At 58.6% G+C, this 57,671-nt stretch carries 48 protein-coding genes and 1 tRNA gene (1 of these 49 running past the window's edge); 32 read left to right on the forward strand and 17 right to left on the reverse strand.

Annotation, left to right across the window (positions count from 1 at the left end; translation table 11 throughout):
* Positions 1-136 precede the first annotated feature (136 nt).
* Positions 137-832 carry a pirin family protein gene (locus AC3WTM_RS23930; protein ID WP_102670283.1) on the reverse strand — a complete coding sequence of 232 codons (696 nt, stop codon included), beginning with the start codon at positions 830-832 and terminating at the stop codon, positions 137-139.
* Between the two features lie 279 nt (positions 833-1,111).
* Between AC3WTM_RS23930 and AC3WTM_RS23935 the strand changes: the two genes are divergently transcribed.
* Entirely contained in the window at positions 1,112-3,586 is a 2,475-nt protein-coding gene (locus tag AC3WTM_RS23935) for a UvrD-helicase domain-containing protein (RefSeq protein WP_102670282.1), read from the forward strand.
* A 170-nt stretch (positions 3,587-3,756) separates the two neighbouring features.
* Here the strand turns inward: AC3WTM_RS23935 and AC3WTM_RS23940 are convergent, their stop codons facing one another.
* Positions 3,757-4,029: a DUF1652 domain-containing protein gene (locus AC3WTM_RS23940; protein WP_057716601.1), complete on the reverse strand. Its 273-nt coding sequence runs from the start codon at positions 4,027-4,029 to the stop codon at positions 3,757-3,759.
* A gap of 266 nt (positions 4,030-4,295) precedes the next feature.
* Here AC3WTM_RS23940 and AC3WTM_RS23945 point away from each other — a divergent pair, with 266 nt between their 5' ends.
* The 4 genes from AC3WTM_RS23945 (at position 4,296) to AC3WTM_RS23960 (ending at position 8,103) form a co-directional block, all read left to right on the forward strand.
* Entirely contained in the window at positions 4,296-5,114 is an 819-nt protein-coding gene (locus AC3WTM_RS23945) for a helix-turn-helix transcriptional regulator (protein ID WP_102670281.1), read from the forward strand.
* Between the two features lie 50 nt (positions 5,115-5,164).
* On the forward strand, positions 5,165-6,571 hold the full coding sequence (locus AC3WTM_RS23950; RefSeq protein ID WP_102670280.1) for an NAD(P)/FAD-dependent oxidoreductase: 1,407 nt from the start codon (positions 5,165-5,167) through the stop codon (positions 6,569-6,571).
* Between the two features lie 29 nt (positions 6,572-6,600).
* Complete coding sequence (locus AC3WTM_RS23955; RefSeq protein ID WP_102670279.1) at positions 6,601-6,942, forward strand: cupin domain-containing protein; 342 nt, start codon at positions 6,601-6,603, stop codon at positions 6,940-6,942.
* 75 nt (positions 6,943-7,017) lie between these two features.
* Positions 7,018-8,103, forward strand: a complete 1,086-nt coding sequence (locus AC3WTM_RS23960) for a polyamine ABC transporter substrate-binding protein (protein WP_102670278.1) — start codon at positions 7,018-7,020, stop codon at positions 8,101-8,103.
* Positions 8,104-8,149: 46 nt separating this feature from the next.
* Here AC3WTM_RS23960 and AC3WTM_RS23965 read toward each other — a convergent pair whose 3' ends face one another.
* Positions 8,150-8,821, reverse strand: a complete 672-nt coding sequence (locus tag AC3WTM_RS23965) for a lysozyme inhibitor LprI family protein (protein WP_102670277.1) — start codon at positions 8,819-8,821, stop codon at positions 8,150-8,152.
* A gap of 137 nt (positions 8,822-8,958) precedes the next feature.
* Positions 8,959-9,183 (reverse strand): YgdI/YgdR family lipoprotein, encoded by a 225-nt coding sequence (locus AC3WTM_RS23970; protein ID WP_056724775.1) that lies wholly within the window; start codon positions 9,181-9,183, stop codon positions 8,959-8,961.
* A 195-nt stretch (positions 9,184-9,378) separates the two neighbouring features.
* Here AC3WTM_RS23970 and AC3WTM_RS23975 point away from each other — a divergent pair, with 195 nt between their 5' ends.
* From AC3WTM_RS23975 to AC3WTM_RS23985, 3 genes are all read left to right on the forward strand, one after another.
* On the forward strand, positions 9,379-11,046 hold the full coding sequence (locus tag AC3WTM_RS23975) for a VRR-NUC domain-containing protein (protein WP_102670276.1): 1,668 nt from the start codon (positions 9,379-9,381) through the stop codon (positions 11,044-11,046).
* Positions 11,043-13,343: an ATP-dependent DNA helicase gene (locus AC3WTM_RS23980; RefSeq protein WP_102670275.1), complete on the forward strand. Its 2,301-nt coding sequence runs from the start codon at positions 11,043-11,045 to the stop codon at positions 13,341-13,343. The genes AC3WTM_RS23975 and AC3WTM_RS23980 overlap by 4 nt, the downstream gene beginning before the upstream one ends.
* 260 nt (positions 13,344-13,603) lie before the next feature.
* Positions 13,604-15,520, forward strand: a complete 1,917-nt coding sequence (locus AC3WTM_RS23985) for a hybrid sensor histidine kinase/response regulator (RefSeq protein ID WP_102670274.1) — start codon at positions 13,604-13,606, stop codon at positions 15,518-15,520.
* A 62-nt stretch (positions 15,521-15,582) separates the two neighbouring features.
* On the opposite strand, the gene AC3WTM_RS23990 is transcribed toward AC3WTM_RS23985, so the two are convergent.
* Positions 15,583-16,737: a MalY/PatB family protein gene (locus tag AC3WTM_RS23990; RefSeq protein ID WP_102670273.1), complete on the reverse strand. Its 1,155-nt coding sequence runs from the start codon at positions 16,735-16,737 to the stop codon at positions 15,583-15,585.
* 290 nt (positions 16,738-17,027) lie between these two features.
* Here AC3WTM_RS23990 and fdnG point away from each other — a divergent pair, with 290 nt between their 5' ends.
* From fdnG to AC3WTM_RS24025, 7 genes are all read left to right on the forward strand, one after another.
* Entirely contained in the window at positions 17,028-20,093 is a 3,066-nt protein-coding gene (fdnG, locus tag AC3WTM_RS23995) for a formate dehydrogenase-N subunit alpha (protein WP_146023704.1), read from the forward strand.
* Positions 20,094-21,029 (forward strand): formate dehydrogenase subunit beta, encoded by a 936-nt coding sequence (gene fdxH / locus AC3WTM_RS24000; protein WP_057714811.1) that lies wholly within the window; start codon positions 20,094-20,096, stop codon positions 21,027-21,029.
* Positions 21,026-21,691, forward strand: coding sequence for a formate dehydrogenase subunit gamma (locus AC3WTM_RS24005; protein ID WP_057714812.1), 666 nt, complete (start codon positions 21,026-21,028; stop codon positions 21,689-21,691). The genes fdxH and AC3WTM_RS24005 overlap by 4 nt, the downstream gene beginning before the upstream one ends.
* Before the next feature lie 3 nt (positions 21,692-21,694).
* Complete coding sequence (fdhE, locus tag AC3WTM_RS24010) at positions 21,695-22,621, forward strand: formate dehydrogenase accessory protein FdhE (RefSeq protein ID WP_102670270.1); 927 nt, start codon at positions 21,695-21,697, stop codon at positions 22,619-22,621.
* Between the two features lie 51 nt (positions 22,622-22,672).
* Complete coding sequence (selA, locus tag AC3WTM_RS24015; protein WP_102670269.1) at positions 22,673-24,103, forward strand: L-seryl-tRNA(Sec) selenium transferase; 1,431 nt, start codon at positions 22,673-22,675, stop codon at positions 24,101-24,103.
* Complete coding sequence (gene selB / locus AC3WTM_RS24020; protein ID WP_102670268.1) at positions 24,100-26,007, forward strand: selenocysteine-specific translation elongation factor; 1,908 nt, start codon at positions 24,100-24,102, stop codon at positions 26,005-26,007. Before selA ends, selB begins: the two co-directional genes overlap by 4 nt.
* Positions 26,008-26,026: 19 nt before the next feature.
* Positions 26,027-26,122: transfer RNA gene (locus AC3WTM_RS24025), tRNA-Sec, on the forward strand.
* 120 nt (positions 26,123-26,242) lie between these two features.
* Here AC3WTM_RS24025 and AC3WTM_RS24030 read toward each other — a convergent pair.
* The 3 genes from AC3WTM_RS24030 to AC3WTM_RS24040 all read right to left on the reverse strand — a co-directional run bounded on the left by AC3WTM_RS24030 (position 26,243) and on the right by AC3WTM_RS24040 (position 28,261).
* A complete protein-coding gene (locus AC3WTM_RS24030; RefSeq protein ID WP_102670267.1) occupies positions 26,243-26,533 on the reverse strand; it encodes a type II toxin-antitoxin system RelE/ParE family toxin in 291 nt (96 codons plus the stop codon).
* Entirely contained in the window at positions 26,526-26,771 is a 246-nt protein-coding gene (locus AC3WTM_RS24035; RefSeq protein WP_102670266.1) for a type II toxin-antitoxin system ParD family antitoxin, read from the reverse strand. The genes AC3WTM_RS24030 and AC3WTM_RS24035 overlap by 8 nt, the downstream gene beginning before the upstream one ends.
* A 170-nt stretch (positions 26,772-26,941) precedes the next feature.
* Entirely contained in the window at positions 26,942-28,261 is a 1,320-nt protein-coding gene (locus tag AC3WTM_RS24040; protein WP_102670265.1) for an OprD family porin, read from the reverse strand.
* Between the two features lie 262 nt (positions 28,262-28,523).
* Between AC3WTM_RS24040 and AC3WTM_RS24045 the strand changes: the two genes are divergently transcribed.
* Positions 28,524-29,255, forward strand: coding sequence for a hypothetical protein (locus AC3WTM_RS24045; RefSeq protein ID WP_102670264.1), 732 nt, complete (start codon positions 28,524-28,526; stop codon positions 29,253-29,255).
* 214 nt (positions 29,256-29,469) lie between these two features.
* Here AC3WTM_RS24045 and AC3WTM_RS24050 read toward each other — a convergent pair whose 3' ends face one another.
* Both AC3WTM_RS24050 and AC3WTM_RS24055 read right to left on the reverse strand, forming a co-directional pair.
* The gene (locus AC3WTM_RS24050; protein ID WP_102670263.1) at positions 29,470-30,960 is read right to left on the reverse strand and encodes a DUF1254 domain-containing protein; all 1,491 of its coding nucleotides are present in this window, start codon (positions 30,958-30,960) and stop codon (positions 29,470-29,472) included.
* A 109-nt stretch (positions 30,961-31,069) separates the two neighbouring features.
* Positions 31,070-32,137 (reverse strand): alpha/beta fold hydrolase, encoded by a 1,068-nt coding sequence (locus AC3WTM_RS24055; protein ID WP_102670262.1) that lies wholly within the window; start codon positions 32,135-32,137, stop codon positions 31,070-31,072.
* Positions 32,138-32,691: 554 nt separating this feature from the next.
* Here AC3WTM_RS24055 and AC3WTM_RS24060 point away from each other — a divergent pair.
* Positions 32,692-33,396, forward strand: a complete 705-nt coding sequence (locus tag AC3WTM_RS24060) for a response regulator (protein ID WP_102670261.1) — start codon at positions 32,692-32,694, stop codon at positions 33,394-33,396.
* On the opposite strand, the gene AC3WTM_RS24065 is transcribed toward AC3WTM_RS24060, so the two are convergent.
* Positions 33,393-34,880, reverse strand: coding sequence for a sensor histidine kinase (locus tag AC3WTM_RS24065; protein ID WP_102670260.1), 1,488 nt, complete (start codon positions 34,878-34,880; stop codon positions 33,393-33,395). The genes AC3WTM_RS24060 and AC3WTM_RS24065 overlap by 4 nt on opposite strands.
* A 73-nt stretch (positions 34,881-34,953) precedes the next feature.
* On the opposite strand from AC3WTM_RS24065, the gene AC3WTM_RS24070 reads away from it, so the two are divergent.
* The 10 genes from AC3WTM_RS24070 to AC3WTM_RS24115 all read left to right on the forward strand — a co-directional run bounded on the left by AC3WTM_RS24070 (position 34,954) and on the right by AC3WTM_RS24115 (position 48,307).
* Positions 34,954-40,899 (forward strand): peroxidase family protein, encoded by a 5,946-nt coding sequence (locus AC3WTM_RS24070; RefSeq protein ID WP_102670259.1) that lies wholly within the window; start codon positions 34,954-34,956, stop codon positions 40,897-40,899.
* Positions 40,900-41,075: 176 nt separating this feature from the next.
* Positions 41,076-41,330 (forward strand): DUF1652 domain-containing protein, encoded by a 255-nt coding sequence (locus AC3WTM_RS24075; protein WP_102670258.1) that lies wholly within the window; start codon positions 41,076-41,078, stop codon positions 41,328-41,330.
* A gap of 437 nt (positions 41,331-41,767) precedes the next feature.
* Positions 41,768-42,166, forward strand: a complete 399-nt coding sequence (locus AC3WTM_RS24080) for a hypothetical protein (protein WP_102670256.1) — start codon at positions 41,768-41,770, stop codon at positions 42,164-42,166.
* Between the two features lie 104 nt (positions 42,167-42,270).
* Positions 42,271-42,678: a hypothetical protein gene (locus AC3WTM_RS24085; protein ID WP_102670255.1), complete on the forward strand. Its 408-nt coding sequence runs from the start codon at positions 42,271-42,273 to the stop codon at positions 42,676-42,678.
* A gap of 95 nt (positions 42,679-42,773) precedes the next feature.
* On the forward strand, positions 42,774-43,067 hold the full coding sequence (locus AC3WTM_RS24090; RefSeq protein ID WP_158247444.1) for a DUF2933 domain-containing protein: 294 nt from the start codon (positions 42,774-42,776) through the stop codon (positions 43,065-43,067).
* Positions 43,064-43,750, forward strand: coding sequence for a methyltransferase family protein (locus AC3WTM_RS24095; protein ID WP_102670253.1), 687 nt, complete (start codon positions 43,064-43,066; stop codon positions 43,748-43,750). Before AC3WTM_RS24090 ends, AC3WTM_RS24095 begins: the two co-directional genes overlap by 4 nt.
* On the forward strand, positions 43,747-44,016 hold the full coding sequence (locus tag AC3WTM_RS24100; RefSeq protein ID WP_102670252.1) for a DUF5676 family membrane protein: 270 nt from the start codon (positions 43,747-43,749) through the stop codon (positions 44,014-44,016). Before AC3WTM_RS24095 ends, AC3WTM_RS24100 begins: the two co-directional genes overlap by 4 nt.
* 25 nt (positions 44,017-44,041) lie before the next feature.
* Positions 44,042-46,234 carry a heavy metal translocating P-type ATPase gene (locus AC3WTM_RS24105; protein ID WP_102670251.1) on the forward strand — a complete coding sequence of 731 codons (2,193 nt, stop codon included), beginning with the start codon at positions 44,042-44,044 and terminating at the stop codon, positions 46,232-46,234.
* 84 nt (positions 46,235-46,318) lie between these two features.
* On the forward strand, positions 46,319-46,624 hold the full coding sequence (locus AC3WTM_RS24110) for a DUF2933 domain-containing protein (RefSeq protein ID WP_102670250.1): 306 nt from the start codon (positions 46,319-46,321) through the stop codon (positions 46,622-46,624).
* A 123-nt stretch (positions 46,625-46,747) separates the two neighbouring features.
* Entirely contained in the window at positions 46,748-48,307 is a 1,560-nt protein-coding gene (locus tag AC3WTM_RS24115; protein ID WP_102670249.1) for a sensor domain-containing diguanylate cyclase, read from the forward strand.
* A gap of 229 nt (positions 48,308-48,536) precedes the next feature.
* On the opposite strand, the gene AC3WTM_RS24120 is transcribed toward AC3WTM_RS24115, so the two are convergent.
* The 3 genes from AC3WTM_RS24120 to AC3WTM_RS24130 all read right to left on the reverse strand — a co-directional run bounded on the left by AC3WTM_RS24120 (position 48,537) and on the right by AC3WTM_RS24130 (position 50,697).
* Positions 48,537-48,650, reverse strand: a complete 114-nt coding sequence (locus AC3WTM_RS24120; protein WP_492574082.1) for a GDCCVxC domain-containing (seleno)protein — start codon at positions 48,648-48,650, stop codon at positions 48,537-48,539.
* Between the two features lie 172 nt (positions 48,651-48,822).
* On the reverse strand, positions 48,823-49,728 hold the full coding sequence (locus tag AC3WTM_RS24125; RefSeq protein ID WP_102670248.1) for an amino acid ABC transporter substrate-binding protein: 906 nt from the start codon (positions 49,726-49,728) through the stop codon (positions 48,823-48,825).
* Positions 49,729-49,776: 48 nt separating this feature from the next.
* Complete coding sequence (locus AC3WTM_RS24130) at positions 49,777-50,697, reverse strand: universal stress protein (protein ID WP_102670247.1); 921 nt, start codon at positions 50,695-50,697, stop codon at positions 49,777-49,779.
* A gap of 272 nt (positions 50,698-50,969) precedes the next feature.
* On the opposite strand from AC3WTM_RS24130, the gene AC3WTM_RS24135 reads away from it, so the two are divergent.
* From AC3WTM_RS24135 to AC3WTM_RS24150, 4 genes are all read left to right on the forward strand, one after another.
* A complete protein-coding gene (locus AC3WTM_RS24135) occupies positions 50,970-52,043 on the forward strand; it encodes an NAD(P)-dependent alcohol dehydrogenase (RefSeq protein ID WP_102670246.1) in 1,074 nt (357 codons plus the stop codon).
* 40 nt (positions 52,044-52,083) lie between these two features.
* Entirely contained in the window at positions 52,084-52,326 is a 243-nt protein-coding gene (locus tag AC3WTM_RS24140) for a hypothetical protein (RefSeq protein ID WP_102670245.1), read from the forward strand.
* 45 nt (positions 52,327-52,371) lie between these two features.
* The gene (locus AC3WTM_RS24145; protein ID WP_102670244.1) at positions 52,372-53,610 is read left to right on the forward strand and encodes an MgtC/SapB family protein; all 1,239 of its coding nucleotides are present in this window, start codon (positions 52,372-52,374) and stop codon (positions 53,608-53,610) included.
* 104 nt (positions 53,611-53,714) lie between these two features.
* A complete protein-coding gene (locus tag AC3WTM_RS24150) occupies positions 53,715-54,638 on the forward strand; it encodes a universal stress protein (protein WP_102670243.1) in 924 nt (307 codons plus the stop codon).
* Positions 54,639-54,691: 53 nt separating this feature from the next.
* Here the strand turns inward: AC3WTM_RS24150 and AC3WTM_RS24155 are convergent, their stop codons facing one another.
* Positions 54,692-55,255: a GNAT family N-acetyltransferase gene (locus AC3WTM_RS24155; protein ID WP_102670242.1), complete on the reverse strand. Its 564-nt coding sequence runs from the start codon at positions 55,253-55,255 to the stop codon at positions 54,692-54,694.
* 221 nt (positions 55,256-55,476) lie between these two features.
* On the opposite strand from AC3WTM_RS24155, the gene AC3WTM_RS24160 reads away from it, so the two are divergent.
* Entirely contained in the window at positions 55,477-56,388 is a 912-nt protein-coding gene (locus AC3WTM_RS24160; protein WP_102670241.1) for a universal stress protein, read from the forward strand.
* Here the strand turns inward: AC3WTM_RS24160 and AC3WTM_RS24165 are convergent.
* Positions 56,378-57,361, reverse strand: a complete 984-nt coding sequence (locus tag AC3WTM_RS24165) for a zinc-dependent alcohol dehydrogenase family protein (protein ID WP_102670240.1) — start codon at positions 57,359-57,361, stop codon at positions 56,378-56,380. The genes AC3WTM_RS24160 and AC3WTM_RS24165 overlap by 11 nt on opposite strands.
* Positions 57,362-57,383: 22 nt before the next feature.
* A protein-coding gene (locus AC3WTM_RS24170) for a cyclic nucleotide-binding domain-containing protein (protein WP_102670239.1) crosses the window boundary here: on the reverse strand, positions 57,384-57,671 show its end. The gene runs 456 nt beyond the window's last position; the window shows 288 of its 744 coding nt (coding positions 457-744); the start codon falls outside the window, past its right edge; its stop codon occupies positions 57,384-57,386.

A 57,671-nucleotide genomic window follows, 5' to 3' on the forward strand; every position in this document is an offset into this window, starting at 1 on the left:
TGGCGTACGGTTACCGGGATAGTGAGTTCTTTTTCATGAAGATCAAGAGCGTCTTTCCCGGCAATCCGTGAAGAACCAAAAAAAGGGGTGACCAATCACGGTCGCCCCTTTTTTGTGCCGCCCGGTAATTACCTGATCAAGCCAGGTCCACCAGAACGATTTCGCTGTCCTCAATCGCAGTCACCCGCAGCACCTGCTCATCGGCAACGGCTACACCGTCTCGAGCTTGTGCACGCAAGCCATTGACCTCAATGACACCCGTGGCCGGTACCAGGTAGGCGCGACGACCGTTGTCCAGGTGATACTCGGCGGATTCGCCGGCCTTGAGGTTCGCGGCCACCAGCCGGGCATCGGCGCGGATGCGCAGGCTCTGATCATCGCCTTCCTTGCCGCTGGCCAGGGTGACAAAACCTTCGCGGTTACCTTTCGGGAATGGCTTGGCGCCCCAGGACGGCGCGAGGCCGGACTCGTTCGGGATGATCCAGATCTGGAAAATCCTGGTCGGCGTCGCTTCCAGGTTGTACTCGCTGTGAGCGATCCCGGTACCGGCGCTCATGACCTGGACGTCACCCGCTTCGGTGCGACCCTTGTTGCCAAGGTTGTCCTGGTGGGTAATGGCGCCTTCGCGGACATAGGTGATGATTTCCATGTCGCGGTGCGGGTGTTGCGGGAAACCGGTGCCGGGCGCGATCACGTCGTCATTCCAGACTCGCAGGTTGCCCCAGTTCATACGCTTGGGATCGTAGTATTCGGCGAACGAAAAATGATGGTGGGCATCCAACCAGCCGTGGTGAGCACCGCCGAGCGAGTTGAAAGGTCTGAGTTCAAGCATGATCGTCTCCAGAAAAGGTTCGTCATGGGGCCAGGTGCCTGAGCCACGAAGCGAGACCGGTGAGTGATGACGGCCATCATCCAACAGGCAACAATCGATAAAAAGCGTAAAAAATGCAGTATTCCAATCGAATTAATTGATATTAAGTAACCTCGAAAGGCTCTCATTCAGCCTTCACTTCATCGCATAAGCCAATGAGTCATAAGCAATTCACTAGAACTCAACGGCAAATGCAGACACCATAGCGCTCAACAGCCTCACACCCTGGAGTCAGTCCGCGTGCCGCAACACACCCCCGATCTCCCGCCTGAACTTCGCCCACTGGCCGAGATGCCGCTGATCAAGCGATTGCTCGCCCGATTCTTCGGTTACAGCCTGACCCGCCTGCACGCACAGCATCGTGCGTCGTGGTTGCATGGCCAGGCCGACGGTTTTCGCAGCGGTCACAGTGCTGGGGTCGACTACGGCTACAAGGAAGGCAAGCTCGAGGGGCTGGAAGAGGGCCGGCAGGTCCTGCTGATCCGCGACTCGCGCTGCACTGAACACCGACCGCCGAATGTCGATGACCTGTTGTTCGACGACTGGCGCCTGCCGTTGAGCGCCGAGCTGAAGAAGCGCATGAAGGCCGATGTCGCCCGCTTGTTGCCGGCCCATGCCCAGCCCAGTGCCGCACAGTGGAAAATGATCTTCAGCGACACCCCGTCCACCTCGGTGATCGCGGGTGCCGGTGCAGGCAAATCGACCACGCTGGTGCTGCGTATCTTGCTGTTGACCCACTATCTGGGCTTCGAGCTGAGTTCGATGACGGTGGTGACCTTCACCCGCGAGTCGCGCAAGGACTTCATCAACAAGCTGATCGAACTGTTTGCGCGTTGGGGCCGCGGGATCAGTTTCAAGGAGGCGCGGGACCTGGTGCGCACCTTTCACTCGCGGATCCTGCCGATGGTGCGCAGCCTTCCGGGTTTCGAGCGTTTACAGGCTTTCGAAAACCTCAGCCTGCGGGCTGCACAGGGTGATGAGGAGGTCGACAGCAATCCGTTTGATCTGCGCATCAACGACGCCCAACGCCAACAGCTCAATGCCTGCTATCACCGTCTGCACCGTGACGATGAGCGTTTTCGCGAGTTGATCAAGCCATTGTCCCGGCATGCCCTGCAACTCAAGGAGCTGGAGCGCGATCACCCGGATGTGCAAAAACGCATGGGCGTTACCGAGCTTGCGGCCAAACGCGATGAAGAGCTGTGCGACGCCATCGAGGACCTGTGGTTTCGCGCCGGTGCCTGGCCCATCAAGGGCATCGAACCGAATCGCCAGTCGTTCGATATCAACGGGTCGACATTCCATTGTCACGGCTACATCCCGTCGCTGGATGCCTGGGTGGTGCTGGGGTTCGATCCTCGGGAGAACCCGCAGGTGACGCGACCAAACGCCAAGCTGACGGTGCGCGCAGAGTGGGCAGTAAAACGCACCCTGTTTCAAGCTTTCTGTCGTAAGCCATTGATATGGCTGGATAGTTACGAATCATCAAGACGTGTTCTGGCCTCGCTCGCCGGTGATGCCAGCGCCGGGCCGGGCTTCGATTACAAGGTCAAGGGCGAGCTCGCTTCAGCGCCACTGCTGGATTGTTTTGTCGCCGCCGCCGGGTTCATCGAAAACCTCGGGCTGGACGTGCCGGGCGCCGTGGCCCGGATGAGTTTCGCCAAGGACGATCCCGACCGGTTCTTCTTCGAAGCCTTGAGTCTGTACTGGCGGGCGCTGGAAGATCATTTGCTGGATCAGAAGCCGCCGATCATGACCTACAACCGAATGTTCGCCCTGTTCAGCGAACATTCGCCGGAGAACCTCAAATTGCTCGGCGATGAGCTGCTGCGGCCACTGTCACACCTGATGATCGACGAATTCCAGGATGTCTCGCCGCAGATCGTCTCCTGGATCAGGGCCAGCCTGGCAGAGATCCGCAGTCGCGGGCCGGCCATGCACGTCGGGCGCGGAGCCCAGCGTTCCTCGTTGCTCTGTGTGGGCGATGACTGGCAGTCCATCTATGGTTGGCGAGGCAGTTCGCCGACTTACTTCATGGAGTTCAACAAGGAGTTCCCGTCGCCGAGCACCACCAAGGTCATGCTCAGCGACAACTACCGCAGCCACCAGCACATCATCGATGCCGCCGAGCACATCGTGCGCGCGGCACCGGCGATTGCCGGGAAGAAAGCCAAGGCCAGCGGTGAACCCAAGGCATTGCTGCCGGTGAACGTCCTTGATCGAGATGACCAGGGCATGGCCCAACGCCTGATGGAGCATTATCGAAAGGGCGATTCGATCTTGATGCTTTATCGAAAAAGCAGCGATAAATTATTGATAGAAGAGCATATTCAATCAGTACTTAATGTTGATTCCAGCTTGCCGTATGAGGCCCGCAGGCTCAAGCAGTTGACGTATCACAGCGCCAAGGGCCTCCAGGCCGATGCGGTGTTTTTGCTGGGCGACTGCCAGCACCTGACCAGTTCACCTTACAAGAATCAGGTTTACCGGATGGCGGGCCTGGGCAAGGCCGGCGACAGTGAGCCCTATGACAATGCCCAGAAGGACGAGATCCTGCGGTTGGCCTACGTGGGTATTACCCGCGCTGTCAGCCATTGCTACTGGTACGTCGACGCACAAGACACCCAGGCCGCGAACATGCCCAAGGCCTCCGACCGGATCGGCAAGGGCAAAGCGTTTTTTGTCGACCATCGTAAAAGCCAAATCACCGCCTGACTTCTGTAGGTGTAGGAGCGAGCTTGCTCGCGATGGATTCAAGAGCGCCGTGGTTAGCCAGTAAATACGCGTTATCGTTAACGACCATCGCGAGCAAGCTCGCTCCTACAGGTACAGGGAAGCGCTCAACAAAAAGCCCACTTGAAGTGGGCTTTTCAGTCAGTGAGCCTTCAGGCGTAACTCTTGAAGGCCTCCGGTGGGATGAAGGCTTCAAGCTCGTCCTCGACCGCTTCGATTATTCGTTCCACATCCGCGGCATTCATGACGGTGGCGCACGGAATACCAGCAATGGCGATCATGGTCTCGCCAGTGGCACGATCAAAAAGACGGGCAATCATACTGCCCGGCGCGTCCATGCTCGCCTCGAAACCCATGGGATGAAAATGCCAGCGCATCAGCTGGCAGGCGTTTGGAAACGTAACCTTACTGAACCCTTTATTCATGTGTTGCCCGCCTTCATTTTCGAGCGCTTCCTTTAGCTCATGGTAGGAGGGAAGAACCTTCATTGGTTCAACCAGTGACAGTGGTTAAAAGTAGCATTCGGATGTGAAAAGAATGTGGATTTTTCAGGTCGTTTGGCGATTGCCGGCGCTTTTTTTGATTCAGGTCAGGCTTATCGGCCAGTTACGGGCACAAGCCATCATCGGTTTAGTCGTTGAAGACAAAACGGAAGTTGGGCAAGCTCGGTCTTTTCCCGTCGAGATGTTCAATGCACGCCGATGATCATGATGGCCCGCTGCAAACCCAAGCCACGGGCGAGACGGTCATGCGCTATCACTTGCGCTGGAAGCACCGGGATCTGGACGGCGTCATGGCGCTTTATCACCCTGAAGTTCAGTACAACGACTTTTTCCAGAACCGGGTCATGGGCCTGGACGAATTGCGCGAATATGTGCGCAGCAGCATGCCCCGGGATCCGGATGAAGCGCTGGAACACTCCGACCGCATTCGACTGGACGGCAACACTGCGTTCATTCAGTACCGCATCACCTTGCGCGGTGGTGAAGGGTTGGTGTCGTTGCGCGCCAGCGAAGCGATCACCGTCAAGGACGGGCTGATCTGGCGGGTCAATGAATATGCTTCATTGGTGCACGAACAACCCGGCAGCAAAACGTCCGGCAACCAGCGTCCGGCTGTCAGCCGGCTCGGGCTGTCGCCTCGCCAGTTGAGCTTCATGGCCGATGACCTGCAGCAGTATTTCCAGCGCCAACAGCCATATCTGGACCCGGAGCTCGATCTGCAGCGAGTGGCGAAGGAGTGTGGCTACAGCCGCAACCAGATTTCCTACCTGTTGAATCAGGTGCTGGGCCAGAGCTTCTATCGCTACGTTAACCAGGCGCGCCTGCAACATTTGCTTGCGGCGCTGGATGCCGCCATGCCGCCAGTGCGCATCGACGAACTGGCCTTCGCTGCCGGATTCAATTCGCTGTCGGCGTTCTACAGCTGTTTCCGCCAGCACACCGGCCAGTCCCCCAAGGCTTACGTCAAACAAATTTCTTTGCGTGCACGCGCGCAAGACAGCGCCTGAGCCCACGCACTAGGATCGACGTCATCGAAGTTTGAGTGGCGGAGTCTTGCATGCCGGCGTGGCGCACTATCAGTTTGTGGATGGACCAGCTCGACGAGCCGCTATTGGCACGTCCGGCGCTGGAGCGGGACCTGGATGTCGACGTGGCGATCATCGGCGCGGGGTATACCGGACTCTGGACCGCGTACTACCTCAAGCAGCACAAACCTGACCTGAACATCGCCATCGTCGAAGCGCAAACCGCCGGTTTCGGCGCGTCGGGACGCAATGGTGGCTGGCTGATGGGCAATTTGCTGGGTGAAGATCGCCTGCTGGCCGATCTTCCGGCCGAAGAGCGCCGCGCTTCCTACGCTTTGTTGCACAGCATTCCGGATGAAGTGAAGGTTGTCCTCGAACGTGAGGGAATCGACTGCGATTACCGCAAAGGCGGAGTGCTGTATTGCGCCGCACGCTATCCGGAGCAGGAGGCCAGCCTGCGTCACTACCTGGACGATCTCCACCGCCAGGGCCTCAACGACAGCCACTATCGCTGGCTGACCCCGGAACAACTCGCGCAACAGATCCGCGTCGCCAAACCTTACGGCGGTATCTACGCGCCGCACGTGGCGACCATCCACCCGGCCAGGCTGGTACGCGGGCTGGCCCGGGCTGTGGAGCGCCTGGGCGTCAGAATCTACGAAAACAGCCCGGTCACCCATTGGCAGCCCGGCAGCCTACGCACGGCCAAAGCTTCGGTGCGCAGTCGCTGGGTGGTGCCGGCAGTAGAAGGCTACTCCGTGACGCTGCCGCCATTGGGGCGTTATCAGTTGCCGGTGCAGAGCCTGATCGTCGCGACCGAGCCCTTGTCGGCGGCCATCTGGGACGAAATCGGCCTGAGTCACGGCCAGGCATTCAGCGAAGCCAGTCGCCAGGTCACCTACGGTCAACGCACCGCTGACAACCGATTGATCTTTGGCGCCCGTGGCGGGTACCAGTTCGCTGGCAAGCTGCGCCACGACTTCGACCTGAGCGCTGACGAAATACACCTGCGGCGTTATCTGTTCGGCGAACTGTTCCCGCAGTTGAAGAACGTGCAGATCACCCATTCATGGGGCGGCAACCTGGGCATGTCCCGGCATTTCCAGCCACACATGCTTTGCGACCGGGCCAACGGCGTTGCCCTGTCGGGTGGTTATGGCGGGGAGGGCGTTGGTGCCAGCAACCTGGGAGGCCGCACGCTGGCCGACCTGATCCTGGGGCGCGACACCGATCTGGTACGCCAACCGTGGGTCATCCCCCAGCGCGGCCTCGACGCCCTGCGGGCCTGGGAGCCGGAGCCGATCCGCTGGCTCGGCTACAACGCGATCATCCGCAGCTTTGTCCACGAGGACCAGACCCTGGCCAACCCGGCTACAGCGCCCTGGCGGCGCAGGCTGGCCAGCGGGGTGGCCGGTTTCATGGAAGGTTTCATGCACTAAACAGCGACTCTACATCGACAGGTACTCTCATGAGCATTACGCAGTTCAAAAACACCGCAACCCTGAAACTGGAGGAATCCAATCCGGTCGCCGTGCCCCTGGGAACTCCCGTGGCCGTGGCTTCGACCACCAGCGTCGAACGCGACGACGGCGTCGAGACCGGTGTCTGGGAATGTACCCCCGGACGATGGCGGCGGCAGATCGTCGCCCAGGAGTTCTGTCACTTCATTCAGGGCCGCTGCACCTTCACCCCGGAGGGTGGCGAGCCCCTTCACATAGAAGCCGGCGACGCACTGATGTTGCCGGCCAACAGCCTCGGCATCTGGGACATCCAGGAAACCGTGCGCAAGACCTACGTGCTGATTTTTTGAGTTTTCAATTCGTTGAAATTTGAAAGCTGATCCTTTGATTGCCTGCCAACAAAAAAAACCTACAGGAATCGACTCATGCTCCGAAAGACACTGACTCTGGCCCCGCTGATGCTGGCTGCATCGATCAGCCAGGCCGCCGAAACCGTCAAGATCTACAACTGGTCGGATTACATCGCGCCAGACACCACGAAAAACTTTCTAAAAGAAACCGGCATCGACGTCACCTATGACGTCTATGACAGCAACGAAACCCTCGATGGCAAGTTGATGACCGGCAAATCCGGCTACGACGTGGTGTTCCCGTCCAACCACTTCATGGCCCGGCAGATTGAAGGCGGCGCCCTGAAGAAACTCGACAAGAGTCAACTTGCGAACTGGAAGAACCTCAACCCTGTGTTGCTCAAGGCGTTGCAGACCAACGATCCGGGCAACGAGCACGGCTTCCCGTACCTGTGGGGCAGCACCGGCATCGGCTACAACATTGCCAAGGTCAAGGCCGTGCTGGGGGAGAACGTCCCGGTGGATTCCTGGGACTTGATCTTCAAGCCCGAGAACATGCAGAAGTTGCACAAGTGCGGCGTGGCCATCCTCGACAACGGCCCCGAACTGCTGCCGGCCGCGTTGAACTACCTCGGGTTGCCCCATCACAGCAAAAACCCGGAAGACTACAAGAAGGCAGAAGCCCTGCTGATGAAAGTGCGGCCGTATGTCAGCTATTTCCACTCGTCCAAGTACACCAGCGACCTGGCCAACGGCGATATCTGCGTCGCGGTCGGTTTCTCGGGTGACATCCTGCAAGCGGAAAACCGCGCCAGGGAAGCCAACAACGGCATCGACATCGGCTACTCGATTCCCAAGGAAGGTGCCGCGATCTGGTTCGACATGGTTGCCATGCCAACCGATGCTCCGGATGAAAAGGCCGGTTACGCCTTCATGAACTACCTGCTGCGCCCGGACGTCATGGCCGGCATCAGCAACCATGTGCATTACGCCAATGGCAATGAGCAGGCCGACAGTCTGATCGAACCGTCGATCAAGAACGACACCAAGGTTTACCCAAGCCCGGAAATGATGGGCAAGCTGTTTGCTCTGGAAGCCATGCCGTTGAATATCGACCGGATTCGCACGCGAGTGTGGAACAAGATTCGCACCGGCAGTTGAAGACCTGGTCAGGCGATCGGGACAGGACGTCCCTTTGCCATCGTCATCAGCCGACCGGCTCGGCTGCGCAACTCATCTGGCCTGAGCCGGGTATCTGGAAAAAAACGTCATCGTCGATTTGCCAGAAGCTGTAGCTGCCTTTGTAATCCTTGCCCGTGTACTGGGTTCCGGCATTGTTCGGCACCTGGTTGAGCGTCACCGAGGTGTTGGCCCATTTCAGGAACACCACGCCCGGTTCGACCATAAAAAAGGTAGCGGCAACCAATGCGTTAAACCCTGCGCAACGATAAGCCAACGGGCCTTCCGTGAGTCTGCTGGGGTCTTTGGTTCTCGCAACGGCCGAACCCTGGCGCAATTGGAACGCACGCTCGGCATAACTTCGCACGACGCACGCCTTGTCTTGCGGCCCGCCACCACACTGGTTGCGGGACTCAATCCAGAACCGCTGATCAATCTCGACCTTATTCGGGCGCGGCACCGAATGGTCGTCGCTGAGAGCCAGGAGATAAAGGCGATTGAGTTCCAGATCCATGCGCGCCAGTTGAGCATCGTGACAAATCAGTTTTTCGGCGGATGCCTGAGGGTTGGCGCAATCGAAACTGGTTTTGTACGTTGGCAAGGGCTTTGGCTTGGCCTTTGTGGCAGCGTCACACAGGCTCGCCGTCATGCACGCGCTGACGGCGAGCACAGAGGCAAGAAGTGGCATGACCATTTTCATTTCGGCGTCACCTGAGTCTTTGCGTGATGCCCGTATTGCAACGCATGTGTCGAAGCGTTGCACAGTCATTCGGTTGCACGGGGTCTATCGAGTGTAAAGCAGTGCTCGAAACCTGCCACATCGTGCCAGGAGAAACGTCAGTCTTCCTCACGAATCGTCGCCACTTCATCGGCCCTGACTTTCACCATCGCTCCGGAAATGTCCTCAAACTCAAAGAACCCGTCCTTGGTTTTGGTCTTCGGCATGTCCTTGGTCAGGTATTGAGTGCCGTTCTGCAGCGTCACCACCGTTGGCGTCGAGCAACCGGCCAGCGCCAGCAGGGCCGCTGCAGCCAGGGGCAAGCCCAATGTCTTGATGTCCATAATCACCTCCCGTTCGTTGAAAGCAGCGCCATCAGCCCGAGGCTGTCACTGCACCCGTATGGCGGTTGGTGCCGCCAGGGGGCAGAAAGTTCTACTGCCCGGGAAAAATTCCGTACCGCGCCGCCATTTATCCTTTTCCGATTGCGCCACGCGGGCTGGAACTGGTATCTGTATGCATAACCAGTATCTCTCGCCATGGCCCATTTTCCAGTGACCGCAAATCCCCTCGACGACCCGTTCTACTACTTGAACAACTTCATGCAAGTGCTTGATTGGCTTGAGCAGCGCTTTGCCGATGTGTTGAGCGTCGACGAGCAGCGTTTCATTCATGAGTTTAAGCGCTTACCCCGTGAGTCGCAGGCACTGCTGGTCAGAATGGTCATGCGCAAGGGTGTTCATTTCAGGGCGAGCAAACTGCACTATGACGAAATCGGCGATACCGGCTGCGCCGTCGGGCCGCTCTTGGCGCTCGGCTGGGTCGATGAGCGAATGCCGTTGGCGGTCGAAGCGCTGTTCGAGGTGCTTCTCAAGGGTGAAATCCTCCAGGCCTTTGGCCCGGTCATCGATCAACCCAAAGGCAGGAAAGCCGATTGGTTGCCGGCGCTGTGCGAGCAGTTTACCCAGGTGCAAAGCTTCAACGACTGGTGTCCGACCCTGGAGGAGCGCCTGTTCAGCTTGACCATCATGCAATTGTGCGATCGCCTGCGCCTGATGTTTTTCGGCAACCTGTATCAGGACTGGTCGGAGTTCGTATTGGCCGACCTCGGTATCTACACCTACGAAAAAGTCGAATTCTGTGCCGAGTCCCGTGGCTTGCGCAGTCGCGAAGACGTGGATGCCTGCGTCCTCCTGCACGCATACCAGCAACAATTCGAGGCCGGTGAAGCGCTGGAAGAGGTGGCCGAGCGGATCAAGGGCCTGACGCTGAACAATCCGTGGTTGCAACGCCGGCGCGGCAAGCTGCTGTTCCAGATGGCCCAGTACTGCGAACGCATTGCCGATTTCTCCATGGCCCTGAACCTGTACCGCGAATGCGCCTTTCCCGGCGCGCGTGCGCGGCTCATTCGCGTGCTGGAACGTAGCGGCCAGTTTGAACAGGCGATGGACCTGGCCGTGCAGGCCGAACAGGCACCGCAAAGCGCCGCGGAACGCCAACAGTTGCTTCGTGTCCTGCCACGCCTGCGGCGCAAGCTCGGCGGGCCGCCCATAAAGCGGGCGCCGCCTCGGGAAATGCAGCGCCTGGACCTGCAATTGCCCCGGACAGACCCGGCATTATCGGTGGAGTTCTATGTTCAGGCGCATCTGGCGCAAGATTCGGCGCCGGTGCATTACGTGGAAAACAGCCTGGTCAATTCATTGTTTGGCCTGCTCTGTTGGCCCGCGATCTTCGCGCCTTTGCCGGGGGCGTTTTTTCACCCGTTCCAGCGCGGGCCGGTGGATTTGCTCAGCGAAGACTTCCATGTCCGCCGGGCCGAACTGTTTCAGGCTTGCCTGGCCGAACTCGACGACGGGCGCTACCGGCAGACCATCCGCGAACGTTATGCCGCCAAGTGGGGCGTGCAGTCGCCGTTCGTGTTCTGGAGCGTGCTCAGCGAAGAGTTGCTGGAGCAAGCCCTCGATTGCCTCCCGGCCGAGCACCTCAAACACTGGTTCAACCGCCTCTTGCTGGACATCAAGGCCAATCGCGCCGGCATGCCGGACCTGATCCAGTTCTGGCCGCAGCAAAAGACCTACCGCATGATTGAGGTCAAGGGCCCGGGCGATCGCCTGCAGGACAACCAGTTGCGCTGGCTGGAGTTCTGCCATGAGCACCAGATGCCCATCGCCGTGTGCTACGTGCAATGGGCGGAGCAGGACGATTGAGCTACAGCATTGCGGTGCGTGCGCTGTGCGAGTTCACCGCCAAGGCCGGCGACCTTGACCTGCGCTTCACACCATCACCGACCGCACTGGAAGGTATCGTCGGGCACCGTACGGTGGCCTCGCGGCGCAGCGAGGATTACCAAAGCGAAATTGCCCTTGAGGGCCAGTATCAAACCTTGAGGGTCAAGGGCAGGGCGGATGGCTATGACCCCGGGCAAAACTGCCTGGAGGAGGTCAAGACCTATCGCGGCGACTTGAGCAAACAACCGGCCAACCACCGCCAATTGCATTGGGCCCAGGCCAGGATCTACGGCTGGTTGATGTGTCGGAAACTGGACCTGTCGCGGATCAATCTGGCACTGGTGTATTTCGACATCGTCAGTGAAAAGGAGACCTGCCTGGTCGAGTCTTTCGACGCCATTGAGCTGCAACAGTTCTTCGAACGGCATTGCGCGCGGTTCCTGCAATGGGCCGAACAGGAAGTCGCCCATCGAGAAGGGCGCAATCTGGCTGCGCAGGGCCTGGTCTTTCCCCATGCCGGTTTTCGACCGGGGCAGCGTCATCTGGCCGAGTCGGTGTTCAAGGCCGTCAGCACGGGGCGCTGTCTGATGGCCCAGGCGCCCACGGGTATCGGCAAGACCCTGGGCACCTTGTTCCCCATGCTCAAGGCGCTGGCGCCGCAACAACTGGACAAGGTGTTCTTCCTTACGGCGAAAACCCCGGGACGGCAACTGGCCCTGGACGCCGCGCACGTGATGCTTGCCAGCGCCGATGCGCCGCCGTTGCGGGTGCTGGAGATGATCGCCCGGGACAAGGCCTGCGAACATCCGGACAAAGCCTGCCACGGCGAGTCCTGCCCACTGGCCCGGGGGTTCTACGATCGCCTGCCCGCCGCACGGCAGGCGGCCAGTCAACTGAGCCTGTTGAACCAGAGCGCCTTGCGCGAGGTCGCTCTGGCGTACGATGTCTGCCCGTACTACCTGAGCCAGGAAATGGCGCGTTGGGCCGACGTGGTGGTTGCCGACTACAACTATTATTTCGATTTCAGCGCGTTGCTGTTCGGCCTGGCCCAGGCCAACAACTGGAAGGTCGCGGTGCTGGTCGACGAAGCCCACAACCTGGTGGAACGCGGCCGCCAGATGTACAGCGCCAGCCTCGACCAGGCGACCTTCAACAGCGTGCGCAAAACCGCGCCCGAAGCGCTGAAAAAACCCATGCAACGGGTCAACCGCGAGTGGAATGCCCTGCATAACGCGCAAACCGGCGCCTATCAGGCCTATGACAAGGCGCCGGAAAAGCTCCTGCAGGCGCTGTCATCGTGCAGCGCTAACATCGGTGACTACCTCAACGATCACCCTCAAGGCCTGGACAGTGCGTTGCAGGGATTTTACTTCGACATGCTGCACTTTTGCCGGGTCGCCGAACTGTTCGATGAGCAGTTCCTGTTCGACATCAGCAAGCGCGACCTCGAGCGCCAGCGCAACCTCTCGCAACTGTGCCTGCGCAATGTGGTCCCCGCCGGCTTCATCCGCCCGCGCCTGACCGCCGCGCGTAGCACGGTGCTGTTTTCCGCGACCCTCAGCCCCAGGCACTATTACGCCGATTTACTGGGAGCACCGGAGGACACGGTGTGCATCGACGTCGAGTCGCCGTTTCACGCCGATCAACTGCAAGTGCACATCGTCGACCAGATTTCCACGCGGTTTGTACATCGCCAGTCCTCTCTCGAACCGATCGTGGACTTGATCGCCAGACAGTTCTACAAACGCCCCGGCAATTACCTGGCGTTTTTCAGCAGTTTCGATTATTTGCAGCAGGTGGCGCAGTTGCTGGCCGAGCGGCACCCGCGGATCAAACTGTGGTCGCAATCCCGTGGCATGGGCGAGGCACAACGCCAGGACTTTCTCGACAGGTTCACCGAAGACGGCGAGGGCGTTGGCTTTGCAGTGCTCGGCGGTGCGTTCGGCGAAGGCATCGATTTGCCCGGCGCACGGTTGATCGGTGCGTTCATCGCCACCCTGGGGCTGGCACAACTGAACCCGGTCAATGAGCAGTTGAAACAGCGCATGGCTGCGATTTTCGGCGCTGGTTACGATTACACCTACCTGTTCCCCGGCGTACAGAAAGTGGTACAAGCCGCTGGACGGGTCATCCGTACGCAACAGGATCAAGGGGTGGTGATGTTGATCGACGACCGTTTTGGCGAGCACAAGGTCAGGCAATTACTGCCGCGCTGGTGGTCGATTGCGCCAACGGATTCTCGCAATGTTGCAGCCATATGCGTACAGCGCCTATGACACAATTCTCAGAAGGTTCGTCTATTCGATGGAGGAGCGTGACGAGATGGTCAGGGAATGTCATCTGCACCTGCTTAAAACCAGAAAATATGGCAACCAGGTCCCCGGTTTCGTCTACAACGACCTTTACTCCCATATCACCTAATACGTGTATCGCTAAGCCGGGATTGCAGGCTATGAAGCAAACCGCCGGAGTCATGACTTTCCAAATTGGCAGTTTGTCTCATACTCCAGAAAAACAATCATGACGCGAGAACTCAATGAGTGAGGATCGAAACAGGCCCAATACCGTTGAGGACAAGCGCTTTCGCCTGTTGATCGATGCAGTGATCGACTATGCGATCTACATGATTGATCCCGACGGCATTATTACCAGCTGGAACGCTGGCGCCAGGCGTTTCAAGGGCTACGAGGAGGCCGAGATCCTGGGTCAGCATTTCTCGCGCTTCTACACCGATGACGATCGCCGTGCCGGCTTGCCCCAGCGGGCACTCGACACGGCGATTCGTGAAGGACGTTTCGAGGGCGAAGGCTGGCGGGTGCGCAAGGACGGCACACATTTTTGGTCTCATGTGGTCATTGATCCGATCTTCGACCCGTCGGGTACGTTGCTCGGCTTCGCCAAGATCACCCGGGACCTGACCGATCGCAAAATGGCCGAGGAAGTCCTCAAGCAAAGCGAGCAGCAGTTTCGCCTGCTGGTGCAGAGCGTTACCGACTATGCGATCTACATGCTTTCCCCGGACGGCCGGGTGAGCAACTGGAACCCCGGCGCCCAACGCATCAAGGGTTACTCGCCGGAAGAGGTCATTGGCCAGCATTTTTCGATGTTCTACACCCCGGAAGATCGCGATGCCTGCGAGCCACAACGGACGCTGGATATCGCCGTTCGTGAAGGGCGCTTTGAAAACAAGGGCTGGCGGGTGCGCAAGGATGGTACGCGGTTTCTCGCCCATGTCATCGTCGACCCGATCTGGGGCGACACCGGCACATTGCTCGGTTTTGCCAAGATCACCCGGGACATCACTGAAGTCACCCAGGCGCAGCAGGCGCTGGAACAAACCCGTGAGGCCTTGTTTCAGGCGCAGAAAATGCAGGCCATCGGCCAGCTCAGTGGCGGGATCGCCCACGACTTCAACAACCTGCTGACGGTGATCCTCGGCAATCTGGAAATTGTGCGCAAACGGGTGACGGATGACCCCAAAATAACCCGCCTGATCGACAACGCCACCCAAGGTGCCTTGCGCGGTGTATCCCTGACCCAGCGCATGCTGGCGTTTGCCAGACGCCAGGAGCTCAAGTCGGAACCTGTGCGGATACCGGCGTTGGTGGAAGGCATTTCCGGGCTATTGCGCAGCTCCCTGGGGCCTTCGGTGAAAGTCGAAACACGCTTTCCCGGGGATCTTGAACCGGTGATGGCGGACATCAATCAACTGGAACTGGCCGTACTGAACCTGGCGACCAACGCCCGCGACGCCATGCCCCACGGCGGGACCATCAACTTCAGTGCCAGGACCGAGGAGGTCACCGGCGGCGCCTCATCCCTGGCCGCGGGGCGTTATGTCTGCCTGAACATTGCCGATACCGGCGAGGGCATGGATGAAACCACGCTGGCCTCGGCGATGGACCCCTTTTTTACCACCAAGGGCGTCGGTAAAGGTACGGGCCTGGGGTTATCGATGGTTCACGGTTTTATCGAGCAATTGGGTGGGCGCTTCATCCTCAAAAGCAACAAGGATCAGGGTACGACGGCCGAGTTGTGGTTGCCGGTTGCCACCCGGGGTTCGGTGGTTGAGCCTGTAGCGCAAACGCAGACCGTGGAAGTGCCCCGCCTGTGCGTACTGGTGGTGGACGATGACAGTCTGGTGTTGACCAGCACCAGTCTGCTGCTCGAGGACCTCGGGCACCGGGTCATCAGTGCGGCTTGCGGAGCCAGGGCGCTGGAGCTGTTCGGCAGTGAGCCGGATATCGATTTGGTGATCACCGACATGGCCATGCCACAGATGAGTGGCGCGCAACTGGCCAACGCCATCAGGCTCATGCGGCCGAGCGTGCCGATCATCCTCGCCACCGGTTTTGCCGAACGGCTGGAAGGCATTGCCGCGCGCCTACCTCGTTTGTCGAAACCCTTTACCCAGCTCAACCTGGTGGAAGTCATTGCCTTGGCGATGAAGTGACGCGGCGGACCAGATTGCCCTGTATTTGTAGGAGCGAGCTTGCTCGCCCCTACAGGCGGATATCAGGCCTTGAGATGGCGCAAACTGCGCTCCATCCGCGCTATGCCTTCCTCCAGCAGCGACCTTGGGCAGCCGAAGTTCAGGCGAACGAACTGCTTGCAGCCATCGCCGAAGTCCAGACCGGCACTCAAACCCACCTTGGCCTGTTCGAGGAAAAACTGCTGCGGGTCGTCCAGCCCCAGTGCCGTGCAGTCGAGCCACGCCAGGTAGGTGCTTTGCGGCAGGTTCATGGTGATGCCCGGCAGGCGGGTGTGTACGGCCTCGGCCAGGTAATCCCGGTTACCTTGCAGGTAGACCTTCAGCTCGGCAAGCCATGGTGCGGCTTCGCTGTAGGCGATGCGGGTGGCTTCCATGCCCAGCGGATTGACGCTGTCGACCATGCCGCAACGGGCGTGATTGACCTTCTCACGAAGGTGGCGGTCCTGGATGATCATGAACGAGGTCTTCAGGCCGGCAATGTTGTAGGCCTTGCTCGCCGACATCAAGGTGATGGTGCGCTGAGCGACCTGAGGGCTCAGGGTCGCCATCGGAATGTGCTGGCGACCGTCGAAGCACAACTCGGCGTGGATCTCGTCGGAAATGATCCAGGCATCATGCTCAAGGCAAATATCGGCAATGGCTTGCAGCTCTGCGCGGGGAAAGGCCTTGCCCAGCGGGTTATGCGGGTTGCTCAGCAGCAGTGCGCCACCACCTTGTAGCGACTGGTTCAGGGTATCCAGCGGCGTGGTGTAGGTGCCGTCGGCTTGCGCATCGAAATTCAGTTCGACCTTGTTCAGCCCCCAATGCCCGGGCGCATGACGCAGCGGTGGGTAGTTCGGCACCTGCACAACGACATTCTGTGGCGCCTGCACCAGTGCCTTCAGTGCCATGTTGAAGCCGGACTCGACGCCCGGCAGGAAAATCAGCTCCTGGGGCTCGACGCGCCAGGCGTATTTGTTCCAGAGGTCGGCAACGATTGCCTCGCGCAGGTCATCCTGGGCCACGCTGTAGCCGACCATCGGGTGTTCCAGTCGTTTTTGCAGGGCCTGGATGATCATCGGCGGCGCGGCGAAATCCATGTCGGCGACCCACATCGGCAACACATCGGCGGGGTAGCGGCTCCACTTGGTGCTGCCGGTGTTGTGGCGGTCGAACACCTGATCAAAATCGAAAGTCATGTGGGGTCTCGTAACGGCAGATTGGTTATGGCGCCATGATAATCGCCAACCCCCTGTAGGAGCGAGCTTGCTCGCGATGGAGTGTCAGTCGACACTCACTCAGCTGGTACACCATCGCGAGCAAGCTCGCTCCTACAGAGGGGGTTATGTCTGGAGGGCCGACGGTCGGCTGTCATGGTGATTTCGACAGCATTGACTAAAGTTCAAATGTCGGCAGCCTGACTGCCGCTACCGTGGTTGTTCAAAAAAGCCCGGCCATGTACCGGGTTCCACCTGATCAGGAGTGCACGATGGATCTCAGCCGTCGTCAGTTCTTCAAGGTCGCCGGTATCGGCCTTGCAGGCTCTAGCCTGGGTGCGTTGGGCATGGCCCCGACGCTTGCCTTTGCCGAACAGGTGCGTCACTTCAAGCTCGCCCACACCCATGAAACCCGCAACACCTGCCCGTATTGCTCGGTCGGTTGCGGCTTGATCATGTACAGCCAGGGCGATACGGCGAAGAATGTCGCGCAAAACATCATCCACATCGAAGGTGACGCCGACCACCCGGTCAACCGAGGCACCCTTTGCCCTAAAGGCGCAGGCCTGCTGGACTTCATTCACAGCCCCGGCCGCCTGCAATACCCGCAGGTGCGTAAACCCGGCAGCACCGAATGGACCCGCATCTCCTGGGATGAAGCCCTTGATCGCGTCGCCGACCTGATGAAGGCCGACCGCGACGTCAACTTCATCGAGAAGAACGCCCAGGGCCAAACGGTGAACCGCTGGCTGACCACCGGTTTCCTCGCGGCATCGGCGGCGTCCAACGAAGCCGGCTACATCACCCACAAAGTGGTGCGCAGTCTCGGCATGCTGGGGTTCGATAACCAGGCGCGTGTCTGACACGGCCCGACGGTGGCAAGTCTTGCCCCGACGTACGGCCGTGGTGCCATGACCAATACCTGGACCGATATCGCCAACGCGAATCTGGTCCTGGTGATGGGTGGCAACGCAGCAGAAGCGCATCCGTGCGGCTTCAAATGGGTGACCGAAGCCAAGGCGCATAACAAGGCGCGGCTGATCGTGGTCGACCCGCGTTTTACCCGGACCGCCTCGGTGGCCGACTATTACGCGCCGATTCGCACCGGCACCGACATTGCCTTCATGGGCGGGCTGATCAATTACCTGCTGACCGAGGACAAGATCCAGCACGAATACGTGCGCAACTACACCGACGTGTCGTTCATCGTCAAAGCCGGCTATGGCTTCGAGGACGGGATCTTCAGCGGCTACGACGCGGCCAAGCGCCTTTACACCGACAAGTCCGGCTGGGGCTATGAACTCGGTGAAGACGGTTTTGCCAAAGTCGACCCGACCCTGCAGGACCCACGCTGCGTCTATCAGTTGATGAAGCAGCATTACAGCCGTTACACCAAGGAACTGGCGAGCCAGATCTGCGGCATGCCGGTCGATGCCATGCAGAAAATCTGGGAGGAGATCGCCACTTGCTCGATACCGGGCAAGACCATGACCATCCTCTATGCCCTTGGCTGGACCCAGCACTCGATTGGCGCGCAGATGATCCGCAGCGCGGCGATGGTGCAACTGCTGCTGGGCAACGTCGGCATGCCGGGCGGCGGCGTGAACGCCTTGCGCGGGCACTCCAACATCCAGGGGCTGACCGATCTGGGCCTGTTGTCCAACTCACTGCCGGGCTACCTCACGTTACCCGGCGATGCCGAGCAGGATTACAACGCCTACATCGCCAAGCGCACGCAAAAACCCTTGCGCCCGGGGCAACTGTCCTACTGGCAGAACTACGGCAAATTCCACGTCAGCCTGATGAAAGCCTGGTACGGCGCCAACGCCACGGCCGAGAACAACTGGGCCTACGACTACCTGCCGAAACTGGACATTCCCCAATATGACATCCTCAAGGTGTTCGACCTGATGGGGCAGGGCAAGGTCAACGGCTACATGTGCCAGGGCTTCAACCCCATTGCCGCATTGCCCGACAAGAACCGGGTGATGGCGGCTCTGGCCAAGCTGAAATGGCTGGTGGTGATGGATCCGCTGGCCACCGAGACCTCGGAGTTCTGGCAAAAGGTCGGGCCGTATAACGACGTGAACAGCGCCGACATCCAGACCGAAGTCATTCGCCTGCCCACCACCTGTTTTGCCGAGGAGGACGGCTCGCTGGTCAACAGCAGTCGCTGGTTGCAATGGCACTGGAAGGGCGCGGATGGCCCCGGCGAAGCGCGTACCGACGTACGGATCATGAGTGAGCTGTTCCTGCGTTTGCGCCAGCGCTACCAGGCCAATGGCGGCAAATACCCCGACCCGATGCTCAAACTGTCGTGGCCGTACAAGATCCCCGAGGAACCTTCGCCGGAAGAACTGGCCAAGGAAATCAACGGCTCCGCCACCACGGACTTCACCGACGCGACGGGCGCGGCGATCAAGGCCAATGCGCAACTGGCCGGGTTCGGCCAGCTCAAGGATGACGGCAGCACGGCGTCCGGTTGCTGGATTTTCTGTGGCAGCTGGACTGAACTCGGCAACCAGATGGCGCGGCGCGACAACAACGACCCGTACGGCATGCACCAGCATCAAGGCTGGGCCTGGGCCTGGCCGGCCAACCGGCGGATTCTCTACAACCGCGCTTCGGCGGACCTGCAAGGCAAGCCGTGGGATCCGAAAAAACGCCTGGTGTGGTGGAACGGCAAAGCCTGGGCCGGCACCGATGTGCCGGACTACAAGGCCGATGTGCCGCCGGAAGCGGGGATGAATCCTTTCATCATGAACCCCGAGGGCGTGGCGCGATTCTTCGCCGTCGACAAGATGAACGAAGGCCCGTTCCCCGAGCACTACGAGCCGTTCGAGACGCCGATCGGCATCAACCCGCTGCACCCGCAAAACAAGAAAGCCACCAGCAACCCGGCGGCGCGGATCTTCGATTCGGTGTGGGATTCCCTCGGCGTGGCCAAGGATTACCCGTACGCCGCGACCAGTTACCGGCTGACCGAGCATTTCCACTTCTGGAGCAAGCATTGCAAGCTCAACTCGATTACCCAACCGGAGCAGTTCGTGGAAATCGGCGAAGTGCTGGCCAAGGAAAAAGGCATCGTCGCCGGCGACCGGGTAAGGGTCAGCAGCAAGCGGGGCTTCATTGAAGCGGTAGCGGTGGTGACCAAACGGATTCGTCCGCTGCAGGTCAACAATCAGGTGGTGCACCAGATCGGCATTCCGTTGCACTGGGGCTTCACCGGTCTTACGCGCCACGGTTACCTGACCAACACCCTGGTGCCGTTCCTCGGCGATGGCAACACTCAGACCCCGGAATCCAAGTCATTCCTGGTCAACGTGGAGAAAGTCTAAATGGCCAGCCAAGACATCATTGCCCGCTCGGCCACCACCACACCTGCGCCCTCGGTGCGCGGCATGGAGGAAGTCGCCAAGCTGATCGACACCACCAAATGCATCGGCTGCAAGGCCTGCCAGGTCGCCTGCTCGGAGTGGAACGAATTGCGTGACGAGGTCGGCCATAACCATGGCACCTACGACAATCCGCAGGATCTCACCGCAGAAACCTGGACTTTGATGCGTTTCACCGAGCACGAGACCGACGCCGGCAACCTGGAATGGCTGATTCGCAAGGACGGCTGCATGCATTGCGCCGAGCCCGGCTGCCTGGCGGCATGCCCCAGCCCGGGGGCGATCATCAAGCACGCCAATGGCATCGTCGATTTCGATCAGGATCATTGCATCGGTTGCGGCTATTGCATCACCGGGTGTCCGTTCAACATTCCACGGATCTCGCAAAAGGATCACAAGGCCTACAAATGCACCTTGTGCTCTGACCGGGTGGCGGTAGGGCTGGAGCCGGCCTGCGTGAAAACCTGCCCGACCGGTGCCATCGTGTTCGGCTCCAAGGACGACATGAAGGAACATGCGGCCGAGCGTATCGTCGACCTCAAGAGCCGGGGTTTTGAAAATGCCGGCCTGTACGACCCCGAAGGCGTTGGCGGTACCCACGTGATGTACGTGTTGCACCACGCCGATACGCCAAGACTGTACGCCGGCTTGCCCGATCACCCGGCGATCAGTCCGTTGGTAGGTCTGTGGAAGGGCATCAGCAAACCCCTGGCACTGTTGGCCATGGGCGCGGCGGTGCTGGCCGGGTTCTTCCACTACGTGCGCGTCGGTCCGCAAATCGTCGAAGAGGATGAGCATCCGGAGCCGCCGGACAACGCCGTGCACGAAGTCGATCCATCGGTGCACACCTTCGATCCCCGAGGGGAGGGCAGGCCATGAGCGACAAGACGATCCTGCGCTACACCAGCAACCAGCGCACCAATCACTGGCTGGTGGCGATTCTGTTCCTCATGGCCGGGTTGTCCGGGCTGGCGCTGTTCCACCCGGCATTGTTCTGGCTGAGCAACCTGTTCGGCGGCGGACCATGGACACGCATCCTGCACCCGTTCATGGGCGTGCTGATGTTCGTACTGTTCCTCGGCCTGGTGTTTCGCTTCTGGCGCGCCAACTACTTCATCGCCAATGATCGCCTGTGGCTGAGGCGCATCGACCGGGTGATGAAAAATGAAGAGGAGGGCGTCCCGCCCATCGGCAAATACAACCCCGGGCAAAAGCTGCTGTTCTGGACTTTACTGCTGTGCATGCTGGTGCTGTTGTTCAGCGGGCTGGTGATCTGGCGTGCGTACTTCAGCGAGTATTTCGGCATCACCACCATACGCTGGGCGATGTTGCTGCATGCGCTGGCCGGTTTCGTGCTGATCCTGAGCATCATCGTGCACATCTACGCCGGCATCTGGATCAAGGGTTCGGTCAGCGCCATGTTGCACGGCAGGGTCAGCCGCGGCTGGGCCAGGAAACACCACGAACTCTGGTATCGCCAAGTGACTCAAGATGAGACCCGCGGCGAAGCGCCCAAACGACCGATCACCAAAAAGGGCTGACATTTGCCAACCATCCTTGAACCCGGAGAAATCGAAGCGGCGGCCAGTTCGCCGCCGTTTCTGTACATGCCACCGCATAACCTGTTCAGCCTGCGTGGCCAGCGCCTGGAAACGCTGGCCGAAGGGCACCCGATGGCCGATTACCTGCGCCTGATCGCCGGGTTGTGCCGGGTGCAGCAACAGGTGCTGGACGACCCGCCGCCAAGCGACCCCCTTGACCGACAACGCATCGAGTTGTGCCAGCAACACGGCTTGCCGCCGTTCGCGGCCGACAGCCTGGCGCGCGAAGACGATTGGCAGCCCTACCTCGATGCCTTGCTGCAGAGCTATAGCGCACCGTCACAATCCGCCGTGGCCGATGCCGTGGACACCTTGCGCCTGGCCGATGCCGGACAACGTCGCGCCTGGGCGGTGGCGCTGGTCAGTGGCCAGTATTCGCTGGTGCCGGCGGCGCTGGTGCCGTTTCTCGGTGCGGCGCTTCAAACAGCCTGGAGCCACTGGCTGTTGAGTACGCCGAACCTTGCGCTAACTCCCGGCGACAGCCTCAGCCAGTGCCCGGCCTGCGGCTCGCCGGCCATGGCCGGGGTCATCCGTCATCGCGGCAAGCACAACGGCTTGCGTTACCTGGTCTGTTCGCTGTGTGCCTGCGAGTGGCATGTGGTGCGGGTCAAATGCGTGTATTGCGAACAGAGCAAGGGCCTGGAATACCTCAGCCTTGAAGATGATCGCCATGCCGCCAACCAGGCGCCGTTGCGCGCCGAAGTCTGCCCCGGTTGCAACAGTTATCTGAAGTTGCTCTATCTGGAGAACGATGCGGACGCCGAAGCGTTGTCGGCAGACCTGTCCAGCCTGATGCTCGACATGCGCCTGACCCAGGACGGTTATCAGCGTCTGGCACCCAATCTGTTGCTGGCGCCGGGAGACGAGTAACCGCAGCGTCTACACTCTGGCGCGAGGGTCATTCGTTTTCAGGAGCACCAGATGTCTGCACGCAGTGCCAGCCAACCCCTGCGTTTACCTTCCATCGACAGTTTGTTGCGTCATCCGGCGTGCCGGCCGTTGGCCGAGCGCTATGGACGCGATGCCTTGCTGGGCGCCTTGCGACTATTGCTCGATGAACTGCGCGAAGGCGTACGGGAGGGTTTGCTCGAATCTGTGGAAGTCAGCGCCGACGTGCTGGCGGGCAGGGTCGGCGAGCGGTTGGCAACCGAACATCGCAGCCATGTGCGTCGGGTGTTCAACCTCACCGGCACGGTTTTGCACACCAATCTCGGCCGGGCGCTATTGCCCGAGGAAGCGATTGAGGCGGTGCAAATGGCCGCGCGCTATCCGCTCAACCTCGAATTCGACCTGCGCAGCGGCAAGCGCGGAGATCGCGACGACCTGATCGAAGGCTTGATCCGCGAATTGACCGGCGCCGAAGCGGTGACCGTGGTCAACAACAATGCCGCAGCGGTGCTCTTGACCCTCAACAGCCTGGGCGCGCGCAAGGAAGGGATTATCTCCCGGGGCGAACTCATTGAAATCGGCGGTGCCTTCCGCATTCCCGACATCATGGCCCGCGCCGGGGTGAAGCTGGTTGAGGTCGGCACTACCAACCGCACCCATGCCCGCGACTACGAGACTGCCATCGGCCCGCGCAGCGGCTTGATCATGCGCGTGCATGCAAGCAACTACAGCATTCAAGGCTTCACCACGAGTGTGGCGACGACTGAACTGGCGCAAATTGCCCACCAACATGGACTGCCGTTGCTCGAAGACCTCGGTAGCGGCAGTCTGCTGGACTTGACCCGCTGGGGCTTGCCGGCAGAGCCGACGGTGCGTCAGGCCCTGCTCGATGGCGCGGACATCGTCACCTTCAGTGGCGACAAACTGCTCGGCGGACCACAGGCCGGGTTGATTGTCGGCCGCAAGGAATTGATCGCCAGGATCAAGAAAAACCCGCTCAAACGGGCACTGCGGGTCGACAAAATGACCCTGGCGGCCCTGGAAGCGGTGCTGGGTTTGTACCGAAACCCGGACCGACTGGCCGAGCGTTTGCCGAGCCTGCGCCTGTTGACCCGGCCACAGGCCGAGATTCTCGCCCAGGCCGAGCGTTTGCGGCCGGCGCTTGCCCACGTGCTGGGTGATGGCTGGAGCGTCAGTGCCATGCCGGCACTGGGCATGATCGGCAGCGGCAGCCAACCGGTGGCGAGGCTGGCCAGCGCAGCGCTGTGTCTGCGCCCGCTGACGTCCAAGCGCTTGCGCGGTCGCTCGCTGTTGACGCTGGAAGAAGCCTTTCGCGACTTGCCGATTGCGGTCCTGGGGCGCATCGACGATGACGCCCTTTGGCTGGACCTGCGGCAGCTGGACGACGAGCCGGCATGGCTGGTGCAACTCGAACAATTACACGTGGAGGGTCGGGCAGGGTGATTGTCGGCACCGCAGGGCACATCGACCATGGCAAGACGGCGCTGCTCCAGGCGCTGACCGGTCAGGCGGGTGACCGGCGCCGCGAAGAGCGTGAGCGCGGCATGACCATCGACCTTGGCTACCTGTATGCCGAGCTGGAGGCGGATGCGCAGCTGACCGGATTCATCGACGTTCCCGGCCATGAGCGCTTCACCCACAACATGCTGGCCGGAGCGCAGGGCATCGATCTGGTGTTGCTGGTGGTAGCTGCCGATGACGGGGTGATGCCGCAGACCCGCGAGCACTTGGCGATTGTCCAGTTGCTGGGCATCCCCCGGGCACTGGTGGCGATCAGTAAATGCGACCGGGTCGACAGCGCCCGGGTGCAGATCGTACGTGAGCAGGTGCGTACCTTGCTGGCGCCCGGAGCGTATGCCGATGCGCCGCTGATTACGCTGTCGAGCGTGACCGGCGAGGGCATCGAAACCCTGCGCCAACAATTGCTGCAGGCCCAGCGTGAAGTACAGCAGCGCAGCACCGAAGGCGGTTTTCGCCTGGCGATCGATCGGGCTTTCAGCGTGGCCGGGGCCGGTATCGTGGTGACCGGCACGGCGCTATCCGGCCAGGTCGCGGTGGGCGATACCCTGCTGTGGGGGCCACAGGGCAAACCGGTGCGCATTCGCGGCCTGCACGCGCAAAACCAGGCCACCGACCACGCTTTCGCTGGCCAGCGCGTGGCCTTGAACCTGAATGCCGAACGGCTGGCACTGGAACACATTCATCGCGGCCACTGGTTACTCGCCGAAGGCCTGTATGCGCCCACCCGGCGCCTGGACATCGACATGCAACTGCTCGCCAGCGAGCCCCGGGCTCTCGAACACTTTCAACCGGTGCACGTGCACCTCGGCACCCAGGACGTGACCGGGCGCGTCGCCTTGCTGGAAGGCACCAGCCTGGCACCCGGTGGACGGATGTTTGCGCAACTGCTGCTCAACACAGCGGTGCATACAGTGAAGGGGGATCCGCTGATCCTGCGTGACCAGAGTGCCCAACGAACCTTGGGCGGCGGCCGGGTGCTCGATCCGTTTGCCCCGGATCGGCAACGCCGCAGCCCCGAACGTCTGGCGCAACTGAGTGCACTGGCGAACAGTGCCGGCCTGGAAGATGTTTTGCCGACGTTGCTGGCCCACAGCGACACCGGACTCGATCCGCAGCGCCTGGAGCGGCAGTTCAATCGACCGCGCAGCAGTTGGGTGTTGCCCGCGGACGTGCGCCTGATCGATACCCGTCAAGGCCCGTTGCTGTTCAGTGCAAGTCGCTGGGAAGCCTTGAAAGCGCACTTAGTGGATCAGCTCGCGCATTTCCATCAACTCGAACCGGATCAGATGGGACCGGACCGGGATCGCCTGCGTCGATTCACCGGCAGCACGCTGGAACGTCCAACGTTTATAAGCCTGCTCGACGAGTTGTTGGTCAGCGGCGACATCGCCAGCAGCGGCCCGTGGTTGCACCTTCCCGGGCATCAGGTGCGCTTGAGCGAAGAGGACGAAACCCTGTGGCTACAATTGCAGCCGCTATTCGAACAGGCCAGATTCGACCCGCCCTGGGTGCGCAACCTGGGACATGACGAAGCAACCGTCCGTGCATTGCTACGCAAAATGGCGCGCCTGGGCTTGATGCACCAGGTGGTGCGCGACCTGTTTTACACCGACAGCATGATTGGCCGATTGGCGGCTATGCTGTTGCAACTGGCGGACACCAACCCGGTGATTCAGGTTGCGGTATTTCGTGATGCGGTGGGCCTGGGGCGCAAACGCAGCATTCAGATACTGGAGTATTTTGACCGGGTCGGCCTGACCCGGCGCTTTGGTGATCGTCGGCAGATTCGCCTGGACAGTGCGCTGGCCCAGCGAAATGAGCTTTGATTCAGAGGCAATCATTCAAGGAAGGCAATCGCGCCCGGTGGCGCGGCCGGGCTTCAAACCCGGTTGGGGACGGCATCCGTTCCCGGGCAGGTTCGACTCCGGCTGCCTTCCGCCAATCAACCCCACACGTTCTGACTCAACTGAATCCCCTGTGGGAGCGAGCCTGCTCGCGATGGCAGTTGGTCGAAGCAACACACTTCGCCCAGTTTTTACACGGGGGTTGTGAAATGGATCGTCAGAGATTGCGCTGCGCTTCCATCCGATCATGAAGGATCCTGATGATCGCAATACCGTACGCAGTGATTCGAAAATAGATCATGTGCCGCTCCACACTGCAGCGCCGATAACCAGGACGGATAGCGTCGCAGGCCGGCGCCTTTTTCGGGTGCTCGGCCAATTGCGCAAATGCTGAGGTAAGGATATCAATGTAGCGATTGGCCTGATCCAGGCCCCACTGGCGAGCGGTATAACTCCAGATTGCCTCAAGGTCACCCTCTGCGGCAGGCGTCAGACGATATTCAGCCATGCGCGGTTAACATTCTCTGTTTGAATGCAACTGGATCGAATGGGCGAGGCTTTCCGCTGGATTCACCTTCCCGAAGGGCGGAACGGATCGTTTCGAGTTCAGCGCTGCGCTCCTGTTCACGACGGATCAGATCGCGAATGTATTCGCTGTCGTTGGTGTAATGGCCCGCTTCTATCTGCGCTTTGATCCAGTTGTCTTGCTGGTCAGTCACGGTGATGGTTTTTCGTACGGTTCCCATGAATGGGCCTCCACGGAGATGGTCGACTGCGTGCAAGTTATCATACTATTGGTGCGGTTTCGAGCAGCCTGGCCACTATTGCAAACCTTCCAATCCGAACAGAATTTACAGCTTTGCGGCAAGCCCACTCCAACAATTGAATACATTCCAAACATTGCCGCGTGGTTTGCTCAGAACTCCAGCGGGTACTCAATCACTACATATATCCGGTCTATGTCATCACCCGCCTGCGCTTCATTGGCCCGATGCGAAACGTGTGACACCTGTACCGACAGGTCCTTCGCCGCCGCCGTTTGGACGATGTACTTCAAATCAATGTCCCGCTCCCAATGCTTGCCGCCATCCCCTTGTTGCGGCACGAAGGTTCCGGTCGCAGGGTCGAACGGGTTGTAGGCCCCGCCTTGTGGTGCATGGGTGCCGTCGATCTGGTCGCCGGTGACGTAGCGGGTCATGAACTTCAGGCCGGGTATCCCGAAGGCAGTCAGGTCCAGGTCGTAACGAACCTGCCAGGAGCGTTCGTGGGCGCCGTTGAAGTCGGCGTACTTGATCGAGTTGGCCAGATAGATGGAATCGCCACCGACGAAATCGAATGGCGTATCACTGCTGACTTTCTGATAGGCCAGAGTGAAACCATGGGCGCCCAGCGCGTATTTACCGGACAGGCTGTACGCCGTGTTGTCGATGGCACCGGCCAGTGCCTGACCAGTGTCCCTGGTGTGATAGAGGTTGGCGTCGAGGAACACCCCGGACTGCTTGAAGTGCAGGTTGCCGTAGTACTGATGCCAGGTGTCCGTCAGATCCGAGGCATACAGGGCGCCGCCAACCGGGCTTTGAGTAAACAGATCGGCGCCGACAAACGAAATGCCGCCGGCCTCGGTATTGGCGCCATAACCGAAAAAGTTGCCCTTGCCTGAAGCACTGTCCTGATTCTTGAATGCCGTGAAGTGACCGGCTTGCAGGTTCATGCCGTCGATTTCGCGGCTGTTGAGCAGAAAACCTGTGGCGTACTCTGGCTGCAGGCGTTTGTCCGCGGTATCGAACACCGGGGATTCGACCTCCATTTCGCCAAATGCCAGGGTGGTGTTCGATGCCTTGAGCTTGATCGCGCCACCACCACTGGAGTAATTGCTTTCGCTGCGACCATCACTGCCCACGGGCAGCAGACCGGTTCCGGAATGGCCTTTGCCACCGTCGAGTTTCAATCCAACAAAAGCATGGGCATCGAGACCGAAACCAACTGTGCCCGGCGTGAAACCGGATTCAAAAACGCTGATAAAACCTTGAGCCCATTCGGCTTTGTAGTTTTTTCCGGTCGGTGAGGGGGATCGATAGTCGCTGTTCAGATAAAAGTTTCGACTGAGCACGCCAAAGGTCGAGCCCTCGAAAAATCCTTCTGTGCCTTGCGCCGATTCCTCGGCCGATGCGTGGTTGGCCAGCAGGCAGAAAAACAGGGCAACAGGCGCCCTGAAGTCTTGCAGGGAAAGGATCATCAATGGGTCACCAAAGGGGCAGGGTTATGCCAGGTGCTGCCTTTGCAATGGCCATGACCCTGTCCTTACGGGGGGGGAGTGAAGTGGTCATGGTTACGTAGATCGGGTCGGGAATATTGAGTCGGTGTGCTGTCTTTGATGCCTGGTGCGCAAAGTGACTAAAACCCCAATAAGGCTATCCATCGGCGCGGCCCTGCAGCGGTCGACTATCGATTATTCTGGTAATGAGGCAAGCGCTGCCGGGCGAGAAGGGGACGCAATCATGTCTGCACAGGATCGAGAACTGCTGGACCAGGTGCTTGCCGCCCATGGCGGCCTGGTGCGCTGGAACAGTTTCAATAAGGTCTGCGCCACGATCGTCACCGGCGGCTCGCTCTGGGGCATGAAAGGGCTGACCCAGGACAGCGCGCCACGCCAGATGACCGTTTGGCTGCACGAACAAAGAGCCTCGGTGAAACCCTTCGGCGCACCGGAGCAATTCACGGACTATACGCCGAACCGAATCGCCATCGAGAATACCGCAGGCAAGGTGATTGCTGAGCGCCATGCGCCCCGGGCATCCTTCAAGGGCCATGGGGAACACACAGCGTGGGACCCGTTGCACCGGGCCTACTTCAACGGGTATGCGATGTGGTCCTATCTGACCATGCCCTTCCTGTTCACCTTGCCGGGCGTAACCTGCGAGGAAATCGAGCCACTGCAAGAGGGGGCCGAACTCTTGCGGCATTTGCGGGTGCACTTTCCCGACAGCATCGCAACCCACAGCGCCATCCAGGACTTCTATTTCGACGATGGCTTTCTGCTGTGCCGCCACGACTACAACGTCGATGTGAGCGGCGGCATGCCCGCGACCCAACTGGTTGGTGACTACGTCGAAGCCGACGGATTACGCATGCCGGGCAAGCGGCGAGCCTATCGACGCAAGATCGATGGGCAGGTCAACAAGGAGGCGTTGCTGGTGTCGATCGACTTGAGTGAGATCCATTACTCGTAGCAAAAGTCGTGTCTTGGCGTAAACCGGCGGAGCGCGAAGCCAGCCGTCGTGTCCTGTGGGAGCGAGCTTGCTCGCGATGAGGCCGGTACGTCCAGCATTGATACCGGCTGACACTCCGCCATCACGAGCAGTCTCGCTCCCTCAGAGTCTAGGCAGGTTCCATACCGCTAAAATGAAATGAGCGCCACCAAGGCGCTCATTTTTCAGATCCTGTTCATTTGGTTTTCACCACCGCCGGTGGAGTCCAGTCACCGTCGAGGACATCGGCTTGCGGCCAGTAGGCGCGGATGTACAGCGAGAATTCTGCACCTTTGGGGGACGGCAGCCAGTTGCTTTCCTTGTCCTTGCCCGGTGATTCACTTTGCACGTAAATGGTCAGCGAGCCGTCAGGATTGGTTTGCAGGGATTTGTTCTTGGTGCCGATGGAGTAACGCTTGAGCTCGTTCGCCGAGAAGAAGTGCTGTTCGTTGTACAGCGTCAGCGACCAGAACCCCCTGACTGGCGGCAGCTTGCCTTTGGCGAACGTGACGCTGTAGCCGTAACGGCCGTTGAGGCGCAGGCCGTTCTCATCCAGATCCTGGTAGAAGTATTTGGTTTCTTTCTGCTGGTTCACGAAGATGTTCGAACGCGCGACGGCGGTACGGGTGAAATAGTCGGTGCCGAACGCTGCACCGTTGCTCACGGTGCTCCAGTAATTGGGCAATGGCACACCGTAATTGCGGAACTGCAACAGCGGGTCGATCACTTCGCTGTCGGTCTTTTTCGCCTCGTCGATCATCGCAGCGCGAAGTTGCGGGTTGGCCTTGGCGATGGCGGCGAGGGCAGCCATTTGCGCGTAGCGGGCTTCTTCCCCCGGCAATGGTTTGGCGTCCTTGAGCAGGGCCGGCAGTTCATCGAAGAACTTCTCCGGCACCACCCACTTGGTTTCGGCATTGCCCTCAGGAGCCTGGGCCGGGAAGTTCGGCAGCCTGGCCCAGTTGCGCTTCTTCATTTTGCCGTCGTATTGCGACAGCGGGTACATGTCGATGCCCGACAATGCCGGTTGCACGGCCTGGCGGTCGGCGGCGGTATCGTCCTGAAATACTCGAGGGATCACGAACCCGGTGTTCGTACGCGCCCGGTACACCCGCTTGATGCCGGGCGGCACCTTGCCGTTCCAGTCCGGGCCGACCAACAGGTAGAAACCCGGTTGGGTGTTATACATTTTGCCCATCTCGGCGAAGCTGTCCGAACGCAGGTCCACCACCTGATACACCCAGAATCGGCCGTCGAAGTCCGGCACTTGCAGCACCACCGGCTCAATGTCCAGGGCGATGCTGCCGGCGCCGTACACCACGTCCTGGTTCGGACAGGCCACCAGCCGCTCGGCCGGGTCGATGTAGTTGCTGAGCATCGACAGCCGATTGATCGGGGCCACGGGTACGATGCCGCCCATCAAGCCGGGTTCCGGCAAGTTCTTGAAGGCCTGGCGACGATTGAAGATGTTGGCCATCGGCCAGGCCCAGAAATACGCCTCGCGCGCCATCATGCGCACATACGGTTCGGTTACTTTGGTGCCGGCGACAGGGCCTGAGACAGGGCTGGCGACCGGTGCGGCAACAGTGGCTTGCGCTGCGTAACCCGGCGTACTCAACAGGGCTGCGGCTGTGAACGTACTGGCGAAAGTCCAGGCGAGGAGGGCATGGCACCGGGGTAAACGATTCATGAAGCATCCTTACTTGTCGGCAGTCACCGAATGCAGGTGATTCGCTCTCAAGATAGCTCATCTTTACCCCAGTGCTGTTCAGCGCAGGCGCGGGGGCCTTGGATCGACCTCAAAGATGATCGGCATCAATCACCGCCTTGGCGAACGCCTGCGGATCTTCCTGCGGCAGATTGTGGCCGATGCCACCATTGATCAACCGGAACTCGTATTTGCCGGTGAAGCGCTTGGCATAGTCTTCAGGCGCCGGGTGCGGTGCGCCGTTGGCATCGCCTTCAAGGGTGATGGTCGGCACGTTGATGGACGGCGCCGTGGCCAGTTTCTGCTCCAACGCTTCGTATCGACTTTCGCCCTGGACCAGGCCCAGGCGCCAGCGGTAGTTGAACACGGTGATGTCGACATGGTCGGGGTTGTCCAGTGCCTTGGCACTGCGGTCGAAGGTGGCATCATCGAACGCCCATTTCGGCGAAGCCAGTTGCCAGATCAATTTGGCGAAGTCGTGGGTGTTTTTCTGGTAACCGGCGCGACCACGGTCAGTGGCGAAGTAGAACTGATACCACCACTGCAATTCCGCCTTGGGTGGCAGCGGGTTCTTGCCGGCCGCCTGGTTGCCGATCAGATAACCGCTGACCGAGACAAGCGCCTTGACTCGTTCCGGCCACAGTGCAGAGACAATGCCGGCCGAACGCGCACCCCAGTCGTAGCCACCGAGCACCGCTTGCTTGATCTTCAGGGCATCCATGAAGTCGATGACATCACTGGCCAGTGCAGCCGGTTGGCCATTGCGCAGGGTTTTGTCGGACAGGAAATGCGTATCGCCATAACCGCGGGCATAGGGCATCAGCACCCGATAACCCTTGGCGACCAGCAACGGCGCAACCTCATCATAGCTATGAATGTCGTACGGCCAGCCATGCAGCAGGATCACCACCGGCCCGTTGGCCGGGCCTGTTTCTGCGTACGCCACGTCCAGCAGCCCGGCGTTGACATGCTTGAGCGGGCCGAACGGAGAGGGCGCCGCCTGAGTGGTACCGGCAGGGGCCACGGTTGGCTGCGCGGTGGCGGCCGTTTGCGCCTGGGCCGCACCGAACACGCCGAACAGCGCCAGCGCGAGGATCGAAGGGCCGACCAAGTGGCGGTGAGTCTTGCCGTATTTGCTGTTGCGCAGTGCCATCTTCATGGGATGTCTCCAATACCAGCCGTAGGGCAGGGGTTCCGTCCGAACCCCTTCAAACCTTGCCTGCATTTAAGCGCGGCAATGTATCTGGCCGGTGTCCAATTGCAGGGCGGATGAAAGTCTGTGTATCGAGATGTCACGCCGATACACTGTGATACACAAGCGTTCAGACACTGGAGGGGGCGGGATCAGTATGAAGGCTAATTCGACTAAAGCAGTATTACCGGCGTTTTTTCTATTCAACGGGCGGATTCAGTGAGGTGGCTACAGCCGCCTAAGCGGAGGAGAGTGACTGTTGGTCGGAAAAAGATGGATCCGGCTTTGTTAAATCCGCCTGTTTATTGACGTTTTTGTAAGTCTTATAAAACAAATAGTTGCAGTCTAAAAGTGCGACTATTTGTAAGGAGCGATTAGTTTTTGACGCGCCAATTTTATGCGACTTAGGTCTGATTTCCGTCTCCTGGACCTTGGGACATACGATGGGTGACCGTCGCTATCCCGGGTTATCTGCTATTAAACAGTAAATGTTCGAGTGCTAATCCTTCCGGGAGCGTGTCATGAGTCCATTCATTCGTATCGGCATTGCCGACGATCATCCGATGTTGCGTGAGGGCGTTGCCACAACATTGAGAAAACGACCGGATCTTCAGGTCATAGAGCAGGGCGCCAATGCGCAAGATGCCAGGGATATTGCCCAGAGGGTGCGTCCGGACGTGATGCTGATGGACGTCAATATGCCGGGCGATGTTTTCGCCGCAGTGCGCTTCATCTCCACCCAGCTGTCGGATGTGAAGGTGCTGATGCTGACGGTTTCAGAATCCGAAGATGACGCCATTTTGGCACTGGAGGCCGGCGCGTGCGGGTATGTGTTGAAAGGTGTCAGCGGACCGGAACTGGTCCAGGCGATCAGGTCAGTTGCCAAGGGCGAGATGTATATTACCCCCGAGTTTGCCAGAAAATTGCTGAGTAACTTCAAGACACGCGAAGCAGAAGTTCACAAGATTGATCTGACCCACCGTGAGGAGCAGGTCATTCGTGAAGTTTCAAAAGGCCTGACCAACAGGGAAGTGGCATCAAAGCTCTTGATCAGCGAAAAAACCGTCAAGCACCACATGACGTGCGTGATGCAGAAACTACACGCCCGAAATCGTGTTGAAGCGGTCTCGGCCCTTCGGCATTATTGGGAGCGCGAAGCTGTCAGACGACTTCACATCGGTGTAGGGGAAACACAAAGGATGCCCGCAGCGGCTCCTGACTACTAGAGTTTGAACTGTGCATTGACCGACGTACCCGAGGCACCAGAGTCGATACTGAACAACCCGCCCAGAGATTCAACGCGATAACGCAAACCGGCGAGCCCCAATCGGGTTCTGCCGGATTTCTCGACCAGCATGGCGTCCGTCGCCATGCCTGGGCCACTGTCCCTGACGCTGATGTTCAATACTTTATCAATGTATTGCGCCTGGATGACCTGACCCTCACCGTTGGCATGACGGTAAGCGTTGTTGAGGGCTTCTTGCACAAAACGGTACAAGCAGAGTTTGAGCGGCAGTGGCGCGGCCTTCGGTAGCGGGCCCAGGGCTAATGCGACTTTGGTGCCAGTACGTTGCTCGTGCCGTTGCGCCACCAGTCGCAACTCTTCCTCCAGGCTCATGTCGTTGATTTCCGGAAGTGCCAGACCTCGTGATAAATCGCGGACCTCTCGCAATGCGTCGGTGGCGGCGCCACGAATGGCTTCCAGCGACTCCTGATCGACTGCGGAGCAGTTTTCGACCAGGTCATCGAGTCGGATCAGAATCATGGTCAATAGTTGCGCTGGACCATCGTGCAGGTCTGCACCAATGCGCCGCAACGTGAGTTCATTGACCCGGGAAAACTCCTCGGTAGCCGTCGCCATCTTGCGCTGGAGTGCGGCCTTGCCAATGCGCAGGCGGATTTGCTCCTGCAGCCGCAAGCGCAGTGCCACTTGCTGTCGCTGGATAATCTTGTCACCGCGTCGCACGATAAAAAAAAGCAGCGTCAGCATGGCCAATGTCGCGGCGCCAACGACCAGCCATACCTGCTGTCGGACCCGCTTGATCTCGCGTTCCAGACTTTCGGCCCTTTCATAAAACTCGCCCACTGCGATGACCTTCCCGGAGCTGAAATCCCGCAGCGGCGCGTAGATTTCATAGAGCGGTACGTTGAGCGCGCGCTCGAACTTGTTCTCATCCTGGCTCAGATCCTCAAGGTCGGTGACCACTTTGCCCCTAAGTGCCTCGGCGATTTCGTCTGTTGGGAAGACGCTATTGGTGATGGCTTTATTCGTGCTGTAGACCACCGTGCCATCCGCTCGCCAGATCTTGATCGAGACAATGTGCTGGTTTAGCGAACGACTTTCCATGAGACGGTCCAGGGACTGGACACTTGCAGCCGAGAGACTGTTTTCCTGCCCCATCTCCTGCACATAGGGCTCCAGAAACGCTTCCATGTAGTGGGCGCCTGCCTCTGCCGCACTTTGTACCGCTGCGCTTTCTATTCGTGCGCTCACCAGCTCACCGACGAAGAACATGGTCAGCCCCAGGATCATCGCAGCGGCAATCACAAACTGGGCCGAGCGACTCAGCTTGCGCGTCAGGGCCGTTATCCGGCTGCGCCAGGTTCCCTTGTGAGCCACATCGGAAACTGAGGGCGGTACAACTAAAGTCTCAGTCTCGCCCGCGATAAAGGTCTCGTTTTTTGATTCGACTTTTGCATCTTTTTCCATTGGCCGGACTCCCTGAACATGGTGACAAGTTGGTTGGAAACCCGTGCCACTCAACGGATATCTGGAGATTGCCATGTATGAGTTAAAGCGCTTTACTCTCAATCAAAAAGACATTTTGTTTCTTGACCAGCAGGTTTCCTTTCCGACCATTCATGTCGTCGGTTACAACAGTGTCGGTGATCCGCTCTACGGTTATAACGGCTCGGATGGTAGTGTCCACGTGCTCGGCGTGCTGGGAAGTTTCAACCCGTTGGACGCGCCTCTTGGTGAAGCCATTTGGTACAACGGCGCCCGCGACCCGATCGGCTTGCGCAATGTCTCGGGGCACTTCAATAACATGACCCTGGATGGTCAGGCCTGGGGCAGTTTCGGGCAAAACTTCATACGCCTGACCCACCCGGACTATACACACTACGTCCATCAGAACCTGAGCAATTCCGCATTGACGGGGGCGGGTGTCCCTGTGGGCAGCACGCCTATCACTGACAATAGTTCACTGTATAGCGATCCGACAGTTTCACTGGTGGACTACACACCACGGATGATCAGTCAGACTATCGCCAGTGGCGGAGTGACGTTTGCAACCGATGCCAACGGGCACATACAGCATACTGCCACGGGCGTTGCGATCGTCACGGATCCGGGAATCCTGGGCACCATTGGCGAAGTCGATACCACTTCGCCGGACTCCGGCCAGTACTACATCCGAAATCAGAATACTGTAGGCGGCGACCCGTCGACCACCGGCTGGTTCACACTGTTCGGACAGTTTTTTGACCATGGGCTGGACTTCATCAACAAGCCCAATCAAAACGCTACGATAACTATTCCCCTTGCGCCAGACGACCCGTTGTACGGCTCGATCGGTCCGGATGGGCAGCCTGTGTACTCGATCAAGGTGCACCGTGCCACCGTCAGTGAGGTGGACGGGCAGGGACAGGCGCAATACGTCAACCTCGACTCGCCCTATATTGATCAGAACCAGACTTACGGCTCCACTGACGCGGTGACGCAATTACTGCGCCAGTGGGTGGCAGATCCCAATCATCCGGGGCAGTTCATTGCCGGCGCAGCGCTGTTCGATGGCACAACCTTGAGTGACGAAGCAGCCTGGACCCTCAATGGGGCCTTGACCCACCAGACTCTGCCAACCCTGAGCGAACTGCGCGCCCATGTGCTGGCTACCGGCCGTGACGATCTGACCTGGGATGACATCGCCAACTTTCGCGTGCGCGATGGCAGCGGCCATGTGCTGGATGCCGACCCCGGCACTCCCGGCGTGCAGGCGGTGTATACCCGCGAGGCGATCCTGCTGGACATGAATCCGCATTTCGATGATGTGCATATCGATCAGGCGAAACTGATGTCTTTGGACGCGCATATCTCCAGCATTACTTTCGATCCGAACAATCCTTTCGGGATGGTCATCAATTACGACAATTCCGGCCCTAAGAACCTGTTCAGTTTTGTCAATTTTGCTGACTTCTCCATCAGTGCCGCACCTGGCAGTGCCGATTACGCGGTGGCCAACGAGTTGCTGCTGCAATCGGTGGGCGACCACTACATTGCCGGTGACGGCAGGGTGAACGAAAACTTTGGCCTGACCGCGATCCACCATGTCTTCCATGAAGACCACAACGTACAACTGATCAATCTGCAAAACGAAGTGCTGGCACAGTCTGACGCTAACGTGCGGCACAACTGGCAGGTCCAGGTCAGCAATGGCAGTGGTGGTTTTTATACTGATGCCAACGGCAACTTCACCCTGGCTGATGGCGTTACGGTTTCCTGGGACCAGGACAAGCTGTTCTACGCCACCAAACTGACCGTGGAAATGGAATACCAGCACGTCGCAATTGATCAGTACGCCCGGCTGATCACTCCCGACTTGCCAGAGTTCGTGACCTATGACTCGAGCATCAACGCCAATATATCGCTCGAATACGGCCAGGCGGCGTTCCGTTTCGGTCACTCTCAACTGCGCGAAACCATCGATGCCCTGGAGAAAAATGCCAGTGGTACCTATGACCTGACCGGCTCGATCACCCACTATGCGCTGGAGCAGGCGTTCCTCAATCCCGGCGGTTTTGCCGAGGTTGGGCCGACGGCCATTGCCTTGGGCATGACCCGACAGATCAGCAATGAAATCGACGAATTCGTCACCCCGGCGCTGCAACAAGGCTTGCTCGGTCAGCCGTTGGACCTGGCGACCATCAACCTGGCCCGTGGGCGTGACCTGGGACTACCCACACTGAACCAGGCGCGTCAGCAGATACACGATGCGCTGATTGCCGAGCGGGCGTCACCGGCTGGCGCACAGCACCACACCAACCTGATCGTGGACGCCTTGACGCCCTATACAAGTTGGAGTGACTTCGCCAACAACATGATTCACCCGGAATCGCTGGTCAATTTCATCGCGGCGTATTCTTTTGATGGGGATAAGGCACATGCCCAGGCGATTATTGATGCCGATGCCTCAGGCTTGACCGTCAATTACGCTGGCGGAAGCGTCACGGCTGAAGAGGCGGCGTATTTTCTTTCCGGCGCCGCAGATGCCAACGGCAATCATGTGGCCGGTTATGACGGATACAACGCGATAGACCTGTGGATCGGCGGCCTGGCGGAAAAACATGTCTACACCGGACAATTGGGCACCACCTTCAACGCCATCTTCGAGGACCAGATGGAGCGGTTGATGGACGGTGACCGCTTCTACTACCTGTTCCGCCTGGATCTGGGCTTGCCAGCAATGACCAACCTCAACGAGCAGGTGGTGACCGAACAATTCAAGGACATCATCGAGCGCACCACCGATGCCCGTCATCTGGCCGGCGATGTGTTTGGTTATGCCGACAGCTACATCGAATTGAGCAACACCGACTCCGGTGCCAGTGACACCGCGTACAAAAGCGAGCACAAGTACGGCACGCTCATCGCGGCAAACCACGTGGGTGTTTACTCGACCGGTGGCGCGGGCGGAATTGGCGGTAACGGTTTGCTGGTCAGCCTGACCAATCCGGAAACGCATACCGCTCAAACCTATATCCGAGACTACCGCCCGGATCAGGGCGAGAACCCTGATGGCACCGCGGCAGTGGGGTACAACTCACACGAAGTGTTGTCTGGCACCGACTACAACGATTGGCTCGACGCCGGTGACGGTGACGATACGATCTACGGCGAAGGTGGCGACGACATTCTGGATGGCAAAGCGGGTGCCGACCATATCTATGGTGGTGATGGCAACGACGTTATCTACGGTGGTGATATCGAAGACTTTCTCGATGGCGGGGAAGGGGACGACATTATCTATGCCGGGACCAGCGCCGGTGCCATCGATGTGGTGATCGGCTCTGGCGGTAACGATCATCTTTATGGCGAGGCCGGAATTGATGAGTTGTACGGTGGTGCCGGCAATGACTACATCGATGCCGGTGGCGACACCGACCTGGTACATGGCGGTGACGGTAACGATGAGATCTACGGCGGCGACGGCCCGGACATTCTGTTCGGTGAAGACGGTGATGACATCATTTCCGGTGGCTCCACCGGCGACCAGGAGTTCGGTGGTGTCGGTGACGACATTCTATTGCCTGGCCTGGGTGGCGCACCGGGTCAGGGGGACGGTGATGAGGCCTTGGGTGACGTGGGTTTCGATATTGCTGCCTTCAGCGATGTGAACATCGCCCTGGATGCAGCGGCAGACCTCAATAACCAAAACATCGTGGCTGCACCAGGCACTGCAGTATTGTTCCAGCCGTTCAACGCCTTGTTGACCAACATTGAAGGCCTGGTCGGCTCTCGATTCAGCGACAGCCGTCCGAACGCGGCGACCCCGTCGAACCCTCTTGCAGGCTTGATCGGCAATGCCACGGAGAACTGGCTGATTGGCGGCAGTGGCGATGATCTCTCCCAAGGGAACGGCGGCAATGACGTGATCGTCGGTGATTCGATCAAGCTCGCCGACTTGAATCACTTGCTCGCCAGCCAGGGCTTCGCACAACATTTTACGGGCCTGCAAGCAACCCGGACGGATTTCATACTGGGTGACAACCACGCAGCCTCCGGTACGGCTGACGGCGCAGCGGATGCGGCACTGTTCAGCGGCAATTTTGCCGACTACAGCATCACCAGGTTCACCGATACCCGGCCGGGGGGAGAGCTGATCACGGCATTCAAAGTGGTGGATCTGCGACTCGGCGCGGCTAACGTCGACGGCACCGATATCGTGACCGGTGTGGAAAAACTGCGTTTCGCCGACCGTACAATCAACCTGAGCCTCGCTAACCAGCTGCCGACCGGTAATGTGGTGCTGTCTGGCTATGCCACCGCACCGACTACCCCAAGTCGCCCGGTGCCGGCCCAATATCGGCTGACGGCCAACATTTCAGCTATCCAGGACGCCGACGGTTTGCCAGGGCCAAGCGGTTTCTCCTATCAGTGGCAAGCACTGGTGGGCGCGACCTGGTTGAGCATAGCTGGAGCGAATGCTTCGACCTTTGCGCCCACTTCGGAACAGTTCGGCCAGCAACTGCGGGTGGTTGCAACTTATACGGACAACATGGGGACGGTGGAACAACTGACGTCGGCCCCGTCAGAGGCGGTCGGGCGTTTCATTGAGGGCAGCAATTTCTTCAGTAACACGCTCGATGGCACCAATTATCAGGACATCCTGATGGGCTATTCGGGCAACGATGTCCTCAATGGTGGCCTGGGTTCCGACTTGCTCGACGGTGGTAGCGGTAACGACACGATGCGAGGTAATGCTGGCAACGATATCTACATGGTCGATGCCAATGGCGATGTGGTCCAGGAGAATGTTGACGAGGGCATCGATACGGTGATGTCTTCTGTGAGCTACACCTTGGGCGCGAACGTCGAGAACCTGACTTTGGTGGGCTCCAGCTACATCAATGGCACTGGCAACGCTCTGGACAATGTCATCCATGGCAACAACAGCAACAACCAACTCAGTGGCCTGTCGGGCAATGACGCGCTCTTCGGTGATGCCGGCAACGATACTTTCCTGGCATCGCTGAACGATGGCAACGACCACTATGATGGTGGCTCGGGAGTCGACACCTATGATTTGTCCTCCACTTCGGCGGCGGCGACGGTCGATCTCATCGCGGGTCTATCAAACAGTGCCCAGACCGGTAGTGATTCACTGACGGCCATCGAGAACGTCACAGGCAGTTCGGGTGACGATCACATTCAAGGCGATGCGGTCAGTAACCTGTTGCAAGGCCAGGGCGGCAATGACTGGATGGATGGTGGTAGTGGTAACGACACACTGGTAGGAGGACAAGGACTGGACAGTGTGTTCGGCGGTGTTGGCAATGACAGTATTCGAGCGTCAGTCAACGATGGCAATGATATCTACGACGGCGGTGCCGACAACGATACCTATGACCTGTCGGGGACATCGGCCAATGCAACAGTCGACCTGTCCACCGGCCTGGCCAGCAGCTCGCAGACTGGCAATGACACGTTGATTGGCATCGAGAATGTCGTCGGCGGCAACGGCAACAACAGCCTGACCGGTGACAACGGCAGCAATACGCTGACCGGGCAGAGTGGTATCGACACTCTGAGCGGCGGTAGCGGTGCCGATACGCTGACCGGTCATGGCAACCGCGATACCCTGATCGGCGGCGCTGGGTCAGACATATTCATGTTCAGTTCGATCAACGACTCGGGTACTTCGGCGACGAGCCGCGACGTGATCACCGACTTTGCACAGGGTACCGACCATATAGATCTGACCCAGATCGATGCTCGGACATCCGGTGCAGGTGCAATCGGCAATCAGGACTTCAACTTCCTGGGCGAGTGGAGCGGAGTTGGCAACGAGTTCAACAATCAAGCGCAATTGAAGTACCACTTCGTCAACGTCGGCGGAGTCGATCACACCTATGTGGAGGGCAATGTGAACAGCGGTAATGGCGCAGACTTCCAAATTGACCTGGTTGGCCATGTGGCCCTGACGGCGAATGATTTCGTCGGCGTGGTGTAAAACTCTCAAGCAAAAACGGCGCCCTGCTTTGAAGAGGGGCGCCGTTTGTATGATGGAGGTGCCAGCTTGGTTTTCTGGGCCAAACACATGTCAGATGTTCCACCGGTGCGATTAAATCCGATTCTCGTATCGGTAGGTATCTGGATTCACCTAACCGAACCCTATGGACATGAGCCATGATTTCTATGTTTCAGCTTCGCCATATCTTCGAATGTGGATTTCAACCGCTCTCTTGTACCTGCACGGTCAACCCGGATGGATCATTGATGATCAAAGTGTTCGATTCGATCTCTGGGCGGATTGATCTACTGGTCACTGCGGTCGCGACTAGCGAGCTAACGTCCAGCAATGCTATTGCAAGCTTGATTGGTGCGCTTCGCTCTGAAATGGCAGCACACCATACAATGGGCACTGTGGTGTTAACGATATAGTAAAGACATATCGTGAATCGCACCGGATCCTCTATCCAAAATGGCTGCTTCGAGGGCGAATCAATTTTCATTGATCTTGAAAAGCATGAAAGGGAGCCGGTCTGAGTCAGGCATCCAAAATCACCGAAAAGCCCACAAAAAAGCCTGCCTGGTGCGGGCTTTTTGTTGTCCATGGTTGCCGAGATTGACCTGGCGAACCGCAGGCTTCTAAAAAAGCTGAGACTGGTTGCATGGGGCGTTTCCTATGCATGCTGCTTGTGCAGTTCCAGCGTAAGCGTCTGGTGAATATATCTTGGCATTGCTCTCATCCCCGTGCTGGCACAGCTGGGGAGCCTTCATCATTGAGTTATCCATTAGTTTGATTTTGATCAACCTCTCGATTGCTTTGCTAGCTAGACTGAAAACCAACATGACGTAATAAGTCGAGGTTGTACTTCATGTACTGGTTCCGCCGTCACCGCCAAAGCCTATTGCACCTTACCCTCGTGGTATGGGTGTTAGCTGTGGTCGTGATGGCAATCCAGGGTTGTTTGGTGCAACCCGATCACAATATCGCCGCGCCACATCATGCCGAGCAATACGTGGTAGTAGATGACCATGCTCAACACACCAGTGGTTGCCTTCAAAACTGTGAGGCCACTGCTACGGCGATAAAACCTGTATTGCAGACTCCAGCATTAGACCCCATCCAGTGGACCGCCCTTTTACTGTTAACTGCGGCAGTAATAATGGTGCTTGATCCCGAGAGAAAATCCTCCTTTGCCGCTCTTGCACTTAAGCGCCCCGCACCGCCGGAAGGCCCAGTCCGCCTGACTTTCGTCCGTTTCAACGATTAACCCCTACCTCCGAGTGGCACAGCACTGGGTGCTGCGTTCTGCTGCACCGTTTTTTCGTGCCTCAGTTAGTCCTGCTTATCCCCTCACAATTTCAGGAGTTCATCATGCATAAGCATTCCAAGTTCGTTCTAGCTGCCGTCTTGGCTAGCAGTGCACTCATGGCCTTTGCCGAGGATGCGCATCACCCAGCCGACGCACCAGGCGACGCAACCGAGAGCACAGCCCCAACGTCGACCGCCGTGACTCAAGCCATGGCTGAGCAAATTGAGAAAATGCAGGCTGCACATGACAAAGCGGCTGCGGCTAAAACTCCCGCTGAGCGCCAGGCCGCCATGCAAGAGGGCATGAAAGCAATGAAGGACAGCATGGCCATGATGCGCAAGGAGCAGAGCGCGATGGGCTGTATGAACATGTCTGGAGCTAAGGATGGTGGAGGCAAAGGGATGATGGACATGATGATGCAGATGATGGAGCAGCAGTCGTCCATGATGGAAATGCCAATGAAAAAGTAAACGTGCAGTAGAACTGCTGCAAATCACAAAGCACTGGTGCTGGCTGGGGTAACGCAGACCCCAGCCGTCTGATGTGTGTTGTTAAAGAATCCAGCATGGCGAAGCCACTGACTGAGCCGACGCTGATGACTCCTTGGCGGCAGGAGGTTGATATGGATCACGAACCACAAGCGGACAACAGCCAGAGCCGCGAGATGTTCTGGGCCATGGGCACTATTCACAGCGCCTTACAGCCAACTGAGCGCACCACACACGTGCAGAGCGCCTTACCCTACCTGCAACTGGCAACCTGCCTACTTGTGTACCTGTTTATGCCTCACGACCACGGCGATCATCAGCGAAGGCGCGAACTGCAAACACACCAGGCAAGTGAGGAGCATCAACCATGAACCATACTCAATCAGCCTACGGTCTCTGGTCGCTGGTCATCATCAACTCATTAGTGTTTATCTTGTTCGCCTTCAGCTTCACCCGGCCCAAGACGAGCCGCGATTGGCGCTCCTTCGGCATGTTCTCGGCATTTCTGGTGGCACTATTTACAGAGATGTACGGCTTCCCGCTGACTATCTACCTGTTGATGCCCTGGCTCACTCGTAGCTTCCCTGGCATCGACTTCCTCTCGCACGACGCGGGGCATTTGCTCGAAACAGTGATGGGGTGGGAGGTCAATCCACACTGGGGTCCATTCCACATTGTCAGCAACCTGCTGATCGCCGGCGGCTTCTGGTTATTAGCGGCCGCCTGGCGTGTGCTCTACAAGGCCCAAAGTACTGGGCAACTAGCGCTTGAGGGCCCTTATGCGAGGATCCGTCACCCACAGTACGCCGGCTTCGTGCTGATTATGTTTGGCTTTTTGTTGCAGTGGCCGACATTGATCACCTTGGTGATGTTTCCAATCCTCCTGGTGGTCTACGCCAAGCTGGCGAAGCGCGAAGAGCGGGAGATGCTTACGCATTTCGGCGATGCCTACCGAACTTACTGTGAGCAGACTCCGGCATTCCTGCCCTGGTCAACCCCCCACAGCCCCAACACTCCTACTGGTGCCCCTCCAAGCTCAGGAAAACAACCATGAACGCTCCCTGGAAAACCGGCATTTCTCTGGCCTTGACCATGGCCATTTCCTACACCATTTGTGCGTTGCTCTATGCGCTATGGCCGGCGCAGGGTATTGCCTTTCTCAACGCCTTGTTTCATGGACTCGACTTCGGTCGTCTTCAAACTCCGCAAGACTACAGTGTGACGACTTTCGTCGGACCACTGCTGGTTTTGAGTGTATGGGGCGCGGTGGTCGGTACCTTGTTTGCGTGGCTGTCCGCCAAGCTCCATGGCAGGCCTTGATAGCCGCTTCGAGTAGGAGGCCGCGATGAGCGAATCACACATGCAGCACAGCCAGCACCAGCAGGCGCTTGCATCAGGGAAAATGGCGAAGGATCCGATCTGCGGGATGATGGTTGATACGACCATGGCGTTGTCACGAGAACGTGGCGGGCGCACCTATTACTTTTGCAGCGATAGCTGCGTGCGCATCTTCGAGTCGCCAGAAAATGAACTGAAGGCGATGAAAACCCGCGTGACTATCGCCCTGACCGGTGTACTGGCCTTGGCGCTGCTGCGTGCTGGCGCCTTCATCGCGCTGGCCGCGGGTGCCACATTGCTGACGTGGGTGCCGATCCCGGCGCTCCCTTGGTTCACGTGGGGTATCTGGCTATTCCTGCTGGTAACACCGGTGCAGTTCATCGGTGGCTGGAGTTTTTATAAGGGGGCGTGGAACGCCATTCGTACCCGTAGTATCAACATGGATTTTCTGGTCGCCCTCGGCACGTCGGTCGCCTATTTCTACAGTGTCGCGGTGTTGTTCTTCCCTGGCGTCCTTCCGGTCAAGGTGGCCGAGCGCGACGTCTATTTCGAGGTGTCGGCGGTCATCATCGCCTTCGTACTGCTTGGCAGGTACATGGAGGAGATCATCAAGAGAAAATCCTCAGCAGCGGTACGGCGCTTACTTGATCTCAAGCCTGCGATCGCGCATGTGATTCGTGACGGGCAAGAGGTCGACTTGCCCGCTGAAAACGTCATGGCTGGCGAGTTCCTGGTAGTCAAGCCTGGCGAAAAAATCCCCACCGATGGCGATGTCAGTGAAGGTCAGTCAACGGTGGATGAGTCCATGCTGACCGGCGAGTCGATGCCGGTCGATAAACATCCAGGCAGTCCGGTGATCGGAGGCACGCTCAATGGCAGTGGCGTGTTCACTTTCAAGGCGAGCCGGATCGGTGCCGACACCGCACTGGCGCAGATCATCAAGATGGTCGAAGAGGCGCAGACCAGCACGGCACAGATCCAGCGGTTGGCCGATCAGGTCACGGGCTACTTTGTACCGGCGGTGGTGACCGTCGCGATACTGGCTCTGATCGGCTGGTCTGTTGCGGGGAGCTTTGCGCAGGGATTGTTGGCCTTTATCGCGGTGCTGATCATTTCCTGCCCCTGCGCCTTGGGTGTGGCGACGCCCGCCGCGTTAATGGTCGGTGTTGGCAAGGGGGCCGATAACGGCATCCTTATCCGCGGCGGCGAAGTGCTGGAGCGGGCAGAAAAACTGAGTACGGTGGTGTTTGACAAAACCGGCACTATTACCCGAGGAGAACCCAACGTAACCGACGTGATCGCGCTGGGTACAGCGTTGGAAAACGAGGTCTTGATGCTCGCCGCTGCCGTGGAGGCCGGTTCAGAACATCCACTCGGCGCTGCGATAGTTCGCGCCGCCCGGCATCGCGGCATCAGCCTGCCGAAAGCGAGTGGCATCAATGGGATCGCCGGTCACGGCATCGAAGGCAGGATCGACAATCGCACAATCTGGCTGGGCAATCGGCGTTTATTCGCCCGCCAAGGCATTTCGACCGAGGCTGCCGAGGAGCACCTCATCCGTCTGGAAGCCGATGGCAAGACCGCCATGCTGGTCGGAGTCGATGACCGTTTGGTCGGTGTGATTGCTGTGGCCGATACCATTAAACCTGAGGCGGCTGAAGCCGTTGCGGCGTTGCAGGCAAGCGGCATCAAGGTCGTGCTGCTAAGCGGCGACAACCACCGTACTGCCGAAGCGGTTGCACGCCAGGTGGGTATCGAGCGAGTGATTGCCGAGGTCTTGCCGGACGACAAGGCCGCAGTGATCCGTCAATTGCAAAGCGAAGGGCAGGTCGTGGCCATGGTGGGCGATGGTGTCAACGATGCACCTGCCCTGGCCACCGCGAATATCGGCATCGCCATCGGCTCGGGTTCCGATGTAGCCAAGGAGACCGGCGGCATCATCTTGCTCAAGAACGATGTACGTGACGTGGTCAGCGCGATCAAGCTGTCGCGCGCAACGATGGTCAAGATTAAACAAAACCTGTTCTGGGCGTTCATCTACAACAGCATTGGCATTCCAATCGCGGCATTTGGACTGCTTAACCCCATTATCGCCGCCGCCGCTATGGCACTTAGCTCCTTGTCTGTGATCGCCAACTCCGCGCTGCTGAAACGTGCCCGTATTGGCTTAAGTCTGGAGGCCGGATCATGCTCGCGATGATCACACCTGCGATAGCGTTCCAGCAAAATTGGAAGTGTCTTTGCGTTATGACCGTCCCTCCCGTTCCCTCAAAGGAGTGCCATCATGAATCAACATAACTTGCCCCAGCACCGCGCAAGGGGTACCAACTGGTACTTTTTAGGTTTCCTTGCCATCGTCGGTTATTTCCTATTCACCGAGCACAGGGCTCACGTCATTCCGTATCTGCCATTCCTGCTACTACTGGCCTGTCCACTGATGCATTTTTTCATGCATCGTGGGCATGGGCATAGCGGACATGAACACAATAAGAGTGGCGAACACGGCAGTTGCTGTGGCCACCAACGCACCAGCGCTCGCAATAGCCAGGAGTATGAGAACGATGGTCTACCCGATGACAAGACGAAATAGTGGGCCGTATGCCTACATTAAGCCTGGCCATCCGGAAAACACACCTTTGCGCAGCCAAACCATCCACGCGTAACTCGAACTAACCTGTAGAAGGTGACTTCGGTGACCTTCTCAGGATGTGACATGAAGCGCTTATGGCCTCTGCCGCTCGATCTGCGCGTACTTATTCTCTTTTTTGTCCTGCTGTCAGTGCTTGCCACTCTCAGCAACAGCCTTATTGTTGCCTACCGGGTCCAGCGAGATGCGCTGATTCATTTGACGCTCGAGTCCAACAGCGCCTATGCCGCCAAAGTAGCCTCGAGCATTGGAGCGTTTCTTCAATCGGCGCAGGGACGAATGAGATACAGCGCGGGCGTCCTGGCAGCTCATTGGGATGAGCCAGAAGCGCTCCAAGCCGAGGCAAATCGCTTGCAACAGCAGGATGCGGACCTCAATGCGATTACCATAGCCGATGCTAGTGGCAAGGTTCTACAGACGGCACCAGAGGTTCTGAAAGCCGAGGGTTCCGCGTTGGATTCGGCGAGCCTGCAGCAGGCCCTCAGAGAGCACAGCCCCTTAGTCAGCTCAGCCTATACCTCGGCCTCCGGCCATTTGGTCGTATTCATTTCCCAGCCGATCGTCAGTGCATCGGGCCAGTTTCTCGGCGTGATCGGCGGCTCCGTCTATCTCATGCAGCAGAGCGCTTTGCATACGATAATAAGCAGGCATTTCCACCATGAAGGCACCTTCGTATTCGTTACCGACGGGAACCGGCGTCTTCTGTATCACCCCGACCAGCATCGAATCGGCGAAATTCTCGACCCGAGCAAGATGGTGGACGCGGCGTTGCGGGGCGAGCACGGGGCGATGGAAGTTCCGAATGACAAGGGAGGCCAGTTGCTGGCCGGCTACGCACAGGTACCGGATGCACATTGGGCAGTGGTAGCACTTCAACCTCGGGAGCGAGCGCTCGCTTCACTGGCCCCCATGATGGGTCTCATCATCATGGGAATGGTTCCAGCAGGTATCGTGGGATTGGGGTTGATTCTGGCCGGCACTACCCTAATATCGCGGCCGCTGCGCCAGCTATCGATCGTTGCTACCCAGTTGACGGCCCCAGAAGCCGAGAGCCAATTGCTGCGCGTGCAAGCCTGGTACCGCGATGCCTCTGCTATCCGGCGAGCCCTTCTCAGCGGTGTAAAACTTATTCAACAAAAGCTTGGGCTTCTCCGTCGTGAAGCACTGAGCGACTCCCTGACCGGTCTTGCGAATCGAAGGGCCATGGTGGGCCTCCTGGAGATGTTGACGCAGACGGAACAGCCATACGCCGTACTCTCCTTGGACATCGATCACTTCAAGTGCGTGAACGATACCTTCGGCCACTATGCTGGAGATTCAGCGCTCAAGCACATCGCCGAGATTCTTAAACGCAATTCAAGAGCCAGCGACCTGGCCTGCCGGGCGGGGGGTGAAGAATTCGTATTGATAATGCCAGAGACGTCGATGACCATCGCGAAAACCATCGCGGAACGGATTAGGGATAACGTGGCGTGCAGCGATGTGCCTTCGGTAGGCAAGCTGACGCTTTCTATCGGAGTGGCCTGTCGAGAGGAGGCGTCGACCTCCGATTCGGTATTGAGACTAGCCGATGAAAGGCTTTATCTGGCCAAGCAGAACGGGCGAAACAGAGTTGTGACCTGTTAGCTACCGGCGTCAGTGCCACGGCGAATGCACCGGTCTCGGCCTGGACCGATCGTCACCCACTGGGTTAAAGCCAATACAGGAGCGCAATGGTATACAACCAGCCGATGCTGAGGGTGATAACCAGGTAGACCATCGCGAACACCAGAGCGTCACTCCACATGATACGAACCTCCCAAAACCACGGTTTGAGACGCGTTAGAGGGCGTTTGATAAACCGAAAAAACCGGGGTCAATCCGTACCACTGCATCCGTGCTGCTCATGGAACGGAGGGGACCTCATCGTGCCAAACGAACAGAACACACAGCAGTCACCAGGGTTCGGGCGCAGCAGAATCGACCTCAAGGGTACTCACACCGCGCAACTTCTCCCGCGGTCTCTTGACCGTGATCGAACAGGCCAACAGGTCATTTCCTGACCGTCTGGCCTGATGGTTTCCGCTGGAGCCGCCAGCGCGACGATGGTCTGGGCGGCGAGGGCGGCGATCAGCAGTTGGCGTATGGCGACGCTTCTTCAATCAAGGTAGGGCATAGAGCTTGAACAACATCCGGGATGTGTCGCTGACACCCCCTAAATGTTTGTCGTATGCCTGTTCAATTGCACCACTACGGTACATTTCGCTTAGCGCGCCATCGACCAGTAGCCGGAAGTTTTCATCGTCCCGATCGACCATCATTGAGGTCGTTGCGTACTCAAAAATGCGATCGAGCAGTACAAGATTCCCGGTGGCGTATTGGTCGGCGAGGTCATGTTTAAGCATCGTGCGCTCGGCGAAGAAAACATCTGCCTTGCCATCGGCAACACGCTGGAGACCCGCGGCAGTGTCTTGCACCGTGACGAGCGTGGCGACCACCCCTAAGGCTCGCATTTGTTGATTTATCCACTGTTCGGTGACACCGCCAGCGATCGTGGCATAAGTCATGTTGGCCAATGCGCGATTGATGTCTGTGCGCCAGGTCGGGCCGGTTTTGGCCACATCACCGTTCAGAACCTTGAGCAGCGCGTTAGACGCTTTTTTGTTGACTACGGCCGATAGGCCGGCTGTGTAGACTGGAATTGAGTAGCTGACTGTTTTGCGACGCTCCAGTGTTACGGGTGTCGGTGTGCAGAGAATGTCGACTTTTCCAGTACTGACGGCGCTGATTTCTTCGCCCAATTGAACTGGCTGATAACGAACTTGTAATGAGGGCAGGTTCAACTCGGTTTTTATTGTGTTGAATATGTCCTGACAGAGGTCGATTGCATATCCGCTGGCCTTGTCACCCGCCTGGGTACTGAACGGTGCGAAGTCAGGCACATACCCCAGAACCACTGAATTACTGTTGCGCACCCGTTCAAGAGTGTCGGCTCCGGCGATTGCAGGTGCCAGGGAAAGCAGGCAGACAAGAAGCAGATTGGCGGCTTTGGTCGGTTGAGCGCTCATTCTCATTCTCCCGTCACGTATTTGAATTGATCAGCGATTGTCCATCGTTCAAATTACTTCTGGCGAAACTACCCACACGCTACATGGCATCTTGTACAGCAGATGTTCCACAGTGCTGCCGACCAACCGCTCCATGGCGCGATGACCTACGCGCCCCATGACAATGACATCAGTGTCATAACTCCCGGCATAGCTGCAAAGCACCTTGGCCGGATTGCCCATGATCATGTGCTGGCGCTCCGGCGCAATTCCGTTGCGCTCCGAAAGCTTGCGGAACGCGTCGGCTTGAGCGTCGAACAGGGTCTTGGCTTTGCTCGAAGAAAAAAATGCAGAGCCATTACTGAAGCCGCATTCATCTGCGCTGATGGATGAAAGGTCATGGGCGTAGACTACGTCGAGCTCGGCATTGCAGGTGGTGGCCAGTTTGGATGCTTCGCGCAGAATCCTGTCGTTGAAACCTTCGTATTGGTCATCACAATGAAAAGGGTCGACAGCAGCGACGATTTTGCGCGGCAATGCGTGGTGCATATGACTGACAAAATGCAGCGGAACGGGGCATTCGCGCAGCAGGTGGATATCTAATGGGGTGAACATCAGGCGTGACAGCAGAGACTCGTTTTCTAGCGCCTTGATCAATACAGCCATCGGCTGTTCTTTGAGATGAATGAGGATTTCCGGCAAAGGCCTCTCCACCCAGACCACTTCAGTGGTGACGTGAACCCCGATTTTGCGCAACGGTCTAGCTTGGTCTTCAAGCCATTGGCGATGGCGCTCAACATAGCCCAAACGCATTTGTTCCCGTGCTTGTTCGTTGACCATTCCAGCAGTCGCCAACCCTTCGAGGTAATCGAACGCTACGATGTGCAGTGCCGCGTCCGAGGCCTTGGCCAGTGCGGCAGCCCGGTCGAAGGCGGGACTGTTCTCCATCAACGGCGAGACGATCAGCATGAAACGTGATTGATCAGACATGTCAGATCTCCGGCAGGTAATCGCCAATCTCTTGCTGCAATGGCTGCAGTGTTGGGCAGTGAAGCCTTGTACTTATGCTGCTTCGAGCCAGGGCGAGGAGGTTGATATTTGTCAAATGGAATGAGGAGAGATGATGTGGCCCGACGTGCGGTTGCTCGGGTCTCGTCCAGTGACGAAATTGTTGACCATTATCAATCTTTCGTCCGTCACTCCGGCGCAGTCTTTGAACTCGTGCTGAGCTTTGACTTACGTGCGGCAAAGAAGGGATCGCCATGGCAACCATGAAAGCGGCAGTTTTCGTTGAACAGAACCGGATCGTGCTGGAAGAAAAACCTATTCCTGAAGTCGGGCCCCAGGACGCATTGATCCGTATCACCACCACGACTATTTGCGGCACCGACGTGCATATCCTGCGTGGTGAATATCCGGTAGCCAAAGGCCTGACCGTTGGCCACGAGCCGGTAGGCATCATTGAGCGTCTAGGTTCGCAGGTGCGCGGTTTTGTCGAAGGGCAGCGGGTGATTGCCGGAGCCATCACGCCTAGTGGACAAAGTTATGCCTGCCTGTGTGGTTGCGCCTCCCAGGATGGACCAGATACCCGCCATGGTTTCCGGGCCATTGGGGGCTGGAAATTTGGCAACATTATCGATGGCTGCCAGGCCGAGTACGTGCTGGTACCAGACGCCATTGCCAATTTGTGCCCGATTCCCGACGGGCTCAGTGACGAGCAGGTGTTGATGTGCCCAGACATCATGTCCACCGGTTTTTCCGGGGCTGAGCGGGGCGAGGTGAGCATCGGCGATACGGTTGCCGTGTTTGCCCTTGGACCAATTGGCCTGTGTGCGGTAGCGGGTGCACGACTTAAAGGCGCGACGAAGATCATTGGCGTCGATACCGTGGCTGAGCGGATGGACGTCGCGCGACGATTGGGCGCGACTCATGTCGTCAACTTCAAGGATGGTAACGTGGTCGATCAGATCATGGCCCTGACCGATGGTCGGGGTGTCGATGTGTCCATCGAAGCATTGGGGACACAGGGGACGTTCGAATCCGCGCTGCGGGTATTGCGTCCGGGTGGCCGACTATCCAGCCTCGGTGTGTACTCCAGCGATCTACGAATTCCCCTCGATGCCTTTTCCGCCGGGTTGGGCGACTACAGCATCGTTACCACCCTGTGCCCCGGTGGCAAGGAACGCATGCGCCGCTTGATGGCGGTGGTGCAGAGCGGTGGCGTGGACCTTTCGCCGCTGGTGACTCATCATTTCAAACTCGATGATATCGAGGCGGCTTATGAGTTGTTTGCCCACCAACGGGACGGAGTGATGAAGGTTGCGATTACGCCGTAAGGGTGTGCGGGGCGAATTTCGACGTCGAACGGAGGTATCTATGATCATTGATATCACGCAGAGTCCGACAAGCCATTGCTGGGTCGTGCACATGGATGCCCTGGAAGTGAAATTCCATAGCCTAAGCAAAGCACAGGCTTTCGTTGACCAACTCAAGGCACGAATCGAAGCTCCGCATGCTTGGCCGATGCCCTTGGGCCGAGCAGCCTATACCAGACTGATGCCTGACCATCGAACGGCCTACCTCAAGGACGAACAGGCTCGTGCCGACCTCGTTAAGTAACGATGTGGGCCAGCAATGGGCGGGACTCATGCCGATGAGAACCCAATGAACGAAACATTCGGGATGGCGGGTGCGGCTGCTGCGCTGGGGATTGGCATGCTCATCGGCCTTGAACGCGAACGGCACAAGGGGCAGGAGGAGACCCGTGCTTGTGCCGGTTTGCGGACGTACGCGATCACGGCATTGTTGGGTTATGTGGCGATGCAGCTCGGTGGCAACCTGCTGATAAGCATCGTCGCGATCATCTTGGGGGTGTTGGTCACCGTAGCGTACTGGCGGAGCTTGGGCGATGACCCCGGTGTGACCAGTGAAGTAGCGTTGCTCAGTGTCTTGGTGCTGGGTGGGCTGTGTGGCTCAAGACCTACGCTGGCGATTGCCATCGGCGTGGCGATCGCGGGGCTGCTGGCCTATCGACAGAAGTTGCACTATTTCGCCCGCAGTCAATTGACCGATGCCGAGCTGGGTGACGGGCTGATCCTGCTGACCGCAGCGCTGGTCGTGTTGCCCCTGGCGCCGGACCGTTTTATCGGCCCCTACACTGCCATCAATTTGCGTACCATTTGCACACTGACCGTATTGCTAATGGCAGTGGGGGCAATTGGGCATATTGCTGTTCGTACCCTGGGCACCCGTTACGGTTACGCAATCAGCGCCATTGCCTCCGGTTTTGCCTCCAGCACCGTGACGATTGCTGCGATGGGCCACCTCGTCGCGCGGCAACCCGAGAACACGAAAGTACTGAGCGCGGCAGCGATATTGTCCAATATGGCCACCGTCACTCAGGTCGGTCTGATCCTGGGGACGGTCGACCCCGGTTTTCTACGCCACATGTGGGGGCCTCTGATAGGCGGCGCTATTGCAGCAGCGCTATATGGCTTATTTCTAATGTTCCCCAAACCGGCGACCAGCGCCAACCAGCCGATCAAGGTCGGCGGCGCGTTCAACCTCAAACTGGCCCTGATCGTCACCTTAGCCATGACCGGCATCACTTTTGTTTCGTCCATGATGCTCAGTCATTTCGGCCAGGTGGGGGTAATGCTGACGGCCATGTTCACCGGTTTTGCCGATGCGCATGCCTCGACGGCGTCGATTGCCAGTTTGGCCAAGTCCGGCCAGCTGTCATTCGATGCCATTGTCGGCCCGGTGCTGATTGCGATCAGCAGCAACTCCATCAGTAAATGCGTGGTGGCGTGGGTCAGCGGTGGGCGACGGTTCGCCGCCTACGTGATTCCGGGCCAGGTGTTGCTGACGCTGGCGATGTGGGCGGGCATGGGGGTGTCCTGATGGAAATCGCACGCATAACTGATAAAAATCAAGTGGTCAGAACAGCTGGCAATCAATCTGTAGTTCTACTACTGGATTGAAATGGCCGCGTGCCGAGGTGTCCCATGTCGCAGACTCAACGTTTACTCTTGATCGCCCCTTCTGCCATGAATCGTACCCCGGCATTCGACCGGGCCGCGGCGTTGGCGCTGGCGATGCATTTGCCGTTGCACATCGTGGCGTTCGACTATTCAGAGGCCTTGGCGGTAGCAGGGATGTTCGCTCCGGAACAATTCAGCGTGGCCCGGGACGGCTATCTGAAAACCCATAGCCAATGGCTCGCGGATCAGGCCGGATTGATGAGCAAGCATGGTGTCGAGGTCACCAGCGAGGTGGTATGGGTACAGCATCCGTACGAGGAGATCCTGCACTTTATCCACGAGATGCCGCTGACACTGATTATCAAGGACGCCCAGGAAGAGTCGTTGCTCAAGCGCGTGTTTTTCGAGCCGCTGGATTGGCAACTGCTGCGTGAGTGTCCGGTGCCGGTGCATCTGGTGACCACGCCTCTAAATCCTCGGCCACGTAACGTACTGGCGATTATTGATGTGCTGCGCGATGAGGATCAGGACCGTGTGTTTAACGATCAGATTATCGACGCTGCGGCGAAACTGGCGGCGGTTTGTGATGCCAGTCTTGAACTGCTGCATGTGTATGACTGGACGGCTGTATACGCCCAGGACATGGGCTTCGGCGCATTGCCGCTGGCCACCGCGATATATGAAAGGTTAGGGACAACTCAGCATGAGACGTTTGCGGCTATTGCTGAACGCCACGGCGTGCCTCCAGAACATCGGCACTTCATCGAAGGTGCACCGGTGCCGAGTATTTGTGAATTCACCGCCGACCACGGCACAGATGTCATCGTCATGGGCACGGTGAAACACAAGGGTTTGAGCAAACTTTTAGGCACCACGGCCGAGCAACTCTTGCATAGGGCGCCGTGCAGTGTCCTGGCGATAAAGCCGGGGCGAATGCTGCAGTCCTGAGGCCTGGATCGCCCCGCAATGGACCGTTGGCCGGAACATTGCGGGGCGATTTTTTACAGGTAAAGACGATGGATGACCTGACGGGTGTCATCAGGATCATTGTGTCTCTCGAAGTGCAGTGCCTTAGCCAGGTCGCGCATCGGGACATTGCTGGCAGCGTCCACCGAATACATCTGGCGATACCCGTTCCGGCGGGCGGCCTTGATCAGATGCTCCATCAGCAATGTGCCCAGGCCCAGGTGCGTCCATTCATCGGCGACCGTGACGGCGCATTCACATTCATGTTCCCCGGTAGCCGCGTAGCGGCTGATGCCGATCTCGATCAGTTGACCGTTGTCGTGGACCAGGGCGACGTAGGCCACGCGCTGTTTATTGTCGGTATCCATCAACTGGTTGAGCATCTCAGCGCTAGGCTCGTTGATCTGCGCGAGAAAACGCATGTGCCGGGATTCGGGAGACAACCGTTTGATGAAAGCATATTCACGGTCGCGATCCGTTTCCGTCAGTGGCCGAATCAGCACGTGGCGGCCGTCCCTGAGCGCCTCGATCCAGTATTGACCGTCGACCTTGGCGTAGGCTGCCGCAGCCCGATCATTGTGTTCTTTAATGGTGAGCATGAGGTGTTCCTCCAGTGCGGTTTAAAAGGTGATCGGGCGGCACAAAGCCACGTTTGGTTCCTTTTTACGCTGCTGTCTGCGCTGGAATTTGATTTGGATCAGAGACTGGTGTTGGGGGCATCAATGCGTGTGTATTTGATGTAAATCAACCCGCATGAGGTTTCAGCGCGCAGTGTTTAAGCATGCCGGCATGTGAGACCGGGGTCGAACGGAGGTGTGTGATGAGTCAATATCAACGGTTGCTGTTGATCGTCGATCAAAGCCTGCAGCAGTCTCCCGCCATGCAGCGTGCCGTTGCGTTAGCCAAGGCAGCCGGGGCAGTTCTGGATGTGCGGGCCTTTGTAGAGCCGGTGCCGGTGGTTCATTTGTGGGAGGAAAAAATCGACGACGCAGAGCAGCAGCGCTATCTGCATCGCTACCGCCGTTGGGAGACCGAAGAGCTCGATCGGCTCAGCGACCTGGGGCTGGATGTGACGGTCAAGGCCATTTTCACTACCCATCCGCTGCTGGACATTTTGAAGACAGTCGAAGATCTCAAGCCTGACCTGTTGATCAAGGATGTCGCCCTGGAACCAGTGCTCAAGCGAGTTTTCATTACCCCGCTCGATTGTCACTTGTTGCGTGAGTGCCCGGTCCCTACGCACCTGGTCAATCAAGTCCGTTACAGCTTGCCGCATCGGATCGTGGCCGCAGTGGACCCGTTCGATCCGTCGACACAAATCAGCGGTTTGAACGACACCATCATCCAGACCGCCAATGTCCTGGCTCTGCAATGCGATGCGCCGCTGCACTTGCTGTACGCCTATGATTTGTCGCCTGTTTTCAACAGCGACGCCCCGCTGGCCGGTGGCGGTTGGGGCGTGGACTTCATCGAGGAGATACGTCAATCCTTGCACCAGGCGTTTGTTACACTGGCGGAGCGGTACGGCGTGCCGCCTGAACGACGCCATTTCGTCATGGGGCTGCCGGTGCCGGTGATCAGTGGATTTGTCGAAGAGTATTTGGCCGATGTTGTAGTGATGGGCGCTGTGCACAGGGTAGGGATCGACCGGCTGATCGGCAGCAATACAGAGCGGGCGTTGTACTCGGTTCCGGGGAGCATTCTGGCGGTCAGGCAGCACGTCAGGGGATGAGCACGATTGCACCGTTGAATTGCCCGGTTCGCAATCGTTCCAGTGCCTGATTGGCATCGTCGAGGGCAAAACAGGTGACGTCGCTGTGTACCGGTGTGTGCTGCAACTCCTCGAAAAATGCCGTGCCGTCGTCGCGGGTCAGATTGGCCACCGATCGAATACTGCGCTCGCCCCACAAAAGGCGATAGGGAAAGGTTGGAATGTCGCTCATGTGAATACCGGCGCAAACCACGCAGCCCCCCTTGACGGTGACGGCCAGTGCCAGCGGCACCAGCGCCCCGACCGGGGCGAAAATAAGACTGGCGTCGAGCAGGTGCGGCGGCGGCTGATCCGAAGGTCCGGCCCATTCGGCGCCCAATGAACGGGCATAAGCCTGGCCCTCGCTGTCATCTGGACGGGTGAAGGCATATACAATCTGTCCGCGTGCACGAGCGACCTGGATGGCCAAATGTGCCGCGGCACCAAAACCATAAAGGCCCAGATGGTGGGCGCCCTTGGCCATTTGCAGGGCTCGAAAGCCAATCAGGCCGGCACACAGCAACGGAGCAGCCTGCGCATCGGAAAGCGCTTCGGGTATCGGAAAGCAAAACCGTGCGTCGGCGATGGTGTACTCGGCATAACCTCCGTCCAGATGGCAACCGGTGAAGCGGGCTTTATCGCAAAGGTTCTCTCGGCCCGAGCGGCAGAACACGCAGTGTCCACAGGTCCAGCCCAGCCAGGGAACGCCCACCCGCCGACCGATCCACTCGGGCGCGACGTCGGCACCGACTGCCGAGACTTCGCCGACAATTTCATGTCCCGGCACCCGCGGCAGTCGCGCTTGGGGCAGCTCGCCATCCACCAGGTGCAGATCGGTGCGGCACACACCGCAGGCCAGGACCTTGATCAACAATTGCTGTGAGCCAGGCGTGGGTATAGGGCGCTCTTCGGGTTGTAATGGTTGGCCGGGACGATGCAGGACCATGGCACGCATGAAGACTCTCCAGGGGCAGGTGTCACCTCAGGTGACGATGGCATCCCTCGATCAGTTGCTTGAGCCCATCCATGTTCTGAATGTTGACTTCGCGTCCGGTTATTTGCACGAGTCCCAGGTCACGCAGGTGCGCGATGCCCCGGCAGATGGTTTCGAGGCGCAGACCCAGGTAGGAGCCGATTTCCTCCCGACGCATTTTCAGCACGAAGCTGCTGGACGAATAACCCCGCGTATTCAAACGTTGCGACATATTCAACAAAAAAGCGGCCAGGCGTTCATCCGAGTTCATGGCGCCGTGCATCATCAGCAT

It is taken from the genome of Pseudomonas sp. EU05-FHT14B02 (assembly GCF_058791055.1).

Coding starts and splice junctions, on each gene's coding strand:
- AC3WTM_RS23930 (WP_102670283.1), bottom strand. CDS start 832: ATGCTTGAACTCAGACCTTTCAACTCGCTCGGCGGTGCTCACCACGGC.
- AC3WTM_RS23940 (WP_057716601.1), bottom strand. CDS start 4,029: ATGAATAAAGGGTTCAGTAAGGTTACGTTTCCAAACGCCTGCCAGCTG.
- AC3WTM_RS23945 (WP_102670281.1), top strand. CDS start 4,296: ATGCACGCCGATGATCATGATGGCCCGCTGCAAACCCAAGCCACGGGC.
- AC3WTM_RS23950 (WP_102670280.1), top strand. CDS start 5,165: ATGCCGGCGTGGCGCACTATCAGTTTGTGGATGGACCAGCTCGACGAG.
- AC3WTM_RS23955 (WP_102670279.1), top strand. CDS start 6,601: ATGAGCATTACGCAGTTCAAAAACACCGCAACCCTGAAACTGGAGGAA.
- AC3WTM_RS23960 (WP_102670278.1), top strand. CDS start 7,018: ATGCTCCGAAAGACACTGACTCTGGCCCCGCTGATGCTGGCTGCATCG.
- AC3WTM_RS23965 (WP_102670277.1), bottom strand. CDS start 8,821: ATGAAAATGGTCATGCCACTTCTTGCCTCTGTGCTCGCCGTCAGCGCG.
- AC3WTM_RS23970 (WP_056724775.1), bottom strand. CDS start 9,183: ATGGACATCAAGACATTGGGCTTGCCCCTGGCTGCAGCGGCCCTGCTG.
- AC3WTM_RS23975 (WP_102670276.1), top strand. CDS start 9,379: ATGGCCCATTTTCCAGTGACCGCAAATCCCCTCGACGACCCGTTCTAC.
- AC3WTM_RS23985 (WP_102670274.1), top strand. CDS start 13,604: ATGAGTGAGGATCGAAACAGGCCCAATACCGTTGAGGACAAGCGCTTT.
- AC3WTM_RS23990 (WP_102670273.1), bottom strand. CDS start 16,737: ATGACTTTCGATTTTGATCAGGTGTTCGACCGCCACAACACCGGCAGC.
- fdxH (WP_057714811.1), top strand. CDS start 20,094: ATGGCCAGCCAAGACATCATTGCCCGCTCGGCCACCACCACACCTGCG.
- AC3WTM_RS24005 (WP_057714812.1), top strand. CDS start 21,026: ATGAGCGACAAGACGATCCTGCGCTACACCAGCAACCAGCGCACCAAT.
- selA (WP_102670269.1), top strand. CDS start 22,673: ATGTCTGCACGCAGTGCCAGCCAACCCCTGCGTTTACCTTCCATCGAC.
- AC3WTM_RS24030 (WP_102670267.1), bottom strand. CDS start 26,533: ATGGCTGAATATCGTCTGACGCCTGCCGCAGAGGGTGACCTTGAGGCA.
- AC3WTM_RS24035 (WP_102670266.1), bottom strand. CDS start 26,771: ATGGGAACCGTACGAAAAACCATCACCGTGACTGACCAGCAAGACAAC.
- AC3WTM_RS24040 (WP_102670265.1), bottom strand. CDS start 28,261: ATGATCCTTTCCCTGCAAGACTTCAGGGCGCCTGTTGCCCTGTTTTTC.
- AC3WTM_RS24045 (WP_102670264.1), top strand. CDS start 28,524: ATGTCTGCACAGGATCGAGAACTGCTGGACCAGGTGCTTGCCGCCCAT.
- AC3WTM_RS24050 (WP_102670263.1), bottom strand. CDS start 30,960: ATGAATCGTTTACCCCGGTGCCATGCCCTCCTCGCCTGGACTTTCGCC.
- AC3WTM_RS24055 (WP_102670262.1), bottom strand. CDS start 32,137: ATGAAGATGGCACTGCGCAACAGCAAATACGGCAAGACTCACCGCCAC.
- AC3WTM_RS24060 (WP_102670261.1), top strand. CDS start 32,692: ATGAGTCCATTCATTCGTATCGGCATTGCCGACGATCATCCGATGTTG.
- AC3WTM_RS24065 (WP_102670260.1), bottom strand. CDS start 34,880: ATGGAAAAAGATGCAAAAGTCGAATCAAAAAACGAGACCTTTATCGCG.
- AC3WTM_RS24070 (WP_102670259.1), top strand. CDS start 34,954: ATGTATGAGTTAAAGCGCTTTACTCTCAATCAAAAAGACATTTTGTTT.
- AC3WTM_RS24075 (WP_102670258.1), top strand. CDS start 41,076: ATGATTTCTATGTTTCAGCTTCGCCATATCTTCGAATGTGGATTTCAA.
- AC3WTM_RS24080 (WP_102670256.1), top strand. CDS start 41,768: ATGTACTGGTTCCGCCGTCACCGCCAAAGCCTATTGCACCTTACCCTC.
- AC3WTM_RS24085 (WP_102670255.1), top strand. CDS start 42,271: ATGCATAAGCATTCCAAGTTCGTTCTAGCTGCCGTCTTGGCTAGCAGT.
- AC3WTM_RS24090 (WP_158247444.1), top strand. CDS start 42,774: ATGGCGAAGCCACTGACTGAGCCGACGCTGATGACTCCTTGGCGGCAG.
- AC3WTM_RS24095 (WP_102670253.1), top strand. CDS start 43,064: ATGAACCATACTCAATCAGCCTACGGTCTCTGGTCGCTGGTCATCATC.
- AC3WTM_RS24100 (WP_102670252.1), top strand. CDS start 43,747: ATGAACGCTCCCTGGAAAACCGGCATTTCTCTGGCCTTGACCATGGCC.
- AC3WTM_RS24105 (WP_102670251.1), top strand. CDS start 44,042: ATGAGCGAATCACACATGCAGCACAGCCAGCACCAGCAGGCGCTTGCA.
- AC3WTM_RS24110 (WP_102670250.1), top strand. CDS start 46,319: ATGAATCAACATAACTTGCCCCAGCACCGCGCAAGGGGTACCAACTGG.
- AC3WTM_RS24115 (WP_102670249.1), top strand. CDS start 46,748: ATGAAGCGCTTATGGCCTCTGCCGCTCGATCTGCGCGTACTTATTCTC.
- AC3WTM_RS24125 (WP_102670248.1), bottom strand. CDS start 49,728: ATGAGCGCTCAACCGACCAAAGCCGCCAATCTGCTTCTTGTCTGCCTG.
- AC3WTM_RS24130 (WP_102670247.1), bottom strand. CDS start 50,697: ATGTCTGATCAATCACGTTTCATGCTGATCGTCTCGCCGTTGATGGAG.
- AC3WTM_RS24135 (WP_102670246.1), top strand. CDS start 50,970: ATGGCAACCATGAAAGCGGCAGTTTTCGTTGAACAGAACCGGATCGTG.
- AC3WTM_RS24140 (WP_102670245.1), top strand. CDS start 52,084: ATGATCATTGATATCACGCAGAGTCCGACAAGCCATTGCTGGGTCGTG.
- AC3WTM_RS24145 (WP_102670244.1), top strand. CDS start 52,372: ATGAACGAAACATTCGGGATGGCGGGTGCGGCTGCTGCGCTGGGGATT.
- AC3WTM_RS24150 (WP_102670243.1), top strand. CDS start 53,715: ATGTCGCAGACTCAACGTTTACTCTTGATCGCCCCTTCTGCCATGAAT.
- AC3WTM_RS24155 (WP_102670242.1), bottom strand. CDS start 55,255: ATGCTCACCATTAAAGAACACAATGATCGGGCTGCGGCAGCCTACGCC.
- AC3WTM_RS24160 (WP_102670241.1), top strand. CDS start 55,477: ATGAGTCAATATCAACGGTTGCTGTTGATCGTCGATCAAAGCCTGCAG.
- AC3WTM_RS24165 (WP_102670240.1), bottom strand. CDS start 57,361: ATGCGTGCCATGGTCCTGCATCGTCCCGGCCAACCATTACAACCCGAA.